Below are 57,671 nucleotides of genomic sequence, written 5' to 3'. Positions count from 1 at the left end.
CGTCGAGGTGTCGGTCGAACCCATCATCCTCAATGAAACCGCGTGCCTGCTGCTGACGGCCCGGGATATCAGCCAATTGAAGAACGCCCAGGCGCAGATCCGCCACCTGGCCTATCACGACCCGCTGACCAACCTGCCCAACCGCGCCCTGCTGATGGACCGCCTGAGCCAGCAGATCGCCCTGCTCAAGCGCCACAACCTGCGCGGCGCCTTGCTGTTCCTCGACCTGGACCACTTCAAGCACATCAACGATTCCCTCGGCCACCCGGTGGGCGACACCGTGCTCAAGGTGGTGACCGCCCGCCTGGAAGCCAGCGTGCGCACCGAGGACACCGTGGCGCGCCTCGGCGGCGACGAATTCGTGGTGCTGCTCAGCGGATTGGACGGCTCACGCAGCGAGGTCACGCACAAAGTCCGCGAGCTGGCGGACACCATTCGCGAGCTGCTGGCCGAACCGATGTTCCTCGACGGCCAGCGCCTGCAAGTGACCCCGAGCATCGGCGTGGCGCTGATTCCCGATCACGGCACGACCCCCGCCGACCTGCTCAAGCGCGCCGATATCGCGCTGTACCGGGCCAAGGATTCCGGTCGCAACATCACCCAGCTGTTCCACAGCACCATGCAGAAAGCCGCCAGCGAGCGCCTGCGCATGGAAAACGACCTGCGCCAGGCGCTTTCCCGGGGTGAATTCAGCGTGCATTTCCAGCCCCAGGTGGACGCCCGCGACAACAGCATCATCGGCGCCGAAGCCCTGGTGCGCTGGCACCACCCGGAACTCGGCGCGCAATCACCGACCGAGTTCATCAAGGTCCTGGAAGACAGCGGGCTGATCCTTGAAGTCGGCACCTGGATTCTTGACCACGCCTGCGAGGCCTTTGGCCTATTGCTGGGCGAAGGCCTGATCAGCCACGCTTTCAGCCTGTGCGTGAATATCAGCCCGCGGCAGTTCCGCCAGACCGATTTCGTCGAACGGGTGGAACGTACGCTGACCCGCTACAACATCCCGTCCTCGATGCTGAAACTGGAAATTACCGAGGGCATCGTGATCCAGAACCTGGAGGACACCATCAGCAAGATGCGCCGCCTGAACAAGCTCGGCGTCAGTTTTGCCATGGATGATTTCGGCACCGGTTATTCGTCGCTGACCTACCTCAAGCGCCTGCCGGTGGATGCCCTGAAGATCGACCAGTCGTTCGTGCGTGACGCGACCCACGACCCCAACGACGCGGAAATCATCCGTGCCATTGTCGCCATGGCCCGCAGCCTGGGGCTGACGGTGATTGCCGAGGGGGTGGAGTTGCCGGAGCAACTGGTGTTCCTGGAAGGCTTGGGTTGCCATCTGTACCAGGGTTACCTGCACAGTCGGCCGCTGCCTTTGGAGGAGTTCAAAAAGCTCCTGATCTGAGTGCACCAAACAAAGAACCCCGCCGTGGCGGGGTTCTTTTTCAGCGGACTGGCGCTTAGTGCTGCAGTGCCGGCTTTTGCCCTGCATTAATGGCAATGCGCTTTGGCTTGGCCTCTTCCGGCACGACCCGCAGCAGGTCGATATTCAACAGACCGTTACTCAGGCCGGCGGCCTTGACCTCGATATGGTCGGCCAGGCGGAAGGACAGTTTGAACGCACGCTGGGCGATGCCCTGATGCAGGTAGCTGACGTTTTCAGCCAGGGCGTCACGTTTGCCGCCACTGACGGTCAGTACGCCTTTCTCGACCTGCAGTTCCAGGTCTTCTTCCTGGAAACCGGCGGCGGCCACGACGATGCGGTACTCGTCATCACCATGCTTTTCAACGTTGTAGGGTGGATAGCTGCTGCCCGGTTCGTTGCGCAGGGCGGTCTCGAACAGATCGTTGAAACGATCGAAACCGATGGAAGAACGGAACAGCGGAGCCAGCGAAAATGCGGTAGTCATGTCAATCTCCTGAAATTCAGCGAGTGGTTTAGTCCGCGACCCGAATTCGGCATCGCGTACTCCCTAGATAGGAACTCGCCCAGGCATTTCAAGAGATTGTCGTGAAAATTTTCAGGCCGCTTCAGGCAACGGCACATTCAACAGGCGCCCGACCGCCGCGCAATCGGTCTCACGGCGCAGGTGAGTGAACAGCTCCACCGCCTCCGGATAATTGCGCGTCAACATCGCCAGCCACTGCTTCAAACGACCCGGCGCCTGGCGTGGCGTCAGCTGCGCCTCTGCCTGCACCCAGAAGTCACGCAACAGCGGCAGCAGCTCGGCCCAGGTCATCTCCACGACTTCTTCGCCGGCCCGCGCCGCGGCGATCTGCCGAGCCAGGTCCGGACGCGAGACCAGGCCGCGACCGAGCATGATGTCCTCGGCACCGCTGATCTCACGGCAGCGCCGCCAGTCGTCCACCGACCAGATATCACCATTGGCGAACACCGGCACCTTGACCACTTCCTGCACCCGCGCCACCCATTCCCAATGGGCAGGCGGCTTGTAGCCATCGACCTTGGTCCGGGCGTGCACCACGATCTGCGATGCGCCACCTTCAGCCAGGGCCGTACCGCAGACCAACGCTCCATCCGGGCTGTCGAAACCCAGGCGCATCTTCGCCGTCACCGGGATATGCGCCGGCACCGCGCGCCGCACCTGCTCGACAATCGCGTTGAGCAACTCCGGCTCCTTGAGCAGCACCGCCCCGCCCCGGGACTTGTTCACGGTCTTGGCCGGGCAACCGAAATTCAGGTCGATCACCTGCGACCCCAGCTCGCAGGCCAGGGCCGCGTTTTCCGCCAGGCACACCGGATCGGAACCCAGCAGTTGCACCCGCAACGGCACACCCGCCGCCGTGCGGGCGTCGGTCAGCAGTTCGGGGGCGAACTTGTGGTAGTAGGCAGGCGTCAACAGCGAGTCATTGATCCGGATAAACTCGGTGACACACCAGTCGATACCGCCAACGCGGGTCAGCACATCACGCAGGATGTTGTCGACCAACCCCTCCATGGGTGCCAGGGCAATTTGCATGGGTACTCTCATCGGAAAAAGCGGTCATCAAAAAAAGCGACCGGCGAAAAAGTGCGGCAGTTTACGGGGTTCCGGCACAAACCGGTACGCCATCAGACCGACTGCAGCGCCGGCCCGTAGCCCTCGATAAATTCCGCCGGCATGCGCTTGGGCTTGCCGCTGGACAGCTCGATGCAGACAAAGGTGGTTTGCGCGCGCAACAGGGTCAGGTTGTCGCGGGGACGGACCAGTTGGAAACGCCGCGTCATCTTCAGGCGCTGGTCCCAGTCGACGATCCAGGTCGCCAGTTGCAACTCGTCGCCTTCGTAGGCGGCGGCCAGGTAGTCGATTTCATGCCGGACCACGGCCATGGCCCGATCCAGGCGCCGATATTCGCTCAGGTCCAGGCCCAGGCGCTGCGAGTGACGCCAGGCGCAGCGTTCCAGCCAGCTGACATACACCGCGTTGTTGGCGTGCCCAAGACCGTCGATATCCTCGTCGGCCACCTGCAAATCGAGGATGAAGGGTGTCGCCAGATCCCAACTCATGTACCGCTCCCGGTCAAATCAAAGACCCGGGCAGTGTAACGGAACAACCCTCAGATCACCGCCGTTTTGGCCGCCCGCAGGATTCGGTCGGACAATTCGCCGGGCCCCAGCGCCCGGGCCACGGCCAGGCCGCCGACCATCAGGGCGATATCGGCCAGGGCCTTGTCGGTGTCCTCGGGGCTGGACGCCAACTGCGCGACCATCAGTTCCACATGCTCGTTCAGGGCTTCGCGAAAACACTCCGGCAGATTGCACATCTCACCGACGATCGACGGGATCGGACAGGCTTGCTGGACCGCATCACGGTGCTTGCGCGACAGATAGAAGGCCGCGAACAGGGCACGCCGCTCCTCGCCCGGCAACTGGCTGTCGACCTCGCCCATCTTCGCCCGACGCTGGGCGAGCAATTGCTTGAACGCCTCCAGCATCAACGCGTCCTTGCTCTCGAAGTGCGCGTAGAACCCACCCACGGTCAACCCGGCGGCGCCCATCACTTCACTGACACTCGGCTCCACCGGACCGCGCTGGATCAGGGCGTTACTGGCCGCCTGCAGGATGCGCTCGCGGGTTTGAGCTTTCTTGTCGTTCATTGCCACCTCCAGACATCACACAGAAAATATTATTCGCATAATATTTTTCCGCAAGACTTTATTTTGACCGCTGGTCCGCACCATGGGTATTAAAAAATGAATCAAGGGAGCAAAGGGCCAAACGCCAGACAAACAAAAGGGCCATTCAATAATTGAATGACCCTTATAAAATCCCGCAGAGCGGGCAATCGTGGCGTCCCCTAGGGGACTCGAACCCCTGTTACCGCCGTGAAAGGGCGGTGTCCTAGGCCACTAGACGAAGGGGACACAAACCCTTCTAACATGATCGGCGCTGAGTGCCGATCGCTTCAAGGCCGGTGTGGCCAGACCTTGAAGTGTAAATTGGTGGAGCTAGACGGGATCGAACCGTCGACCTCTTGCATGCCATGCAAGCGCTCTCCCAGCTGAGCTATAGCCCCGGATTTTTCGCCTCGGAGGCGGAACGACATCAACCTGCAACATCGCTTCTGTAAAACTGGCGTCCCCTAGGGGACTCGAACCCCTGTTACCGCCGTGAAAGGGCGGTGTCCTAGGCCACTAGACGAAGGGGACGCAAACCCTTCTATACAACTGATCAACGCTGAGTGCTGATCGCTTCAAGACCGGTGTGGCCAGGCCTTGAAGTGTAAATTGGTGGAGCTAGACGGGATCGAACCGTCGACCTCTTGCATGCCATGCAAGCGCTCTCCCAGCTGAGCTATAGCCCCTCATCGGTGAGGACGGGGCGAATCTTAAGGGCGTATCGGGGAGCTGTCAAACTTATTTTCAAACTTTTTGAAAATTTTTTGTCGGCATAACAACCACTTACCGCCCTGCCCCGGTAAAACCGGGGGGAATACCACCTACTGTGGAATCCTCTACAACCCTGTAGGCACTCAGAACCCGTAACAGCTTGGCTTGCCAGCAAAGCTTTTGGTGATCTTATGCGCCTCTTCGCGGGCAAGCCCTGCTCCTACAGGTTTGCGTCGTACATGGATTTTTCGACGAGGGACTGTAGGAGCAGGGCTTGCCCGCGAAGCTTTTGACGCCCTCAGGGCCGCCCCTGTCGCTGATCAGCCAATCGCGCCCAGCAGCTTTTCCCATTCCTTGTTTTCTTTCTTCGACACCCCGCCCAGCAAATCCAGGGCCTGGCGCAGACGGAAACGCGTAAGGTCCGGCCCGAGGATTTCCATCGCATCGAGCACCGACACCGAACTGGCCTGCCCGGTGATCGAGGCGAACATCAGCGGCATGGCATCGCGCAGCTTCAACTCCAGGGAGTCGACCACCGCCTGGATGGTCGCGGTGATGCTGTCCTTTTCCCACTGGCGCAAGCTTTCCAGCTTCCACAGGATCAACTGCATCAACTTGCGCACGTCGTCGGCCGAGAGTTTCTTGTGTTCGAACAGCTTGACGTCCAGCGGCAGGCTACCGGCGAAGAAGAAGTTCGCCAGCGGCGCGACCTGGCTGAAGGTCTCGACCCGGCCCTGGACCAGCGGCGCGATCTTCATCAGGTACTCGGGGTTCAGCGCCCAGTTCTGCACCCGGCTGGCGAATTCTTCCACCGGCAGGTCGCGCAGCCACTGGCCATTGAGCCAGGACAGCTTCTCGATATCGAAGATCGGCCCGCCCAGGGAAACGCGGGACAGGTCGAAATGCTCGACCATTTCCTCCAGGGAGAACTTCTCGCGCTCGTCGGGCATCGACCAACCCATGCGTCCCAGGTAGTTGAGCATGGCTTCAGGCATAAAGCCCATGCGCTCGTAGAAGGTCACCGAAGTCGGGTTCTTGCGCTTGGACAGCTTGCTCTTGTCCGGGTTGCGCAACAGCGGCATGTAGCACAGCTGCGGCTGTTCCCAACCGAAGTATTCGTAGAGCAGGATCAGCTTCGGTGCCGACGGCAGCCACTCTTCGCCGCGCAGCACGTGGGTGATGCCCATCAGATGGTCGTCGACCACGTTGGCCAGGAAGTAGGTCGGCAGACCGTCGGTCTTCATCAGCACCTGCATGTCCATGCGATCCCACGGGATCTCGACATCACCACGGAGCATGTCCGGCACCACGCAGACGCCTTCGCTCGGTACTTTCATGCGGATCACATGGGGCTCGCCAGCAGCCAGGCGTCGGGCCACTTCCTCTTTCGACAGCAACAGCGCACGACCGTCATAGCGCGGGGTCTCGCCGCGAGCCATCTGCTCGGCACGCATCTGGTCCAGCTCTTCGGCGGTGCAGAAGCACGGGAAGGCGTGGCCCATGTCCACCAGTTGCTGGGTGTATTTCTTGTAGATCTCGCTACGCTCGCTCTGCCGGTACGGACCGTGGGGACCGCCGACATCCGGGCCTTCGGCCCAGGTGATACCCAGCCAGTTGAGGGCATCGAAAATCTGCTGTTCGGACTCGCGGGTCGAGCGCAACTGGTCGGTGTCTTCGATCCGCAGGATGAACTCACCACCGTGCTGCTTGGCAAAGCAATAGTTGAACAAAGCGATGTAGGCGGTGCCGACGTGGGGATCGCCGGTGGGCGATGGCGCGATGCGCGTGCGAACGGTGGTCATGGGCGGTCTCGAAGTGGAGATAAAACAAAGGGCGAATGGTAACAGGCACAGCCGTCCGGGCTCCAGTACAGGGCATCCGGCCGAGGGCATATAAGCCAAGCTTCGGTCTAAAAATGGCTCCAGGCCCCGAAAGCCGGGCTTTCTCGGTTACTGGCATTTACCCATTAATCCTGCTGTGCCAGATTCGTCTACCGTAAAATTCACTTACACATTGATGTGTTGCTGCCCATGCCCTCCCAACTCAAGCGTCGACTGTTTATTTTCCTGTTCCTGGTCCTGATGATTGCCCTGGGCTTTTTCGTCCAGTGGTTTTTCAGGGGACGCTTTTATGAAAGCACCGATAACGCTTATGTCCAGGGCGAAATCACCCGGGTCTCCAGCCAATTGGGCGCACGCATTGACGAAGTGCTGGTGGCAGACAACCAGCATGTGGAGAAAGGCCAGTTGCTGGTCCGGCTCGAAGGCGCTGACTTCCAACTGGCCATCGACCGCGCCAATGCCGTCCTCGCCACCCGCGAGGCCGAACGGGTGCAGGCCCAGAGCAAGCTGACCCAGCAAGCCAGCCTGATCGCCTCCGCCGATGCCCAGGTCGCGGCCAGCCAGGCCAGCCTCGGCCGCTCGCAACTCGACCTGAACCGTGCGCAGACCCTGCGCAAACCCGGCTACGTCTCGGAAGAGCGGGTCACCACGCTCTCCGCCGACAACCATATCGCCCGCTCGCAAGTGGCCAAGGCCCAGGCCGACCTGCAAGGCCAGCGCCAGCAGGTCACGGCCCTGAGTGCCGAGCTCAAGCGCCTCGACGCACAGATCGCCAATGCCCGCGCCGACCTGGCCCAGGCCGAGCTGAACCTGACCCGCAGCGAGATCCATGCGCCCATCAGCGGCCTGGTCGGCCAGCGCGCGGCGCGCAATGGCCAGTATGTGCAGGCTGGTGCCTACCTGCTGTCCATCGTCCCGGACCAGGACATCTGGATCCAGGCCAACTTCAAGGAAACCCAGATCGGCCATATGCAGCCGGGCCAGCACGCGACGCTGACCTTCGATGCCTATGAGGACACGCCGATCCAGGGCCAGGTCGAGAGCCTGTTCGCCGCCTCCGGCGCGCAGTTCAGCCTGCTGCCGCCGGACAACGCCACTGGCAACTTCACCAAGGTGGTGCAACGCATTCCGGTCAAGCTGACCTTTGCTGCCGACAATCCGTTGCAGGGCAAGATCCGTCCGGGCATGTCGGTCACCGTCAAGGTCGATCTGCGCGACGCCCAGCATGGCCGGTGATCAACTGATCCGACCGCTGGGCGAGCCGACCCGCCGGGACTGGATTGCGGTGATGAGTGTGATGCTCGGCGCCTTTATGGCGGTGCTCGATATCCAGATCACCAACTCTTCGCTCAAGGATATCCAGGGCGCCCTGTCGGCGACCCTGGAAGAAGGTTCGTGGATTTCCACCTCCTACCTGGTGGCGGAAATCATCATGATTCCCCTCACCGCCTGGCTGGTGCAATTGCTCTCGGCGCGGCGGCTGGCGGTCTGGGTCTCCCTGGGTTTCCTCGGTTCGTCGCTGCTCTGTTCCATGGCCTGGAGCCTGGAAAGCATGATCGTGTTCCGCGCCATGCAGGGTTTCACCGGCGGTGCGCTGATTCCCCTAGCGTTCACCCTGACCCTGATCAAGCTGCCGGACCACCACCGTGCCAAGGGCATGGCGATGTTCGCCATGACCGCCACCTTCGCCCCGTCCATCGGCCCGACCATAGGCGGCTGGCTTACGGAGAACTGGGGCTGGCAGTACATTTTCTACATCAACATCCCGCCCGGCCTGATCATGATCGGCGGCCTGCTCTACGGCCTGGAAAAGAAGGAGTCCCATTGGGAACTGCTCAAGAGCACCGACTATGCCGGGATCGTCAGCCTCGGCATCGGCCTGGGGTGCCTGCAGGTGTTCCTCGAGGAAGGCCACCGCAAGGACTGGCTGGAATCGGACCTGATCGTGACCCTGGGCAGTATCGCCCTGCTGAGCCTGATCACCTTCGTGATCCTGCAACTGTCCAAGGCCAATCCGCTGATCAATCTGCGCATCCTGCAGAACCGCAACTTCGGCCTGTCCAGCATTGCCAGCCTGGGCATGGGCGTGGGGCTGTATGGCTCGATCTACCTGTTGCCGCTGTACCTGGCGCAGATCCAGAACTACAACGCCCTGCAGATCGGCGAAGTGATCATGTGGATGGGGGTGCCGCAGCTGTTCCTGATTCCGCTGGTGCCCAAGCTGATGAAATTCGTCTCGCCGAAGCTGCTCTGCACCCTGGGTTTCGGCCTGTTCGGGCTGGCGAGTTTTTCCTCCGGAGTGCTCAACCCGGACTTTGCCGGCCCGCAGTTCAACCAGATCCAGATTATCCGGGCGCTGGGCCAGCCGCTGATCATGGTGACCATCTCGCTGATCGCCACCGCCTATATCCTGCCCCAGGACGCGGGGTCGGCGTCGAGCCTGTTCAATATCCTGCGCAACCTCGGCGGGGCCATTGGCATCGCCTTGCTGGCGACCTTGCTGGATGCGCGGACCAAGATCTATTTCGACTATCTGCGCGAGGCGATCGTGCCGGGAAACCCGCAGGTGGCCGAGCGCCTGACGATGCTTTCGGAGAAGCTTGGCAGCGACGGCGCGGCGTTGGGCAAGCTGAGCGAGATCACCCATCAGCAGGCATCGATCATGGCCTATAACGACGCCTTCCATTTTGTCGGGATCGCCCTGGGGATCAGCATGTTGGCGGTGCTGTTGACCAAGGCGCTGCCGGCGGGGATCAAGGCTGGGGAAGCGCATTGATCCTGATGACGCCTTCGCGGGCAAGCCCTGCTCCTACAGTTTTGCGTCGAACACAAAAACTGCGTACGACATAACTTTGTAGGAGCAGGGCTTGCCCGCGAAGAGGCCCGAGCGAACAACGCACCTCTCAAAGCCCTTGAGCATTGCGCTCGCGAATCAACTCGATCAACGCCCGCAACCCCGCCGGCACATGCCGCCGCCCCGGGTAATACAGCGACAAGCCGTCAAACGGCGGTGTCCAGTCTTCCAGTACCGACACCAGCGTGCCCGCCGCCAGGTCCGCCGCCGCGTTCCACTGTGTCGCATACACCAGCCCCAACCCCGCCCGCGCCGCCTCCAGCACCAGGGTCGATTCATCCAGGGTCAATACGCCCTGGACATCCACCGCATGGGTCTCGCCATGGCGCTCGAACTCCCAGTGGTAGATCCGTCCACTCGGCAAGCGCAAGCGAATACACCGATGCTTGAGCAGATCGGTCGGCGTCTGCGGCACCGGATGGCGCGAGAAATACTCCGGGCTGCCCATTACCAACAAACGCAACGGCAAGCCCAATGGAATGGCGATCATGTCCTGGGGCACGCTTTCGTGCAGGCGAATCCCGGCATCGAAGCCCTCGACCACGATATCGATCAGCTTGCCCTCGGTGACGATATCCACGTTCATCTGCGGGTAGCGGCGCATGTACTCGACGAACAACGGCATCGCCTGCTTCGCCGCGCCCACGGCGGTATTGATCCGCAAGGTACCGGCGGGAATACCGGCATGACTGCCCGCCTGTTCCATGGCCGCGCGAATGGTCGACATGGCCGGCGAAATGCTCTCGACAAACTGCGCCCCCGCCTCGGACAACGCCACGCTACGGGTTGTACGGTTGAACAGCCGCGCCCCGATCCGGCTCTCCAACGCCGACACCGCATGGCTCAAGGCCGAGGTCGAGACCTCCAGCTCGGCCGCCGCCGCCCGGAAACTCCGATGCCGGGCCACGGCCAGTACCGCTTCCAACTCTGTCAGGCCTGATGTGCGCATTATCCCGGATCACTCATTAACCCATGCCGCTTCGTCCGGCTTATCAGGCTAATCCTAGCCGCTTATCCTGACTCACACCACAGACGCACACCTCGGAGCAGCCATGCAACGCATCGACCATATCTATATCAATGGCGCCTTTGTCACGCCCCACGGCGAGGAACTGTTCGACCTGTTCAACCCCGCCACCGGCCAGGTCATCGGCCAGGTGCGCCTGGCGGACGAGCAGGATGCCCATGCCGCGATTGCCGCCGCCAAGGCCGCGTTCCCAGCCTTCTCCCGCACCACCAAGGCCGAACGCCTGGCCATGTTGCAGCGCATGCACGCCGCCATTGTCGCCCGGAAAGACCCGCTCAACGACGCCATCATCGAGGAATACGGCGCCCCCGCTTCCCGCTCGCGCTGGATGGCCCAGCATGCCGCCAGCGTCTTTCTGGAAGCGGCGAAGGTCCTCGAACAGTACGACTTCAAGCGCCGCGCCGGAACCGCCGAGGTGATCATGCAGCCCCTCGGCGTGGCCGGCCTGATCACCCCCTGGAACAACGACGCCGGTTTTATCTGCGGCAAGCTTGCCGCCGCCCTGGCCGCCGGTTGTACCGCGGTGATCAAGCCCAGCGAGATGAGCGCGATCCAGACCCGTATCGTCACCGAGGCCCTGCACGAGGCCGACCTGCCACCGGGGCTGTTCAATATCGTCACCGGTCGCGGTGAAACCGTCGGCGCCACCCTCAGCAGTCATCCGGATATCGCGAAAATCTCCTTTACCGGCTCCACCCCGGTGGGCAAGAGCATCCTGCGTAGCGCCGCCGAGACACTCAAGCGCGTCACCCTGGAACTCGGCGGAAAATCGCCGGTGGTGATACTCGACGATGCCGACCTGAGCCAGGCCATTCCCCTGGCCTTGCAGGCCGGCTTCATGAACAGCGGCCAGGCGTGCATCGCCGGGACCCGGATACTGGTACCGGAGGAACGCCTGCACGAAGTCGAAGCCGCCGTGCTCCAGGCCATCGACGTGGTCAAGGTCGGTGATCCCCTTGATCCACAGACCACCGTCGGGCCGATGGTCAGCGAAAAACAATGGCAGCGGGTGCAACGCTATATCCGCATCGGCATCGACGACGGCGCCCGCCTGCTGGTCGGCGGCGAAGGCCTGCCCCAGGGCGTGGACAGAGGTTGGTTCGTGCGCCCGACGGTATTCAGCGGCGTGACCAATGAAATGACCATCGCCCGCGAGGAAATCTTTGGCCCGGTGCTGTCGATCATCACCTACCGCGACCAGGAAGAAGCCATCCGCATCGCCAATGACACACCCTACGGCCTGCAGGCCTATGTGATGTCCGCCAATGTCGAACGGGCCCGACAGGTCGCCGACCACCTCGAGGCCGGACGCGTGCTGATCAACACCCTGGCCCACGAGCCGGCGGCGCCTTTCGGCGGCTTCAAGCAGTCGGGAATCGGCCGGGAATACGGGAGCTTCGGGCTCGAGGCGTTCCTCGAGCCGAAATCGATTATGGGGGGAACTCAATAATCGACTCCCCGGCAGGCCGGTGCCTGCCGGGGAGTCGCGTCCATCCGTGACGGCTCAGCGCGCCAGCCACTGCTCGGCAGAAACCACCGTGGCATAACCGAACGCCAGGGAGGCCATGAACGCCCCGTGCACATGGGCCGCCGGCACCGTCAGGCCGTTGAACTCCAGGTCCCGTGAAGCACAGGCATCGTGGATCACCGTGACCGTGTAGCCCTGGTCAGCCGCCGCGCGGGTGATGGCGTCGATGCACAGGTGGCTCATGCTGCCGACCACCACCAGTTCCTTGATCTCATTGCGCTCCAGCACCGCGCTCAGTTCGGTGTCGCGAAACGAGTTGACGAAATGCTTGAGTATCACCTGCTCGTCGGCGCGATTGAGGACCTTGGCGTGCAGCCGCGCCCCTTCGGAACCCGGCACAAAGAACGGCGCATCGGCGCTGGCGAACTCATGGCGGACATGCACCACCAGGTCACCCGCCTCACGCGCCGCGGCCAGAATCGCGACGGCCTTGTCGGCCGCCGCATCGGCACCGCTCAGGGTCCACTTTCCGCCTGGGAAATAGTCATTCTGGATATCCACCAGGATCAGCGCTTGTACGGACATATCATCTTCCTCGATTAGTGGTGCAGCGTTCGGTTGCTTTGCCTTACCGGATCAAGTATCCAGTTCCCACGGTGTTCCGGGGATTGGCCGGACCGACACTTTCGAGGGGAAAACTGACAATGGACGCGCCCACGGCCGCCATCGACCACACCACGACAACCGAAGGGCGCCACGACAGTACCGTGTCCGAGATCGGCCTGCTCCTCTATCCCGGCGCGCAGACCGCCGCCGTCCACGGCCTGACCGACCTGTTCAGCGTGGCCAATCGCATGGTCGCCGAACACGGCGATGCGGCCCGGCGGCTTCGTGTCAGCCATTGGGCCACCGGCGCCACAGGCGAGTCCCTCGAACGGATCTACGACAGCCAGCCGGGCATGGACGGCCATCCGGTCGCAGTGGTCATTCCCCCTTCGCTGGGCGATACGCCCTCGCCCGCCGCCCTGCAACTCAGTGCCGCCTGGGTCCGCGAACAACATAGCCACGGAGCGATCATCGGTTCCGTGTGCATGGGCGCCTTCGTGCTGGCGCAGACCGGCCTGCTCGACCAACGCCCCGCCACCACCCACTGGAATTCGGCCAAGGCCTTTGCCGCGCTCTACCCGCAGATACGCCTCGACACCGACAAGCCGATCATCGACGACGGCGACCTGATCACCACCGCCGGGCTGATGGCCTGGGCCGAACTGGGCATGCGCCTGGTCGAACGGCTGCTGGGGCCGGGGATCGCCACGCGCACCGCGCGCTACCTGCTGATCGAACACCGTGACAACAGCGAATGCGCCGGCAACTTTGCGCCGATCCTGGGGCACGGCGACGCCGCGATCCTCAAGGTCCAGCACTGGCTGCAAAGCAGCGGCGCCCTGGAGGTGAGCGTAAATGCCATGGCCGACAAGGCCGGCCTGGAGGAGCGCACCTTCCTGCGCCGCTTTCGCGCCGCCACTGGCCTGCGTCCGACGGAGTACTGCCAGCACCTGCGGGTTGGCAAGGCGCGGGAAATGCTTGAATTCACCAACGGCACCGTCGACCATATCGCCTGGACCGTGGGTTACCAGGACCCCGGTGCGTTCCGTTCGACCTTCAAGAAAATCACCGGCTTCTCGCCCAGTGATTACCGAGGTCGCTACGGCGTCAGGGCGACCTGAGCTCAACCACCGGTAGGACGATGCCTTGCCGGTCACTCTTATTGATACGGCCCGGAGAAACACATGAGCAAGGTGCTGCTGGTACTCGTGGAAACCGTCGACGACTACCTGCCAATCATCCAGAAGCACGGCTTCGAACTGATCCTGGCGCCGACCCAGGCCCTGCGCGCGCAAGCCATCGCCGAGCAGGGCGAACGCATCAATGCCGTGCTCACCCGCGGCCCGCTGGGGCTGTTCGCCGAGGAAATCGCCGCCCTGCCCAAACTTGAAATCATCTGCGTGATCGGTGCCGGCTATGAAAAGGTCGACCTGCACGCCGCCGCGCAACGGGGCATCGTCGTGACCAACGGCGCCGGTGCCAACGCCTCGTCCGTGGCCGACCATGCCATGGCCCTGTTGCTGTCGCTGGTGCGCGATATTCCCCGCGCCGACGCCTCGGTGCGCCGTGGCGAGTGGCGCAAGCTGATGCGTCCGTCCCTGGGCGGCAAGCGCCTGGGCATCCTCGGCATGGGCGCGGTGGGCCAGGCGATTGCCCAGCGCGCGGCCCTGGGTTTCGACATGACGGTGAGCTATCACAACCGGCGACCGCGCACGGATATCGATTACCACTATTGCGCCACGACCACCGAACTGGCGCTGGCCTCGGACTACCTGATCATCGCCACCCCAGGCGGTGCCGGCACCGACGGCCTGATCGGCCGACAGGCTCTTGAAGCCCTCGGCCCGCAAGGGTTCCTGGTCAACATTGCACGCGCCAGCGTGGTGGTGACCGCCGACCTGGTGGCCGCCCTCCAGCAAGGTCGCCTCGCCGGTGCGGCACTGGATGTGTTCGACGACGAACCGAATGTGCCTGAAGTCCTCAAGAGCCTGGGCAACGTGGTGCTGACACCCCACGTGGCCGGTCTGTCGCCGGAAGCCTCCGAAGCCACGGTAGCGCTGGTGGCCGAAAACCTGCTGGCGTATTTTTCCGGCAAGCCGGTACTCACGCCGATTGCCCTTCCCGGCTGACGGCCAACGAGCCAACCCATTATGATCACCACCTTCCCACACGCCTGATGGACACCTCCCGCATGGAACGCACCGCCCGCCTGCTGCCCTTTGCCTGCCTGCTGCTGGGCCTCTCGCCCTCGACCTTCGCCGCCGAGGCACCGGTCGATTGCGATGCCCTGCATGAAAAGGCCAACTCCGAAGCCGGCAGCTACCGCCCACCCGTCGAAGGCAAGGTTATCGGCCAAGGCCGGGTCTACTTTCACAGCGCGCCCAACAGTGCCTGCATCACCAAGAAGGTCTTCGTCGTGCCTGGCGACGGCCTCACGGTGTACGCCAGCACCGAGGACGGCTGGGCCCAGGTCATGTACATCGCCAAGAACGGCGATGACTTCAGCGGCTGGGTCGAGGAAAAGCGCGTCGAACTGGGCCAGCACTACGGCGGTGACCCGGCGCCCGAAGACACCCCGGAGCAATAAGCGTCTCCCCGCCTGAACTCCGCCGAGGAATGCCAGTCAGCTCAATAAGTGCATTCAAAGGCCTGCGCTGAGAGCGGCAGGCCTCTCTACCCGGAGTTTCGAGGCCATGCCTGATCTTTCCAACGAACCCCAGAGCGCGATCGAGGCCCACGGCGTCATTGGCGACATGAGTAGCGCCGCGCTGGTCAACGATCGCGGCAGCGTCGACTTTTTCTGCTGGCCGGCTTTCGACAGCCCCTCGATCTTCTGCGCCTTGCTCGACAGCCCCGAAGCCGGGATTTTCCAACTGGCCCCGGACCTGCCCGATGCCCGTCGCGAACAGATCTACCTGCCGGACACCAATGTCCTGCAAACCCGCTGGCTGAGCGCCAGCGCGGTGGTGGAAATCACCGATCTGCTGCCGGTCAGCGATGATGAAAACGACCTGCCGATGCTGATCCGTCGGGTCCGGGTGATCAGCGGTCGAGCCACCTTCCAGATGCGCTGCGCCGTACGCCATGACTATGCCCGCGCCGCGACCCGTGCCCGTCTCGACGGCGACGATGTGTGCTTCGAGGCGCCGGGCCAGCCCAGCCTGCGCCTGTGCTCCGACCAACCGCTGCAACTGGAGCGGCAGGCCGCCGTCGCCCGCTTCACCCTGGAACAGCAACAGAACGCCGAATTCCTTCTCGGTGCGGTCGACGATCCACGCATCAAGGTCGGCAGCAGTGACCTCGCCCTGCAACGCACCCTGACCTTCTGGCGCCATTGGCTCGGACGCTCGAACTATCGCGGGCGCTGGCGCGAAGCGGTCAACCGCTCGGCCCTGGCCCTCAAGTTGCTGACCTCGCGCAAGCACGGCGCGATCCTCGCCGCCGTTACCTTCGGCCTGCCGGAAAGCCCCGGCGGCCAGCGTAACTGGGACTATCGCTATACCTGGATCCGTGACGCCTCCTTCACCATCTACGCCTTTATGCGCCTGGGTTATGTCGAGGAAGCCAACGGTTTCATGCGCTGGTTGCGCGGACGGGTCGGCGATTGCAGCGATCAGCCGTTGAAGCTGAACATTCTCTACGCCATCGATGGCACCCAGGAACTGCCGGAAACCGAACTGACGCACCTGTCCGGCCACGGTAATGCCCGTCCGGTGCGTATCGGCAACCAGGCCTACGAGCAGGTCCAGCTGGATATCTTCGGCGAGTTACTGGACGCGGTGTACCTGACCAACAAATACGGCGAGGCGATTTCCCATGAAGGCTGGCTGCATGTCGGCCAGATTGTCGATCAGGTCTGCGACACCTGGAACCAGACCGATGTCGGGATCTGGGAAATGCGCGGCGAGAAACACCACTTCCTGCACTCGCGGCTGATGTGCTGGGTCGCCCTGGACCGCGCCATTCGCCTGGCCTCCAAGCGCTCGCTGCCGGCCCCGTTCGCCCGCTGGGACCAGACTCGCCAGGCGATCCACGCCGATATCTGGAGCAACTTCTGGAACGCCGAACGTGGACATTTCGTCCAGCATATCGGCGGCACCGGCCTCGACGGCTCGATGCTGCTGATGCCACTGGTGCGCTTTGTCGGCGCCACCGATCCGCGCTGGCTGGCGACCCTGGAGGCGATCCAGAAAAGCCTGGTGCGCGACGGCATGGTCTATCGCTATCGCAACGACGATCACCCCATCGACGGCTTGCCGGGCAGCGAAGGTGCCTTCGCCGCCTGCTCGTTCTGGTACGTCGAGTGCCTGGCCCGGGCCGGACGCGTGGAGCAGGCGCATCTGGAGTTCGAGCAACTGCTGCGCTATGCCAACCCGCTGGGACTGTACGCCGAAGAGTTCGACCCGCAAGCCCGGCACCTCGGTAATACCCCGCAAGCACTGACCCACCTGGCGCTGATCAGCGCCGCGTGTTTCCTCGACCGCAAACTCAGCGGCGAGGTCACGCCGTGGCAACCCTGACGCCGCTTGCTGAACCCATATCTTGTGAGGGGCGGTGCTTGTGTGGGAGCGGAGCTTTTCAGATTGAATATCCTTTTCAATCACCTCGATAGCTTGGGCCACGCGCGCCAAACGTCTAAGCTGGCATTTCCCGCCTGTTGTTCTGGAACGCCGTGTGAAATTCAGCCTGCCGAAAGTTGCCACCGCCCCCTTCTGTCCCTCTGAAGTGAACGGCTCCATTGCTGTCGACCGCGGGGCACCGTTCTTCAAGCGCGCCCTGCGCTTCGCCGGGCCCGGCCTGCTGATTTCCATCGGTTACATGGACCCGGGCAACTGGGCCACGGCGATCGAGGCCGGCTCGCGTTACGGCTACAACCTGCTGTTCGTGGTGCTGCTGGCGAGCCTCGCCGGGATGGCGGTGCAATGCCTTTGCTCGCGCCTGGGGATCGCCACCGGCCGCGACCTGGCGCAGCTCTGCCGCGAGCGCTACAGCCCGCGCTCCGCCAAACTCCAATGGCTGCTGGCGGAAATCTCGATCATCGCCACGGACCTGGCCGAAGTCCTCGGTTGTGCCCTGGCCTTTCATCTGCTGCTGGGCTGCTCGCTGACCTTCGGCATTGCCCTGACGGCCTTCGATACGGTGCTGATCCTGGCCCTGCAGAACCGCGGCTTCCGGCGCCTGGAAGCGATCATGCTGGTGCTGGTGGCGACCATCGGCGTGTGTTTTTTCATCGAACTGGTGCTGATCAAACCCTACTGGCCGGACGTGTTCCAGGGTTTCAAGCCGTCCCTCTCGGCCATCAGCGACGCCGCACCGCTGTACCTGGCCATCGGTATTCTCGGGGCCACGGTGATGCCCCATAACCTCTACCTGCACACCTCGGTGGTGCAGACCCGGTTGATCGGCACGGACCTGGCCAGCCGCCAGGACGCTGTGCAACTGGCGCGTATCGACACCCTGGGTTCCCTGGCCCTGGCCTTGCTGGTGAACGCGGCGATCCTGATCCTGGCCGCGGCGGCCTTCCACCAGAACGGGCATACCGCCGTGGTGGAGATCCAGGACGCCTACCACCTGCTCGACCCGCTGGTGGGCGGCGCGTTCGCCAGCACTTTATTCGGCATCGCGCTGCTGGCGTCCGGACAGAGCTCGACCTTTACCGGCACCATCGCCGGCCAGGTGATCATGGAAGGCTACCTGAACCTGAAGATTCCCTGCTGGCAGCGCCGATTGATCACCCGTGGCCTGGCACTGATCCCGGCCTTCGTCGGGGTCTGGCTGATGGGCGAAGACGCGGTGGGCAAATTGCTGGTGCTGAGCCAGGTGGTGCTGAGCCTGCAGTTGCCCTTTGCGCTGTACCCGTTGATCCGCATGACCGGCGATGAACGCCTGATGGGACCTTTCGTCAATCGCTGGTACACCAAGGCTCTGGCCTGGGGCCTGTTCGTGGTGATCAGCGCGGCAAATACCTGGTTGATCGCGCAGTTGTTTGTCGAGTGATCGTGGGCAGGTCCCGCCTGCCCTCCTCACCCGCTCAAAGCACCCCCAGCAACGCCCAGACCCGTCGCGCCTCCGCGTCGGAAGAAATCAGTTCCGACAACAGTTCGTTCAACGGTTTGTTGCCCCACTCCACCGCCTTCTTGACCACATAGGGCACCGGGCTGTGGGGCTCGGTTCTCGCCAGGTAATCGGCGATCAACAACAATTGCCGATAAGCCTCCTCCCGACTACGCGGCGTCGCCGAGAGCAGCGGTTGCTCCGCCGGCTCCGGTGACGCGGCGCCTTGCGGCGCTGAAGCCGTCTCCTCCTCGATGGTAGTCACAGGCGGTTCCGGCTGTTGAGGGTGCATGGCAATAAACTCCCGGTTCAGTGTGCTCAATGCCTGCATGACGTCACGCAAGGGCCCGCATGTCGGGGCCAGTTCCCTCAGATAGCGATCGGTCCACTGCTCCAGTCCCAGCAACTGGCGCAACGACGCCTGCACCAGATTCTGGCTGTGCAGCCACCAGGACAACGGCGTTGCGCGGATCAACTCATTGACCTTTTGCTGCTCGAGCCGCGCGGTCTCGACAATGCTCCTGGCGCTCTTGTTGTCCCCGGCCAGCACCTGCCGCGCCTGCAACTGCTGCCAGCCATACAGGCTCAACCCGGAAAAGCCGTGGCTGCCGCCCGGGGCGAACAATGGCACCCGCGTATGCAACACCTCGGCGTAACGCCGTACCACCCAGTCCACCGGCGTCACCCGCCAGGACTGGTCGCCCTCCTCCGCCTGCGGATGGACCTGCTCGGGATAGCGCTCGCACAACCCCAGCAGCAACGCCAAGGCCGCCTGCAGCCCCTCCAGCCCATGACGATGCAGCCAGGCCTCACCGAGCCAGGCCGCGACCATCAGGTCCTTGCTGCGGCCCTGCAGGATTTCGCTGGCCAACTGTTCGACGCTCTCCCACTCCGCCCGCTTGATCTCCTTTTCCCAGACCCCGTTGGGCAAACTGGTGTCATCCTCGCGCCGCAACTCACGCAGCCGATCATAGTCGGCTTCATAGCGCAGGTTCTGCCCGCACGGCGAGTCCTCGGAAATCGCCTCGAGCAGGGGCTCCACCGACAACGGCAGCCCGGCGATCGACTGGCTCATAATACCCCCTGATTACCGGCAGCCGTGCTCGCCGTGCCGAAACTTGAAAAAGGTGACAACGGAGCCCGCACCGGCAGCGGTGCCAACGACAACGGTAACTTGCCACCCTGGGTCATCAACGACAGGCGCAGGAACATCGTGGTCAGGGCATCGCCGTTGGTCGCGCCACGTACCGGCAGGCGCAAGGTCAATGGGAAGTCGGTGTAATCCATGCTCGGCTGGCGTACCACCGACAGGTGTGAACGCATCATCCGCAGCAAAGCCCAGGGCCCGCCGTATTCCCAGCCGGCGTCCACGTCGGCCACCGCCAGACTCGGCTGCGACGGATCGCTGACCGGCCGCTCGGGTCCGTTGCGGGCCCAGCGCAGGGTCAACCGGATCGGCTGCCCGACCATCCAGCGCAAACGCTGCTGGGCATCGCCCGGGTAGTTTATCTGCTGGCTGCCGGCATTCAGGCCCCAGGCAATCACCTGATTGGCGCCGCGTTCTTCATCACGGTCGGTGCGCCAGCGCACGTCCAGGTCAAAGCCGATCATCCCGCTCGGGTCGCGCTGGAACAGTGGCCCGAGCCAGGCCCTGGCCTGTTTCAGGCGATCGAGGAAATCAGCCGCCGCCAGCCGATCGGGTGACTGGCTCAACACCAAGCCAGCCTGGGCCAGCGGCAAGCGCGTGTCGATCAACTCCAGCAAGTGCTGGACCCGCGCGGGCTCCGCATCCACGGCCTGTAATCCCAGGGAAAACGGAAAACGCTCGGCCAGGTACTGGTTGAAGTAGCCCGCCAACTCGTTCCAGGCCTTGACCGCCTGCTCCTGCTGTAACGCCTGGCAGCGGCGCATGGCCCCCTGTTGCAAGGCCTGTACCCGCAACGCCAGTTCACCCTGGCCGGCCGGCAGGTTGACCGACGACAGAATCTGCCCACAGGAGCCGGCATCCATGTCGATAAAGTCACGACTGACCAACTGCTCCATCAGTGCCGGTGAACTGGCCGGATTCTGCTCTTTGTACTTGAGCAGTTCGTCGTACAAGTCGCTCAAACGCGTGAACCGTTCAAAGTCGCCCGCCGCCAGGTTCTGCTGCTGGGCCCTGAGCCAATCCAGCGCCGGAGCCCTCGCCTCGGCAATCGCCTGCATGCTGCTGAACTGCTGCTTGAGATCCAGCTTCAGACCCTGCACATCACTGGCCCTGAACAACTGCAGGCCGAGATTCTTCGAGCCGTCCCAACTGTCGATATCGACCCGTTCATGGAACACCGCCTGGGCATTGATCTGTTCCAGCCCGCTATCCACCTCGGCCAGCGCCCGCCGGTTGAGGGAGTTTTGCAGGTTGCTCGCCAGGTCCGCCCGCTTGAGTTCGATAAACGCGCTTTGTAACGCCAGCGCCTGATCGGTCTTGATATTGAACGCCGCCGTCCCCTGCAACCGACCGCGGTTGCTTTCCAGGCTCAGCCACATGGCCTTGGCCGCCGCACTTTCCGCTACACGCAGCATCGGCCCGCGATAGGCCGGCGGGATGTGTGGCATCTCTTCGCCGGCGTAACTCTTGTAGCTGGCGAAGTAGGCGAGCGCATTGTTCAGACCATCGCTGTCGAGGCTTTGATAGGTCCCGCCGGCGCTGTCATCGGCACGCATGGCCATTGCCACGAAGTCGCGGCGAAACAGCGCCGAGATCGCGTTGTTCAGTTGCGACACCGACTCTTGCAACAGCAGTTGTCCGTTGCCTTGCTGGGTCAGCAGATTGCCCCGGGAGCCGGCCTTGGCGATCCATTGGTCGCGAAAGCTCTGCTGCAACTGGGTCGCCTGGTCTTCCAGGCTCTGCTCCAACGGCGTACCGAGCAAGGCACTCTGGCGCACCTTGTCCATCAACGCGCTGTAGCCGGGGACCAGGTCCTGGCCCTTGCCGCGACTCCAGGCCGAGTTGGTCTGGCTGACCACCGTCTGCAAGTCGTCGATCATCGCCTTGAGGTCTTCCAGGTCCGCGGGTGAGTTCAGCGCACCGGATTCCAGTTGCTCCAGGTGCAGTTTCAGGTAGCCGGCCTGGCGCACGAAGTTCTCGGCCAGGAAGTACTGATCCAGCCAGCGCCCCATCAATTCCTTGAAGTTCGCACCAATGGTCAGTCGCTCTGCCGGCAGGTCCAGGCGGATCAGGTTCGAGATGTCCATCTTCGCCAGGTGCTGGTTATAGAAGGCCGCCTTGTGCAACGTCGCGGCATTGAGGTTCAGGCCCAGGGCCAGGTTGCTCAGGGAGGCCAGCTCGTCCAGCGGTGTCTTGTGGTTGTTGATCGCCTTGTTCAACAACTGGTATTGCTGCTCCAGTGCCGTGGCCTGCTCCACCAGCTCTTTGGACTTGATATAAGTCTGCCATTGCGCCGGGTCCTCGCTTTCCAGGTTGGGACGGCGGTCGGTACTCTGGATCGCTTTGAGTCGGGTCAGATTCGCCTGCAACAGATCGCGCAGCGGCAGCATCATCTGGCTCATGGCAACGTTGCGCAGCACCTGGTCACGTTGATGATCGAGGGAAGAAAACCACGAGGTCGGCAACACCAGCGAGGCGAAGTGCCAACGCGGCGACTGCTCCATGAGTTGCCAGAACGCCTGCACATTGCGCCGGGTCGGCCCCAGCCGGTGGGTTTCGTCGTTGACCGTGACATAGCTCTTCTGCGCCTCTTGCAAGAGCCTCGACAGCTCGCGGGCGTCCTTGAGCGAGTCCTGCCAGACCCAGACCATCGCCACCGCCCAGATCAGCCCGACCACCGCCGCCGTCACACCCACTACCCACTGCCAGCGCTGACGCAACCGCAACAGCCGTGGGACCACCTGGGCCAGCCCTTGCTCGGCGACAATTCGTCGCTGCCAGAGCTGCCGGGCGAAGGTGCTTTGCAGCAATGGAATATCGCTGGCCGAAAAAACCGGAGTCGAAGTCGGTGCCTCGCTGGCGGTGAAATACACCCCGCGAAAACGCGCTGCCTCGTTCTGCGCATTGCCCTGGAACACCGGATCAAGCAGGACCTGCAGGTTACGACGCAGAGCCTCGAAACGCTCCGGCAGGCGATACAGGTCTTCGCTCAGTTGCCCGGACAGCGCTCCGACCTCGGTGATTGCCTCCGCCAGCGCCCGGGTAACCTGCTCCAGCGCCTGATCGCTCCACTCCGATTGCCAGAGGGTTTCCGGAGCAAACGGCGAGGTCCAACCCAGGATTCGTTCATGGGACTCTTTAGGCAGCGCGGCGATCAGCTCCTGAAAGCCGGGAACCTGCTCCATATCGGTGACCACCACATACACCGGCAGGCTCAGGCCCAGGCGCAGCAGCAGGTCGATAAAGCGCCGGCGCGCGGCGATTCCCAGGGCTGCTGCCTGTTCGTCATCCCAAAGGCGGCTGGCCGAGACCGTCCAGATCACTCCGTCCAGCGGACGTCGGGCACGCAGGCGCAGAATCAGCCCGAGTAATCGCCACCAACTTCCACGCTTGAGCTTCAGTCCCTCATCCGGCATGAACAACGACTCCGGCACCACCAGCACCGCCCCATCGGGGTCGGACCACCAGCGCCCGAACCAGGCCGGTTTATCCGTGGGTAGCAGGTGCCAGCAGGAGCAGAGTTGCGAACCCTGGGCATCATTGCCCAGCATCAACAGCCAGGGTGACTGGTAACGGTCCTGCACCCCTTGCTCCTGCTCCATATTGCGCACGGCACCGTAGAAGCTGCGAATCGCCGCCCCGCTCTGGGTCCGCAACCACCAGATAGCCAAGACCAGCAACACCAGCACCAGCAACACGCCGACCACCCACGCGACAATCGCAAGAGGAGTCATGGATTCCGCTCCGCAAGAGCGTCGGGGCTGGCCTGGTTCAACACCGATTGCACCTGCAGATTGATGTCGTACCAGAAGTAGTGACTGACACCGAGCATCACCAGTGTTACACCGAGAATCACCAGCCCCAGGCGCAGGCCGTCCGGCAGGGACTGACGAATCGGCAGTCGCCGCACGGGCGCATTGCTCGGTCGTTCGAGGCAATCGCAGACATCGACATAGTCCGGCTCGCGCTGCCAGGCGAAAGCGAACAGCGCGTGACGCCATTTTTCATGCTGTGCCAGCCCGGACTCCCCGCGCAGGCGCCCGTGAAAACCGAGAATCAAGCATTGCAGATAGACATTGGCCAGATCGCGACTGGTGGGGACCTCGTCGACCAGCAGTTTTTCGATCGCCTGGGGCAGGTGCTCGCCGGCATGGCGCGAGGCATACAACAGCGACTCCAGGGGATCGCTCTGCCAGGTCCGCTGCCCCGGCCAGTCAGCGTACAACAGGGTTTCATCCACCAGCGCGACAAAGGCATACACCGTGGCCTTGACCTGATGTTCCGCCGAGTCGCCGACACTGGCGAAGGCGCTGCGCCAGAGCTTGCGGCTGATCTTCGTGGAGAACTCCACCGCCGTGCCGACCTGCCGCGCCAGGTCTTCGTCGTCCTTGTTCAAGCCGTCCCAGGCCACCAACCACTCCAACCAGGCCTGGCGAAAGGCGTTGCTCAACGGTGACTGCGGTAACCCCGTGCCGACGCTTCCCTCTGGCATTGCCTTCCCCTTCCTTGACTAAAGTGCTTCGCTGACCTGCTTGACGAACAGGACGATCTGCCACGGGTTGAGCGCCAGCTTCGAGGCCGGCGCGATGATGTGCAGCGGTTGCTCGGGATCGAACCACTCACCCCGGGCCTCGACGACAAACAGCCGGGTGTCGCTGCCGACGCTGTAGGCCACTTGCTCCTGGCGGCTCATGACCTGGTGCCGCAGCCCGGGCATGCGTTGCCGGGCCAGCACGGTCAGGTTGCTGTCGGAGGCGATGATGGTGCGCTCCAGCCATTCGATCGCCGCGCTTTCGCCGGCTCCGGCGGGCATCCGCAGGCCGATCACCAGGCGCTGCTCGGGCTCGCGCCCGGGTAATTGCAGGGAAAACAGTTCGCCGGTCTGCTCGAACGGCAGGCAGCGATAGCCAACGCGGATCAGTTCCAAGCCCAATTCGAGCCAGTTCAGTACTTCTTCATAACCGCGTTGCAGATCCAGATAGTCCAACGGCATGAAGGCTGGCACCCCGGCCAACGGGTCGAGCGCCGACCAACTGCCGGCCATCCCGAGCAATAGCCCGTGCAGAGCCTGGGACGTGGCGACACGCGTGTTCAGCAGGCCTTCGACTTCCGGCAGACGGGCCCAGAGGGCACCGAGCTGTCGACGAATTTCCAGCGCATCCTCCTGGTTGCCCGCCTGCTGTGCCTGACGCAGGCGGCCGGCGAGAAACAGGCACTTTTCCCGGGTCCGCGCGCACAACGCTGCAACCCGCCGCCCCAACGGCGACTCCGGTAGCAACCTGGGGGTCGGCGGCACATACGGCACCTGGACAAACCCACCGCCCTCCTTGCGGATGCGCAGCAGCGGCAGGCAGATCGAGTCGGCCTTGTTCGAGTCCGTGCACAGGTGCGGATTCGGCCGCCAGACCGTGATCGACTGCGGGTTATGGCCACTGGTGAGGTCCGGCAACGCCTCGCTGGTCAGCGACTGCAGGCGCCCCTTGAAATCGCGCAAGTGCCCTGCGCGCCACAGCGGGCTGACCGCCAGGTACACCGTGACCATCGAATGTATCGACTGGGCGATGGCATCGCCCACTTCCAATTCAAGCTGCGCACCATCGGCGGCGTTGAGACTTACGGGCAAGCCGTCGGGCAAGGTGGCGTCCAGGACCAGGATGCGTACCTGCCCGGCGCACAGCGCGGAAGGATCGATCTCCAGTTTCTCGACGCCCCAGAACCAGGGATTGGCCGCCTGGGCGAAATGCGCGGCCAGAACCTCGGCACGCAGCCCTTGCAACTGGAAGTGCTGGGGCTGCAATTGCATCCCCTCGTACCAGCAAACCGCATCAGGTAACAGGCTCATACGACTCCCTTCGACATCCGATAATGTTCCTGAGCGGCGCTGATCAGCGCTCGGCTGGGTTCAACAGACTCATCTCCCGACTGTCGAACTTCAGCCAGGCATCATGCTGATCGTCTAGCCTGAGCCGGTGCGCACCGGGAGTGTTATAGCTGGCGAACACCAAAAGTCCAACCGCACTCTGGCCCCTCAACGGAAAGTCCTGCTTGGCAACAAACTGCCCGGGGACCAGTTCCAGTCCCCACACGCTCAGTTGCTGACGATAGTCGCGCTGGAACTGCTCACGCTCGCCGAACCACTGCTTGGCGCTCACTCCGGCCAATTGCTTGAGGAGGTCGGGATCCTTCACCGCGACGAAATCCACGGCAATCGGTGTGTTGTCGTTAGCCAGGGGCGCCACGTCCAGCGTAAGGCTCGCCACACCGACCGAGGGTCCGAAAAATGAACACCCGGACAGAAACAACAACACCATGCAGATAAGGATCTTCTTACACAAAATTGAATTTTCCTTTTTTCGTGCAGCTCAAATGGCAGTTTGCCTTGCTTTTTTATAGACCTGTTCTAGCGTCTTGGGTAGTTCGTCAGCACGACGAATTGGAGGGACCGTCGAAGGATTGACAGGATCGCATTCTCCACCCCCCTGTCTGGCTTCACGGTTCAGCAAGGGAGCGATCACGGGTAACCGATGCATTGCGCCCGCTCAACGCATCGGAGTCAGCCAACATGGCCGAAAGTACCCAGCACAAGCTCGACCGGATTCGTCCGCCGCGCGTCCAGATTACCTATGACGTAGAGACGGGCGGTGCCATCGAGAAAAAGGAACTGCCCCTGGTGGTCGGCATCCTCGCCGATTTGTCCGGCAAGCCAGAAAAACCTCCGGCGAAACTGAGCGACCGCCGCTTCGTCGAGATCGATCGCGACAACTTCAACGAAGTCCTCGCGTCCATCGCCCCGCGCTCGGTGCTACAGGTCAGGAACACCTTCGCCACGGACGACAGCAAGCTCAATATCGAGCTCAAGTTCAACCATATCGATGACTTCGACCCGGTCAAGGTGGTGGGGCAGGTTGTCCCGCTACGCCGCCTGTTCGAGGCTCGCCAGCGCCTGCGCGACCTGCTGACCAAACTCGACGGCAACGACGACCTGGACAGACTGCTGCGTGACGTGATCGCCAACACCGAAGGCTTGCAGGAGATCAAGTCGTCCGCCCGCGTGCAGGATGCCCCAGCCGCAGACAAGGACACCGCCGCCCCTGCCGAAGAACCGCAAGCCTGATCGCCTATCCATTCTCGGAGGATTTGTCATGCCCAGTTCCGCCAGTACCGAAGGTTCAAGCAGCGAGAGCAATACCCAGACCCTGTCCCTGCTGGACAAGATCATTGCCGATGGGCGCATGGCCCACGACGACAGCCAGCAGGAATATGCCCGTGACATGCTCGCGGAGTTCGCCACCCAAGTCCTCGACAAGGACATGGCGATCGACAAAGACACCGTGGCGATGATCAACGATCGCATCAGCCAGATCGACAAGCTGATCAGCGCCCAGCTCAACGAAATCTATCACCACCCGGACATGCAGGCCCTCGAAGCCTCCTGGCGCGGCCTGCACATGCTGGTGCAGAACACCGAGACCAGTTCACGGTTGAAGCTGCGGTTGCTCAATGTCAGCCAGAAGGAACTGCAGAACGACCTGGAAAAAGCCGTCGATTTTGATCAGAGCGCACTGTTCAAGAAGATCTATGAAGACGAATACGGCACCCTGGGCGGGCACCCCTACAGCCTGCTGGTGGGGGACTACACCTTCGGTCGCCATCCGCAGGACATCGGTCTGCTGGAGAAACTCTCGAATGTCGCCGCCGCGGCCCACGCGCCGTTCATCGCCGCCGCCAGCCCGAAACTGTTCGACATGACCAGCTTCACCGAACTGGCCGTGCCCCGTGATCTGTCGAAAATCTTCGAGAGCCAGGAACTGATCAAGTGGCGCTCCTTCCGCGAAAGCGAAGACTCGCGTTATGTCTCCCTGGTGCTGCCGCACACCCTGCTGCGCCTGCCCTACGGCCCGGACACCAAGCCAGTGGAAGGTATCAACTACGTCGAAGATGTAAACGGCTCCGACCACAGCAAGTACCTCTGGGGCAATGCCGCCTGGGCCTTGTCCCAGCGCATCACCCAAGCGTTCGCCAAGTACGGTTGGTGCGCGGCCATCCGTGGCGCCGAAGGCGGTGGCGCGGTGGAAGGGCTGCCGGCTCATACCTTCCGCACCAGTTCCGGCGACCTGTCGCTCAAGTGCCCGACCGAAGTGGCGATCACCGACCGTCGCGAAAAAGAGCTCAACGACCTCGGGTTTATCGCCCTGTGCCACAAGAAGAACAGCGACGTGGCGGTGTTCTTCGGCGGCCAGACCACCAACAAGTCCAGGCTGTACAACACCAATGAGGCCAATGCCAACGCGCGGATCTCGGCGATGCTGCCCTACGTGCTGGCGGCGTCGCGCTTCGCTCACTACCTGAAAGTGATCATGCGCGACAAGGTCGGCAGCTTCATGACCCGCGACAACGTGCAGACCTACCTCAACAACTGGATCGCCGACTACGTGCTGATCAACGACAACGCGCCCCAGGAAATCAAGGCGCAATACCCGTTGCGCGAAGCCCGGGTCGACGTGACGGAAATCGCCGGAAAGCCCGGCGCATACCGCGCCACGGTGTTCCTGCGGCCGCACTTCCAGCTGGAAGAACTGACCGCCTCGATCCGCCTGGTCGCCAGCCTGCCACCGCCGGTTGCAGCCTGAGCCTGTGCCCGCCGGCCCGTTGGCCGGCGGGGTTTTCCCTTCCTTCTAGTGCGAACACTTTCTGGAGTTTCAGGCGATGGATGCAATCATTCTCGACCTCGGCGGCGACATCAAAGGCGACAGCCTGCTCGAGGGTTACAAGGACAAGATCGAGATCATGTCCTACAGCCACAATGTGGCAATGCAAGTGACCAACGACGTCAGCAACTCGGAACGGACTTCGGGCAAGCCGCATATCGGCGAGTTCACCCTGACCAAGTTCGTCGACACCTCGACCCCGTCGCTCAATGAATACTGCTGCGCCGGCAAACCTATCCCGGAAGCCAAGATCACCATCGGCCGTAACGCCTCAGAGGGCAGCGGGCAGTTGCTGCCCTTCATCATCTACACCCTGACCAACGTGGTGCTGTCCAACGTCAGTGTCAGTGGCGGCGCCGGCGGCAAACCGGTGGAAACCATCTCGCTGAACTTCACCAAGATCAAATGGGAACTCACCGCCCAGAAAGACGACGGCACCAAGGAAGGCACCGCCGCCTCGACCTGGGACATGGCTGCCAACAAGCTGGTCAAGTAAGGGAGCCGGGCGGTCATGTCAGCGACCGGCATTCTTCCGCCCCTGTTCGAGCGCCTGGCTTCCCACGAAGACCAGGCATCGTTCGTGGAGGCGTACGACCGTCAAGCCCTGGTCGACTCGGTGCGCAGCGAATTGCTGCGGCTGTTCAACACCCGCCGGGCGCGCGAGGCCATGACCTCGCCGCCCAGCATTCTCGACTACGGTATCGCCGACTGGACCGCGCTGCAGGGCCAGCGCAGCGATGACCGCCGCAGGCTGGCCCGGGAAATCCGCCTGGCCGTGGAGCACTTCGAACCCCGCCTGGCACTGGATGCAGTCGATGTGCAGCCGGTGGAAGGTCAACCCCAGCAGTTGAATATTGTCCTGCATGGCGCCCTGCGCAGTGGTCATCAACATTGGCCGGTGGCCTTTGTCATCGAGAAAACCCGCCAGGGCCTGGAGGTCAGCCATGAGCGACTCGATTGACGCCGAACTGCTTGACTACTACCAGCGGGAACTGACCTGGCTGCGGCATGCCGGCGGTATCTTCGCGCAGCAGTACCCCAAGGTGGCCCGACGCCTGGAACTGTCGCCCGGCGAATGCCCCGACCCGCATGTCGAGCGCCTGCTGGAAGGCTTCGCCCTGCTGGCCGCGCGCCTGCAACGACGGCTGGACGATGACTACGCGGAATTCAGCGACGCCCTGCTCGAGCAACTCTATCCCCTGGCGGTGCGGCCCCTGCCCTCCTGCGCCATCGTCCAGTTCCAGCCGGACCCGAGCAAGGGCAACCTGGCGGCCGGTTATCGCCTGCCCCGGGACACGCCGCTGTTTGTCACCACCCAGAAGGGTGAAAGCATCCATTTTCGCAGTACCGCCGAGGTCAATCTGTGGCCGCTGGAAATCACCGAGGTACTGCTGCTCGACAGCGATGAGACCCAAGCCCTGACCGGGGTGAATCAGGCGCGCTCGGCCCTGCGCCTGAGCTTTCGCTGCCAGGGGAAAACCCTCTGGTCGGAGTTGCAGGCACAGCGGCTGCGCCTGCACCTGGCCGCCTCGCCCGTGGTCAACGCCCGGCTGTATGACCTGCTCGGTGCCCACACCACCCAGATACTGGCTGGCCCACCCGGCACCCCGCCACGCCCCCTCGTCGGCTTGCCACAGATCGTCGGTTTCGCCAACAACGAAGCCTTGCTGCCGGAAGAGGATGGCGTCCATCCGGGCCTGCGCCTGCTGGCCGAATACTTTGCCTTTCCGGACAAATTCAGCTTCTTCGACGTGCCCTTCGGCGGGGGACGGGACGATAGCGAAATACTCTACCTGTACCTGGTATTCGATCACACGCCCGGCAGTCGCCTGCATCTGCAAGCCAGCGATATCGTGCTGGGCTGCAGTCCAGTGCTCAACCTGTTCCCGCGCACCTCCGAACCCCTGCGCCCAGACGGCACCCGCAGCGAACACCGTTTGATCGCCGACAGTCATCGGGAAAACAGTGTCGAAATCCACAGCATCCGAGGCCTGCGCGCCATGACCCCGCATGGCGTGCTGAAGGTCCCGGCCTACTACGGCAGCCAGCACGCGCTGGGTGAAAGCCGCCTGTACTGGCATGCCCGGCGCATCAGCGGCCTGACCCCCAATCGGCTGGGCAGCGACCTGATGCTGAGTCTGGTGGACACCCAGTTCAAGCCTCGCGAGGAGGCGCCGGACTACAGCGTCACCGCCGAACTGCTGTGCACCAACCGACATCTGGCACAAAGCCTCGGAGCCGGCACGGCACTGGGCTTCGAGCGCCCGGGACCGGTAGCCTGGGCGCGCCTGCGCAACCCGCCAACTCCGCAGAGCCTGCCGCATCTGGGCGGTGAGTCACGTTGGAAGCTGGTGTCGCAACTGACCCTCAATCACCTGTCGCTGGTGGAAGGCCCCCAGGCGCTGGACGCCCTCAAGGAAATCCTCGAACTGCACAACCTGCGCGACGAGGCGAATGCCCGCCGGCAGGTCGAAGGTTTGCTGGGGCTGACCTGCGAGCGAGTGGTCGCCCATGTCGGCGAGGATGCCTGGCGCGGCTGGCGCAATGGATTGGAAGTACGCGTGCAACTCGATCCGCAACGCTTTGTCGGTAATAGCGCGGTGCTGTTTTCCGCAGTGCTGGCACAGTTCTTTTCACTCTATGCCACCGCCAATCGCTTTGTGCGAACGGTGCTGGTCCAGTCCGACAAGGAGGTCAAGACATGGCAACCCCAACCCGGCCAGCCACTGTCCCTCTGAGTCGGCAACTGCGGGATGACCCGCAGGCTTTCGAATTGTTACAGGCGTTATTGCTGCTGGAATGTGAACATCCACAGGCCGTACCGCTGGGCACCGGCACCGCGCCCCAAGCCGAGGCAGTGCGTCTGCGCGGACCGCTGACGCCGCTGTTCCCCAGCAGTGAAGTGCAAAGCCTGAGGGAAACCGAAGGCCAGCAACCGGTACTGACCACGCCGGTGTTCGGCCTCGGCGGCCCCGATGGGCCGCTGCCTTACGCCGATCAGGAATGGCTGCAACAGCGAGCAAGGCAGAAGGACCACGCCCCCGCCGAATTCCTCAACCTGTTCCAGCACCGGCTGATCAGCCTGCTGTATCGGGTGATGCGCAAACACCGGATCGCCGTGGGTTTTTCGTCGCCCACCGCGACGCCGGTACACAACCAGTTGCGCGCACTGAGCGGATTACTGCCCAAGGCCCTGCATGATCGTGGGGCCCTGCCGGATGCCGCGGTATTGGCGCGCACTGCACTGTTTGCCGGCGGGCGTCGTTCATTGGCAGGGTTTGCGGCAGTGGTACGCCAGCATTTCAATATACCGGTAACGGTCGAGGCTTATATCGGCGCCTGGCGGGATATCCCCCAGGCCAGTCGCAGTTGCATGCTTGCCGGTGGCCCCAATCTGACGCTTGGCCGCGATGCCGTGGCGGGAACGCGGGTCTGGGATGAACATGCCGGCATTCGCCTGACCCTCGGTCCCCTGCCTGGCAGCCAGGTCGTGCGCTTTCTCCCGGACGGCGGCGCCCATGCGGCCCTGGCCGCACTCGCCGCCCTGTACTTCGGCCCCGACCTGGATTGCACGCTGGCCCTGCTGATACGAGGTGCCTCGCCGATGATCCTCGACAGCGCCGCACCGCCACAACTGAGTTGGAACGGCGGCCTGCAGCAGCAGCCCACTGACCATGTACAACGGATCGAAACCCGTTTGCGCCAACTGGAGATCGCTTGAACATGGAACTGGGCAGCCTGATCGGACGCCTCAACGCCGACAACCGTCGTGCCCTGGAAAAGGCCGCCCAGCGCTGCCTGCAACGGGGTCATCACTATGTGGAAATCGAGCACCTGTTGCTCGAGCTGCTGGAAATCGAAGGCGGTGATTTTGCCTGGTTGCTACCGCGTTTCGGGCTGGAGCGAGATGCCTTGTCGGCGGAGATCAACAAGGCGCTGGAACTGTTCAAGTCCGGCAGCACCCGCACGCCATCACTGTCGGCACAGACCATCGGCTTGCTGGAGGATGCGGTGGTCCAGGCCAGCGTGCTCGGGCTCGAGAGCATTCGTTCCGGTTTACTGCTGCTGGCGCTGCTTGACCGCGATGAGCGACGCAGCCTGCTACTCAATAGTGCTTCGTCGCTGCTGAAGATTCCTCGGGATGCATTGCGCAGCCATTTGCTGGAGTGGACGGAAAACTCCCGCGAACATACCGGGCCGAAACGCTCGGCGACGACGCTGGAAAAACCCGCTGCCCGAAACACAGCGCAGGACTCGGTTCTGGACCAATACACCCAGGACCTGACCGCCGATGCCCATGCCGGACGCATCGATCCCATCGTTGGCCGTGATGGGGAGATCCGCCAGTGCATCGATATTCTGCTGCGTCGTCGGCAGAACAACCCGATTCTGGTGGGCGCGCCGGGTGTCGGCAAGACGGCGGTGGTCGAAGGACTGGCCCTGCGGATTGCCGCCGGGGATGTACCTCCATCGTTGCAGGAAGTCAGCCTGCGGGTACTGGACCTGGGTTTGTTGCAGGCCGGGGCCGGAGTCAAGGGCGAATTCGAGCAGCGTCTCAAGGGCGTGATCGACGCGGTGCGCAGTGCCGACAAACCGATCATCCTGTTCATCGACGAGGCCCATACCCTGATCGGCGCGGGCGGCGCGGAAGGCGGCAGCGACGCGGCCAACCTGCTCAAGCCGGCGCTGGCCCGGGGCGAATTGCGCACCCTGGCTGCCACCACCTGGATGGAATACAAGAAATACTTCGAGAAAGACCCGGCCCTGGCCCGGCGTTTCCAGCTGGTGCAGGTGGAAGAACCGGACGAAACCACCGCCGTGGAAATGCTCCGGGGCGTGGCCGCCAAGCTGGAACAGCACCATGGCGTGCAGGTGCTGGATGCGGCGATTCATGATGCGGTGAAGCTGTCCCACCGTTATATCTCCGGGCGACAGTTGCCGGACAAGGCCATTAGCATTCTCGACACCGCCTGCGCCCGGGTCGCCCTCGGCCAGCACGATGTACCGCCGCCGCTGGAAAGCCTGCGTCATCGTCAGCAGAGCCTGAAGGAAGAAGTCGACCGCCTGCGCCGTGAACAGGCCACCGGGCTGGATCATCGTGAGCGCATCACCGCGCTGGAGAGTGAATCCATCGGCAATCTGCAAGCCATACGCGAACTGGAAACCCGATGGGGCGAAGAGCGCGAGGCGGTGCGTGAACTGTTGGAAAAACGCCGTGAGCTGCTGATGTTGAGCGACCGTGTGGAGAGCGGCAAGTCCGATGAAGACACCGATGGCCGCATCGACACCCTGGCCGCCGAGTTGGTTCGACTGGAGGCCGGGCTCGATGCCATTCGCCAGGATGATCCGCTGGTACCGGAACAGGTCGATTCAAAAACCGTGGCTGCGGTGATCGCCGGCTGGACCGGGATTCCAGTGGGCAAGATGCTCGCCGACGAAGCCCATGCCGTGCGTACCCTCGGCCAGCGCATGGGCCTGCGGGTGATGGGCCAGACCACGGCGCTGGGGACCATCGCCCAACGCTTGCAAGCCTATCGTGCCGGGTTGACCGACCCGCAAAAACCGGTCGGCGTGTTCCTGCTGCTCGGCCCCACGGGCGTCGGCAAAACCGAAACCGCCTATGCCCTGGCCGATGCCCTGTATGGCGGCGAACGCAACCTGATCAGCATCAACCTCTCGGAATACCAGGAAGCCCATACCGTCAGCCAACTCAAAGGCGCCCCGCCTGGCTACGTCGGCTATGGCAGTGGCGGCGTGCTGACCGAAGCGGTACGGCGCAAGCCGTATTCGGTGGTGTTGCTGGATGAAATCGAAAAGGCCCACCCGGATGTGCTGGAGGCGTTCTACAACGTGTTCGACAAGGGCGTGATGGAGGACGGCACCGGTTTGGTGGTGGACTTCAAGAACACCGTGATGCTGGCGACCAGCAATGTCGGCGCGGAGTTGATTCTTGACACACCCGTCTCGCAATTGAGCACCGATGTTTTTAACGAGCATCTGCGCAAGGTGTTGCTACAAGCCTTCAGACCGGCGTTTCTGGCGCGGATGACGGTGGTGCCTTATCGAGCACTGGATGAGGTGACATTGGAAGGGATTGTTCTGGCGAAGTTAGAAAAGTTGCGTGAGCGGTACAAGGCGGCAACCGGAAAACCATTCGAGTTCGATGCCGGAATCGTTAAAGCGGTGCTCGCCAAATGCAGCGTAGCAGGTGCCAGGGACATCGAAAATGTATTGATGACACAGGTGACTGGAAAGCTTGCTGAATGGGCACTCGGATAAAATCGCCCCTCTACCAGCCGATCAGCTCACAGAAACAAGACGGAGACGACAAATGACATTATTGAATAAAATATCCAACAACCTCGTCGCACAGCGGGTAGACATTACCTATCTAAAATCTGTAGCGAAAGATGATTACTATTCAAAAAAACAAAAACTGCTCAATCAAAAAATCATTGAGGCAGAAGGGCAAATCAAGGACATATTGGTTGTCATCCCGCCCCACACCAACATAACAACCCTCGGAGCCTTGCCAACAACTGCCGGGGTAAATTTCCTAATGCACGTAGGTGTAGGTACTCCCCCCGCTCCCGCCTCCAAGGTCCAGAAGCTTATGGCGGTCATTGTGTTATTTGAAGTTATTCAGCCGCAAGCCGCCACAGTCATCAGCTTCGAAGCCCCAAAGGCAGATGCCACCTACCCATATCTCAGCGAGCGCTTTTCTCAAAGACATGTTGCAAAGACAACCGAGGTAGCCCAACAACGAGCCACGCAACGTTACAATGCGGACCACACGGTCGTTGTCAGTTCGTTCCTACTTCCAACCGATGCTCGTACGTTTAACGATGAGGTCAGGGATCTGAATACGGCTGGCTTTTTCAAAGCCTTAAACAAATGGCTTGCCAAAACCCGTAAAGAAAGAACTCTTGCGAACGCTCTGATCACCGACATTGTTATACGGAGCAAAACTCAGATGGGAAAGTGGCAATGCACACAGGCCACTCAATTCGTTCCCTTCTCGGCCCCTGATTACGTCTACTATTGCGTCGCCGACTACCCAAACTCCAAAGGATATCAAAAATCCATTGCCGACCACTACGTAAGACGCGCCGAACTACTTTCCGGAGACAACCTGATCGCCGGATACACGGAATTTGACATCGAAGAGAGCAAGCAATATTCATTTTTAAGCGCCAAGCAATGGGAAAAACTGCTTGAAGCAATGACCGTCGGAAACGCACCATTGGACGGGGTCAGGATATATATAAACAAAGGACTCATAGTCGCTTAAGCCTTTCACTCAGTCCAAGAAGAGAGAACGCTGGACAGCGTTAAATGCACTGGCAACACCGTTCTGTCATTCCACTGAGGTCACTCGATGCCACGCACCATCGATGCCAACACCAGTCTATCCCTGACGGCCACATCATTAGCCGCACTTTACCCTGAGTCCATTTCCGGTGAGGAGGCACTTAACCTGCTCGGCCAGCACAACCTGCTCGGCCTCAACGACGGCCCCCCCCTCACCCTGTCCACCGCCATCGCCACCCACGTTACCAGCACCTTCCACAATGATGTCCAACTGCGTCCCCTCGACGCCCTGGTCGCCGAAATCCGCCAGCTTCCCGCCGATGCCAGCGCCGAGCGCTACCAGTTGGTGCTGCGGCCCTGGCTCTGGTGGCTGACCCTGGCCAGCAACAACCGCGTGTTCCAGAATCTCAGCACCTCGGATATCGTCACCACGATCTTCAAGGCCCACGCCTTCAGCGATTTCAAACTCTCGCTGAGCGGCAGCTACACCCCCCGTGAATACTGCATCCAGTACGGCGAGAGCGACTTCGCCTTTGTCTCGCGCCTGCTGGAAGAAGAAGGCATCTTCTGGTTTTTCACCCACGAGGACGGTAAGCACACGCTGGTGCTGGCAGACAGCAATGACGCCTTCCCGCCGATTCCAAACGGCCCGAAAGTGCCCTATCTAGGTCAAAGAATGGGCGAACGAGAACTGCACGGTATCCGCTCCGGGCAACTCTGCCTACAAGCCGTCTCCGGGACCTACAAGACCACCGACTACGCGTTCACCACCCCCACTACCTCGCTCTACGGCCAGGCCGAAGCCGTTGCCGGGCCGCGCTCGGTCTATGAACATCCCGGCGGCTACACGGCCAAGGCGCGAGGCGATACCCTGACCAAGCAGCGGGTGGACGCCCTGCGCAGCCAGGAAAAACGCTTTGTCGGCGAAAGCGATTGTCGCTGGCTGGTGCCAGGGCACTGGTTCACCCTCACCGGTCATGACGACACCCGCTTGAATATCGATTGGCTGGTGACCTCGGTGACCCACGAAGCCAATCACGAGCACTACCGCAATCGCTTCGAGGCGATTCCCAAGGCCACGCCCTTTCGCCCGATGCGCGACACGCCAAAACCGCGCATGCACACACAAACCGCCTTGGTGGTGGGCAAGTCCGGCGAAGAAATCTGGACCGACGAATACGGTCGGATCAAGCTGCAGTTTCCCTGGGACCGCGACGGCAAGAACGATGAGACCAGCTCCTGCTGGGTCCGCGTGGTGCTGCCCTGGAGTGGCAAGGGCTTCGGCATGCAGTTCGTGCCGCGGATCGGCCAGGAAGTGATCGTCACCTTTATCGACGGTGACCCGGACCGGCCGCTGGTCACCGGCTGTGTCTACAACGGCGACAATGCCCTGCCCTACGCGCTGCCGGCCAACCAGACCCAGTCCGGGATCAAGACCCAATCATCCAAGGGCGGTGGCGGCTTCAACGAGCTGCGCTTCGAGGACAAGAAGGATGCCGAGGAGGTGTTCTTACAGGCGCAGAAGGACTTCAAGATCAATGTGCTCAACGACACCACCGCCACCGTCGGCCACGATGAAACCCTCACCGTACAGAACGCCCGTACCCGCACGGTAAAGGAGGGCGACGAAACCGTGACCCTGGAAAAGGGCAAGCGCAGCGTTACCATCCAGACCGGCAGCGATACTCTCGATGTCAAGGACAGCCGCACGGTGAAGGTCGGTACCGACCAGACCCATAGCACCGGCGGCAATTACGAGCACAAGGTCACCGGCAACTACAACCTGACCGTAGACGGCAACCTGACAATCAAGGTGACCGGCACCCTGACCCTGCAGAGCGGCGGCAGTTTCGCCATCAAGAGCGATGCCGACCTGGCAGCCCAGGCCGCGACTTCCATCAGCCAGAAGGCCGGCACCTCCCTGAGCAACCAGGCCGGCACGTCGCTGGAGAACAAGGCCGGGACCACCCTGACCAATGATGCCGGCGTCAGCCTGATGAACAAGGGTGGCGCCGAGCAGACCGTGGACGGCGGCGGCATGCTGACCATCAAGGGCGGCCTGGTGAAGGTCAATTGAGGAGCGCACATGAGTGAGTCGACCAAACTGGATCTGATACGCGGCGACAGCCATCTCACCGGGCGCCTTCTGGACGATCAGCTCGAAGGTCCGCTGAAGATCGAGGAGTCCGGGCGTCCCCAAGCCAACCTGAGCTACAGCCAGGGCAAGTTGCAAGGGTTGTCGACGCTCTATCACCCCAACGGCAAGGTCTCGGCGCAGGTGCCCTATGTGGCCGGAAAAACCCACGGCATTGCCAGTTTCTTCAGCCCGGAAGGCGGCTTGCAGCGCAAGGCGGGTTATCGCAACGGGCTGCTGCATGGCGAGGCGACCAACTACTTTGCCGATGGCAGCGTGGCGGACGTCGAGCACAACCGCGACGGCGTGCGCGACGGCCTGTACCAGCGCTTTCATCAGAACGGACAAATCGCCCTGAGCAGCCGTTATCTCAATGGCCAGTTGCTCGATGCTGGACAGCCCTATGCCGAGGATGGCCGCCCCCTGGATGCCGAGGGCAAACCGATCTCGCGCTGGCGCTGGTGGTGGTTGCGGCGTGAAGGTCCGGAGGAAGCCTGAGCCTCAGGGAATCAGCATCTGCACCTGGCCAGGCACGACGATCTTGATCACCCCGCCCCACATGCACATCACGCAGCTGTTGGCGTCCAGGGCTGGCATATTGCCCAGCAGCAGGGTCGGCGGGCCGCCGGGAATCCAGGGCGCGGCGGTGGCCGGGATACACGGCATGGGTGTCAGGACGCCAAGGGCGGCGGCGGTCGCGGCGGCCACCATCGGATTGGCGATGCTCTGGCACACGGCAAAAGTGCCGATATTCACCAGCGGGATGTAATCCATGATATTGGCGGCGGGCATGCTGCTGGTCAGGGCCCGGTTGATCGGCAGCACGTTCAGCATGCCGGGCGCGGCGCCAAAGCTGCATTGCAGGGTGGCGCCGCTGCACACCTGGGGACTGCCCATGGGGATCTCCTTTTACTGTTGGCTGCGCGACACTGCCAGCGTAGACCACAATCGCCACAATCACGTCAACGTCACGGGCGGCGTTCGCCCTGTAGAGGCGACGGACGAGCTTGCAGGGCGGCGGCATCGCCCCGCTGCCTTTTTGCGCATAACTGCTATTCCCGTTGAGGCTTTAACCCACGGCGATGCGCTTCGTATAGTGAGTGCTCTGCGCCCCATAACCACAACGTCGAGAGGCCCGAGCATGAACCTTCAACAGCCGATGATCGCCAGCACCGAACTGCCCGCCTGCGAACAGGACGCCGAGTACTTCGAGTACAGCAAGGCCGCCAACCCGATCAGCGCCGGATTGATCTCGCGCATCCCCTATCAGGACTTTCCCGCCTCGCTCTACAACAGCGGGCCGTCGCGGCTGGTGCCATTGGACCTGAGCGAGGCCCTCGGCTGCGAAGGCCCGGCCACCGGTCCCGGGCTGTGCGCGAACTTTATCCGCTTGAATGCCGGCGATTCGCTGACACTGCAACCCAACGCCACGTCCCAGGTGCTTTATGTGATTGCCGGGCATGGCCGCCTGGTACAGGGCGAGGCCCGCTTCGAGTGGGACAAGGGCTGCTTTATCGCCCTGCCCGGCCGCCAGGCGGTCGAACTGGCCGCCGGCGAGGACAGCCGCTTCTACTACGTGCACGACGAACCGCTGCTGCGTTACCTCGGTGTCAGCAGCCAGCAGGACCGCTTCAGTGCCACCCTGTACCCGGCGCAGACCGCCAATGCCAAGCTGCGCGAAGCCGCCGACGACCCACGCGCCCAGGACCGCAGCCGGATCAGCATCCTGCTGGGCAATCGGCACTTCCCCCAGACTCGCACCGTGACCCATGTGCTCTGGGCGATGTACGGCATCCTGCCGCCGGGCTCGGTGCAGAAACCCCATCGTCACCAGTCGATCGCCCTGGACTTCATCATCGACTGCCCGCCCGGCTGCTACAGCCTGGTCGGCACCGAGGTCGATGAACACGGCCAGATCCGCAACCCGACCCGGGTCGACTGGGCGCCCGGACTGGCGTTCGTGACGCCGCCGGGCTATTGGCATGCGCACTACAACGAGTCGGACCGCGAAGCCTTCCTGATTCCGATCCAGGATGCCGGCCTGCAGACCTACCTGCGCGCCCTGGACATTCGCTTCAGTTGAGCTGAATCAGGGCTGCCAATAAGGTGGCGTGCCGATACGTTCGAGCATGAAGTCGATAAAACTGCGCACCTTCGACGAGACGGTGCGCTTGGGCGGATAGACAAACCAGAGTGATGCGGCGATCTGTGTGGCCTGGGCCTGCCAATCGGGCAGCCAGTGCACCAGTTCGCCTCGCCTGAGCAGATCGGCCACCAGCCAGTCCGGCAACAACGCCATGCCCAACCCCTGGCGCACCGCCAGCAGTTGCGCATCCAGATCGTTGATCCGCAGATGGCCCTTGATTGCAACGCGCTCGGCCTGGGCACCGGGGGACTGCCGCGCAACGAAAAACACCTCGTCAGGCAGGTTGCCATTCAGTATCGCAGCACACTCCGCCAGCGCTTGCGGCGAGCGTGGCGGCGAATGCTGCCGGGCGTACTCGGGGCTGACGCACAGCAGCGTGTGCTCGGCCGCCAGCTTGCGCGCCTTGAGCGACGAGTCCGGCAGCACTCCGACCCGCAGGGCCAGGTCGACACCGGCACTGATCAGGTTGACGTGACTGTCTTCCAGGGTCAGCTCCAGGCGGATTTGCGGAAAGCACTCGGCAAAGTCGCCCAGCAGCGGCAACACATGATGCCGGGCAAAGGCCGGTGGCAGGTTGAGCTTGAGCAGCCCCCGGGGTTGCTGGTTGAGGGCCGAGGTCGCGGCCCTGGCCTGATCCAGTTCGGCGAGTACCCGCAAGGCGTGATGCAGAAAGGTTTCGCCGCCCTCGGTCAGGCGCAGGGTACGGGTGGAACGATTGAACAGGGCGATGCCCAGGTCCTGCTCCAGGTCCTTGATATAACGCGAGACGGTCGAGGCCTTGATCGAAAGCTTCTCGGCCGCCCGGGAAAAATTGTTGGCCTGGGCGGCCTCGACAAAGGCCGTGAGAGCAGCGAAATAGTCCATGCGGGTATCCACTCGGGTGCGGCTCAATGCGTGAGCCAGCGAAACACCTGGATAGATACCGCTATCCGACGCCTTTGAGCAAGCCCACCTCGAAGCGATCCGCCAGGAACGGCGTGATATCCAGGGGCAGCGGCTCCTGATGGACCAGCCGCTCCAGCATCACACCGGTGATTGCCGACGTCAGGATACCGGTACGGAAATGTCCGCAGGCATTGAGATAACCCCCGACACCCGCCATCGGCCCAAGTATCGGTAGTTCGTCAGGCGAGCCCGGACGCAGGCCGGCCCAGCAGCGCTTGAGATTGATGTCCTTGAGTTGCGGCACACAGCGAATGGCCCCCTGGACCAGGCCGGCGACTTCCGCAAAGGTCGTACTGACATCGAAGCCCTTGTCCTCGGTGGTGCTGCCGATCAGGATTTCACCGTTGTCCTTTTGCGCCATATAACAATCGCTGGTGGTCAGGCAGCCCTCCAGCAGCTTGGGCATGCGCTCGGTCAGGAGGATCTGCCCCTTCACCGGCTTGACCGGCAGCCTGATCCCGGTGGCCTGCTCGCCGAGCTCGGCGGCCCAGGCCCCGGCGGCATTGATCAATGTGCCGCAATGGAAGGTGCCCTGCTCGGCGGTGCGCACGCCGCTGACCCGGTCGCCCTGATGCAGAACGCCGATGACATTGGTGTTGAAGTAGAGGTCCACGCCATTCTGCCGCGCGGCCTCGGTGTAGGCATCGGCCAGGCGGAACGGGCTGACCTGGTGATCGCAGAGAAACTCCAGCGCCCCCTGCGCCTCATGGCTTACCGCCGGTTCCGCTTCGCGCAGTGCTTCACGATCCAGCCAGCGCAGCTGGTCCGCCAGGTGCGGAATGCGTGAAACGATATGCTCGGCATACTGCCGGTCCTCATCGTCATAGATCACGTATTTCAAGCCGGTGCGTTCAAACTTGAAGTCCATGCCATGGCGTTCGATCAGTTCACGGTGCAACTGCGGATAGAGCGCGTTGGATTGCAAGGCGAACTCGAAGAATGCCGGCGGCAGGATATGCGGGGTACTTGCGTCCACCGCCACCGCCGCACCATGGGCCTGGCGACGCTGGGCCGACATCATGCGGAAGAAGATCACCCCGCAGCCCAGCCCCACCGACTCGCCGATGGCCCACAGGCCGCCGGCCGAAGCGCGGGTCGCATTGCCGGGACGCTTGGCGTCGATCAGGGCGATCCGCAGGTTCTGGCGCCGGGACAGGTGGTAGGCACAGGAAGCACCGATCACGCCGCCACCGGCAATCACCACATCATAGGTTCTGTTCATGGTTCAGGCGTCCTTACCCAGGCTCTCGAAGGCGGAAAAGGGAATTGGCTCGATGGGAAAACGCGGGCGCAGCCAGCCGACATCGGCGCGTCCGGTGGCCTGCCGCAGGCGGTCGCTGCAATAACCGACGCACATGCGCCCCTGGCAATCACCCATGCTGACCCGCGTACGCATCTTCAGCCCAGCCATGTCCTCGACGCCCTGGGACAGAGCAAGGTCGATCTCGGCGCGAGTCGTGTGTTCGCAACGGCAAATCAATGTGTCGGCGCGGGGCAAGTCGATCTGCCGGGTACCGCGCCGGGTGTAGCGATCAACACCGGCGCGGAACTTGCGGATTTTCGTCAGTTTGTCCAGGTAGATCTGGCGCAGGACCAGGGCCCCCTCGGCGTCGAGCACATCGCGTTGCATCAGGATCGACACGGCGGCAATCCTGCCGGCCAGCATCGCCGCCTCGCCGCCGCGAATCCCGCCCATATCGCCGGCCAGATGGATGGTCGGTTCGCTGCTCTGCTGCCAGACGTTGCTCTCGGGCCGCAGGCAGCCGTCCTCGCCGACGCCATGGGCCAAGCCCATCTGCTGACTGAGTTGGGTGCGCGGGACAAAACCATAACCGACCGCCAGGGTCTGCGCTTCGACCCGCCGCGCCTGGGCGAGGTCCGGCTGCCAATCGCTGGAATACGGCGCCAGGGTCACGCTGGTCAACTCTTCCTGCCCCTGGGCTTCGACCACACCCCAGCCGTAGTAAAACGGGATGCCGTGCAATTTCAGATAGGCGAGCATGCTCAAACCGTCGAGAAACATCTGCGGCTTGTTCAGCAGAGCCAGGCTTTCGCGGGCGATCCGGCCCAAGGCGCTGGCCTCATAGACACCCGCCACCGGCACCCCGGCCGCGTGCAACTGACAGGCCACCAACGGCAACAAGGGACCGGTACCGGTAATCACCGTGGCGCCCAACGGCTTGACCACGCCGCTCTTGATCTGCAACTGCAAACCGCCGAGCAGCATGACCCCGGGCAAGGTCCAGCCGGGAAACGGCACGTTGCGCTCATGGCAGCCGGCCGCCAGCAACAGTTGCGAATACTCGATCTGCTGCAGGTGCTCGTCGGCATCCAGCGCCATCAGCGTTCGCGTGCCTTCACCACCGAGAATCCGCGTGCCCAGGCGCACATCGACCCGGTCGGAATACCGCGCGAACTCACCGTGCAGACGCTCCAGTACTTGGCGGTAGCGCGTGCCCAGATAGCCGAGGTCGACGCCGCGGCGCAACGGTCCGCGATAGACCACGCCCCCCAGGCGCGAGGCTTCCTCGAACAGCACGCTGGGTACCGCGTGCCGGGCCAGCTCGGCGGCGGCGGCCATGCCCGCCGGACCTCCGCCGACAATCACCACGGGCAGGCGGCTCATAGCACCTCCAGCACGGGGAAGCGGCTGACAGCGGTTTCGATCTGCATGCTGGGCCGTACCAGCGTCTGGCAGGCCCGGCGCTTGTGCCGGCCATCAATCGAGACCAGGCAGCACTGGCAAACGCCCATGCCGCAGAAGGCTCCGGCGATCTCGCCATGATCGTTGCGCGCCAGTTGTCGCAGGCCGACCGATTGCAGCACGCTGAGGACGGTCTCACCGGCAGCGGCCGGTACGGGTTGACCGTTGAGGTGGACGGTCATGTCCACCTGGGAAAGGGGTTGGATATCGTGTTGTCGATCCAGGTTTTGCATAGGTGCATCATCCATGACTAGCGTGAAAGGTGCACGCTAAGGGATTCGGCGCTTCGGCCATTTGATCCAGGCCAGTAAAGAGGAACAAAAGTCCTGGGGGCCGCTTCGGCGCTCCGGTGGTGTCAGAGGCTCCCCGTCGCGCCGTTCGCGGGCAAGCTCCGCTCCCACAGGTCTGCGGTCGTACACAGGTTTTGTGTTTGACTCGGACAATGTGGGAGCGGAGCTTGCCCGCGAAGCAGGCGACACGGTCCATCGCTCTAACGCCGACGCTTCATCAACCAGTACGCCGCCGGCAGCACCAGCATCGACAACAACGGCGCGGTGATCATGCCGCCAACCATCGGCGCGGCAATCCGCTTCATCACCTCGGACCCGGTACCGCTGCCCCAGAGAATCGGCAGCAGACCGGCGACAATCACCGCCACCGTCATCACCTTGGGCCGGACCCGCAACACCGCGCCCTCGCCGATGGCCTCCAGCAAATCGCCGTTCTCCTCCCGTCCGGCATCCAGACGCGCCGTCCAGGCATTCTTCAGATACAGCAGCATGATCACACCAAACTCCGCCGACACCCCGGCCAGGGCGATAAACCCCACTCCCGTGGCCACCGACAGATTGAAGCCCAACAGGTAGAGCAACCAGACGCCGCCGGACAGCGCAAAAGGCAAGGTCAGCATGATCAGGCCCGCCTCACTGAAACGCCCGAAGGTCAGGTACAGCAGCACGAAAATGATCAGCAAGGTGGCCGGCACCACCCACATCAGACGGGCATTGGCCCGCTCCAGGAACTCGTACTGCCCGGAATAGGACACCGTCATCCCGGCCTTGAGCTTCACCTGCTGCGCCACCTGTTGCTGCAGGTCACGAGCGGTCGACGCCAGGTCGCGGCCCCGGACATCCACATAGACCCAACCGGACAGCCGGCCATTTTCGCTGCGCAGCATGGGCGGCCCCGCGCTCACGCTGATATCCGCTACCGCACCGAGGGTGATCTGCTGCCCACTGGCGGTGAGCATCGGCAATTGCTGCAAGACCTGCGGGCTGTCGCGCCATTCCCTCGGATAACGCAGATTGATCGGATAACGGGCCACGCCCTCGACCGTCTCCCCCACCGTACTGCCACCCACGGCACCGGACACCACCGCCTGCACATCGGCAATGCTCAGCCCGTAGCGGGCCGCCGCCAGGCGATTGATCCGAATGTCGAGGTAGCTGCCTCCGGTCAAGCGTTCCGCCAGGGCCGAACTGACCCCGGGCACCTGCTTGGCGACCGCTTCGACCTGATGGGCGACCTCATCTATATCGGCCAGCGACGTGCCGGCCACCTTGACCCCGATCGGGCTCTTGATGCCGGTGGCGAGCATATCGATACGGTTGCGGATCGGCGGCACCCAGAGGTTCGACAGCCCCGGCACCTTGACCGCCTGGTCCAGCGCTTCGATCAGCTTTTCCGGGGTCATGCCAGCGCGCCATTGCTCACGGGGTTTGAACTTGATGGTGGTTTCGAACATCTCCAATGGCGCCGGATCGGTGGCGCTTTCCGCCCGCCCGGATTTGCCGAAGACATGCTCGACTTCCGGCACCGTGCGAATCATCCGATTGGTCTGCTGCAGCAACTCGCTGGCCTTGCTCGCCGGTAATCCCGGCAACGCCGAAGGCATGTACAACAGGTCGCCTTCATCCAGCGCCGGCATAAATTCCCCACCCAACTGGCTCAAGGGCCAGAGACTGGAAAGGAAGATCATCAGCGCCAGCGCCAAGGTCAACTTCGGCCATTTCAGCACCGCATCCAGCAGCGGACGATAGGCCGCGATCAGCCAGCGATTAAGCGGGTTCTGCTGCTCACTGGGAATATGACCGCGAATCCAGTAGCCCATCAGCACCGGCACCAGGGTCACCGACAATCCCGCCGCCGCCGCCATCGAATAGGACTTGGTAAACGCCAGCGGCCCGAACAACCGCCCTTCCTGGGCCTCCAGGGTAAACACCGGGAGGAACGACAAGGTGATGATCAACAGGCTGAAAAACAGCGCCGGCCCGACCTCCGCCGCCGCCTCGCCGATCACCCGCCAATGGGCCTCGCCTTGCAGCTTCTGGCCGGGATGGCGCAGTTGCCAGGCCTCGATATGTTTATGGGCGTTCTCGATCATCACCACCGCCGCATCGACCATCGCGCCGATGGCAATGGCGATACCGCCGAGGGACATGATATTGGCGTTGACGCCCTCGATGCGCATCACGATAAAGGCCATCAACACCCCCAACGGCAGGGTGATGATCGCCACCAGGGACGAGCGCCAGTGCCAAAGGAACAGCAGGCAGACCAGCGCCACCACACCGAACTCTTCCAGCAGTTTGAAGCTGAGGTTGTGCACCGCCCGGTCGATCAGCTGCGAACGGTCGTAGGTGGTGATCAGTTCTACCCCGGGCGGCAGGCTGCCGCGCAAGCTTTCGATACGGGCTTTCACCGCCTGGAGTGTTTCATCGGCGTTCTTGCCGGAACGCAGGATCACCACGCCACCGACCGCCTCGCCTTCGCCGTCCAGCTCGGCGATGCCACGGCGCATCTCGGGGCCGACCTGGATCGTCGCCACCTGGCCGAGCAACACCGGCACGCCTTGCGCCGAGGTTTTCAGCGGGATATTGCGAAAGTCCTCCAGGCTCTTCAGGTAGCCCGAGGCACGCACCATATATTCGCGCTCGGCCAGTTCCAGTACCGAACCGCCGGCTTCCTGGTTGGCGCTCTTCAGCGCCTCGTTCACCTGCTGCTGGGTGATGCCGTAGGCCACCATCTTCTGCGGGTCGAGCAGCACCTGGTATTCCTTGACCATGCCGCCGATGGTGGCGACCTCAGCCACATTGGGCACGGTCTTGAGCTCGTATTTGAGGAACCAGTCCTGGATCCCGCGCAACTGCGCCAGGTCATGCTGCCCGGTGCGGTCCACCAGGGCGTACTGATAGATCCAGCCGACACCGGTGGCGTCCGGGCCGAGGGTGCTGGTGACGCCCCGGGGCAAACGACCCTGGGCCTGGTTGAGGTATTCCAATACCCGCGAACGGGCCCAGTACAGGTCGGTACCGTCCTCGAAAATCACATAGACAAAGGAGTCGCCGAAGAACGAGTAACCGCGCACGGTCTTCGCCCCGGGGACCGACAGCAAGGTACTGGCCAGCGGATAGGTGATCTGGTTTTCGACGATCTGCGGCGCTTGTCCGGGAAAGCTGGTACGGACGATTACCTGGGTGTCGGACAGGTCCGGCAGTGCATCGAGCGGCGTGTTGCGCACCGACCAGATACCCCAGGCGACAATAAACAGAGTCGCCAGCAGGATCAGGAAACGATTACCGATGGACCAGTGGATCAGGCGCTTGATCATTTCCTGCCCTCCATCGAGTCCGTCGCTTCCATTGGTGCCATCGGAGCCATTGCTTCATCGGTTGGAACTATGCCTTGCAGGCTGGCTTCCGAGTCGAGCAGGAACTGCCCGGAGGTCACCACTTTCTGGCCTTCGCTCAGACCGTCGAGCACTTCGATACGCCCGGCGGACTCGCGTCCGATACGGATTTCCATCGGTTTGTAGCGGCCCTGATCCCCGGCCAGCATCACCAGGGTGCGCTTGCCCGTGCGGATCACCGCCTCGCTGGGCACCAGCAGGCTCGGGGTCGGATCGGGATCGGCGAGGCGCACACTGGCGAACATGCCCGGACGCAACTTGCCGTCCGGGTTGGGCAACTGGCTGCGTACCGTCAGGGTGCGGTTCTGCGGATCGACACTCGGTAATATCGCCACCACCTTTCCCGTCAAGGTCTGTGCGGGATAAGCGGACAAGGCCACGGACACCGGGGCCCCCACCTGGACCAGGGTCGCCTGCGCCTCCGGGATCGCGCTATCGAGCCAGACGCTGCCCAGCCCGTTGATCCGCGCCAGACTCATCCCGGCGGATACGCTCATGCCCGCGCGCACCTCCAGGCTTTGCAGCTCACCGGCAATCGGCGTGGTCAGGGTCAGCAGCGGACGCACCGTGCGGGTCTTCGCCACCTGGGCGATCACTGCCTCGGGCATGCCGAGCAGTTGCAGGCGTTGGCGCGAGGCCTGGATCAAACGGCTGTCGCCGCTGGCAAGGACCGCGACGAACTCCAGTTGCGCGGCCGACCACTCGGGTATCAACAGATCCACCAGGGGCGCGCCGGCCGGCAGTACATCACCGGGCGCGCGGTCATAGACGCGCTCGACAAAGCCCGCCGCACGGGCTTGCAGATTGGCGATATCGCGCTGGTTGTAGCCCAGCGAACCGACGGCATCAAGACCGCCGGGCAGGCGTTCACGTACCACCGCGGCCGTGCGCATGCCGAGGTTCTGGGCCAGTTGCGGCGACACGCTGACGGACGATGTGTCCTCGGCGCCATCGACATACTTGGGCACCAGTTGCATATCCATGAACGGCGACTTCCCCGGTGCATTGAAGTGCTGGGTCGGGTACATCGGGTCAAACCAGTACAGGGTCGGGCGTTCCTTTTTTGCGCCATCGGCCGCAGCGGACATCAGGGGCCCACCGTGGCCGAGCCAATAGCCACCGGCAACACCGAGTCCGGCCAGCGTGAGGGTCAACAGCGAGTAAGTGAGCTTGTTCATTTCAGGCCCTCGACATAGGCGTAGTACAGGCTGGCGGACAGTTGGCTGAACTGATTCTGTTGGCTGACGCTGCGCAGCTGTGCCTCGATCAGATCGCGACGGGCGCCGATCACTTCGTTCAGCGGGCTCTTGCCGGCCTTGTAGGAGGCCAATGAAAGCTCGGCGCGGCGCTCGGCCAGGGGAATCGCTGATTGTTGCGAACGCTCCAGGGCTTTCTTCAAGCGTTCGAGTTCGGCCAGGCCGCTTTCCAGCTCGGCCTTGTGCTCACGCAACATGACTTCCTGTTCGGCCTCCCGCTGCTCGACCTCATGCTGCCGCGCATTGATCCGCGGCCCTTGGCGGGAACCGGTGAACAGCGGCAGGTCGAAGGTGAATTGCAGCGACGCCATGTCGCCGCCGAACTGTCGGTCACGGTGACCGTAGACCAGCTCGACGCCCCAGTCGGGCTTCTTCTGCGCGATGGCATCGGCCAGTTCGGCATTGGCTTCGCTGACCCGGGCCGTGGCGGCCTGCAGGTCCGGATGGCGCCCCAGGGTGTGCTGGGTATGCGGCAGGATCGGACCCCAGGTCGGCGGCCCGTCGACCAGAGGTTGATCGGCATCGGCCCCGATCCAGCGGCGCAGCTTGGCCCGGGCCATGGCGATGTTCTGTACCAGTTCGTCACGGCGGTCGGCAAGGGCCAGGGCTTCTTGATCAGCCTGGAGCAGATCGCCTGCCTGCGCGGTGCCGGCGGCGATACGCGACGGGGTGGTGTTGCGCAACAGCGCGACCTGATGGTCCAACTGATCGAAGTTTTTCACGCTGAGTTCGGCGTAATAGACATTCAGCCAGGCCAGCGCGGTTTGCCGCTTGACCTCCAGCAGCGAGGCCCGCCGCTCGGCTTCGGCGACGTCCACGCTGGCCAGCGCAAGCTGCTTGCGGGCCAGGCGCTTGTCGCTGTTGGGCACCTCCTGGCGCAGGCCGATCTGGCGCTCGGTCATCGAGTCGCCATCAAAGGAGTAACGCCCGGAACCCTGGATCGGCAGGTCCTGGATCCCCAGCATCAACTTGGGATCGGGCAACGCATCGGCGGGCCCGACCGAGGACTGTGCCGACTCGACCTGCGCCAGGCGCGCAAGGTTTTCGGGGGCGGTGTTTTCGGCCAGGTGCTGGGCCCGCTCGAAACTCAGCGGCTCGGCCCTGACGGCCACCAGTGGGCTGGCGCCCAGGACAACAGCGATCACACCGGCCAATACGCGGTGTGAGGGAAGGAAAGCGAACATGCTTTCATCTCCAATGCAGGATCGACGCGTCCGCTGCAAATAGCGGTCGCGATGGCCCCTACGCCGCTTTGTGCAGGCGTGCGGGGATTCGGATCAAGGCATCAGAGGTAACGCGGAGGGCGCCACAGATCGGCCGGCGCCGACTGGAGCACGGCGGGCGCCTGCAGGGTAAGCGGGAGCGGCGGAACAGGGGTAAAGGTGCTGATCGTCAGGACCTGGACCAGTCCACCGATCTTGCACTCCTCGCCGGATTTGCAGGGCGACTTGGACGCGGCACCATGCTCCATATCATTACAGCAGGGGGCGCCGGTCATTTTCGACCCGGCGTGGTTCATCAACGGCATCGGGCAAGGTTCAGCAAAAGACGCGGCCGCGGCCACGCTGCCGAAGATCGGCAGCATCAGGCTGAGCACCAGGGTCAAGATCAGCTGAAACCTGAACATCGAGGACGCCAATGAAGAAGGGTTGCGGGAAAAGATACGCTACTTGAACGGTTGCAGGTTAAGTGAGCATTAATCTTCGTGCCGGCGGCGCTTGCCTATGGGTTACTCGGCAACCGCCTGCAACACCCATCCACCTTCCTGCTCCACGATCAGGCCACAGGCCAGCAGCAGCGGGCGCAACCGGACGTGCAACTCCGGCTTCACGAACTCATGCACCTTGGACAAGTCCAGTAAACCTGGAACCTCCAGTTCGCTCTTGAAGAACGACAGCCAGGCCTTCTTCAGCACCAGGAGCACTTCGCTTGGGGTGGTCCTGGCGAACTGGCGGTTGACCACCTTGCCCAGTTCGAAGCTGTGCTGGAAGGCATAGCCGGTTTCCACACCCGCGGCTTCCACACAGCGCAGGCATTTGCACGGCCCGTCGGCAAACGCCTGGAGCAGGAAGGCACTGAAGTCCGTCACGGGCTTGAGGGAGAGTCGCTTGTCCGTCTGAAACAAATCGTCCTGCAGTACCATTTCTTCCGTCATCGTGCCCTTCCTTAACCATAACTGCCCGCGCCCGTTTGGAGCGACGGGTAAAAAGTCGCGAAGTTAATCCCTTGACTGCCTGATGTCAAAGCCACGCCGGACCGTTCCCACAGGCGCCTCAGCTCTCTTCACGGACCACGCCCTGCTCCTCGAGCAGGCGCACGAACATGCTCAGGCTTTGCGACACCGTGCCTCGGCGCCACACCAGCCAGGTTCGCAGATAACGCATGGACTCGGTCAACGGCCAGACACTCACGGTGCTGCAGCCCGGCATGCTTTCCAGCATGCTGCGGGGCATCAGCGCCAGGCCGGCCCCGGCGCTCACGCAGGCGAGCATGCCGTGGTAGGACTCCATCTCATGGATCTTGCCGGGCACCGCGCCGTCCTTGGTAAACCAGCTTTCGAAATGGTGCCGGTAGGAACAGTTGGCGCGAAAGGCATAAATGCTCTCGCCGTTGACCTCGCGCGCACGCCGGACAGGCCCATGCTGCAGCGGCGCGATCAGCACCATCTCTTCCTCGAACGCCGGCACACCCTCCAGCGCCGGATGCAACACCGGCCCATCGACAAACGCAGCCGCCAGGCGCCCGGACAACACGCCATCGATCATGGTCCCGGACGGGCCGGTGGACAGGTCCAGGTCAACCTTGGCATAGCGCTGGTTATAGGCCGCCAGCAGTTGCGGAATACGCACCGCCGCCGTGCTCTCCAGCGAGCCCAGGGCAAAGGCGCCTTGTGGTTCCTCGCCGGCCACGGTGGCCCGCGCCTCGCCGACCAGGTCGAGGATGCGCCGGGCATAGTCGAGGAAACTCCAGCCCGCCGGCGACAGCCGCAGGCGACTCTTCTCGCGGATAAACAGATCCACCCCCAGATCCTGCTCCAACTGCTTGATCCGCGTGGTCAGGTTCGACGGCACCCGATGGATCTGCTGGGCGGCCGCACTGATGCTGCCGTGCTCGGCAACGGCTTTGAAAATCTCCAACTGGACCAGATCCAAGTCATTCTCCAATCGTGAACGATATGCTCACCATTATTCAGTTTCCAGAAAACCAACGCCACCGTAATCTGAGGCCATACACACACAGCAGGACGGTGCCATGTCTTCGATTTCCAGCCTCACCCATGCCCTGTCGATCAATCCCGCCAACGGCGAGCAGATCGGCCACTACCCTTTCGAATCCGATTCGGCCCTGGATGCCGCCCTGTCCCGGGCCGCGGCGGGGTTCTCGCTCTGGCGCCGTACCGCACTGGAACAACGCTCACAGGCGTTGCTCGCCCTGGCCCAGGCGCTGCGTGACAACGTCACGAAGATGGCCGAGATGATCACCCTGGAAATGGGCAAGCCCATCGCCCAGGCCCGCGGTGAAATTGAAAAATGTGCGCAGCTGTGCGTGTGGTACGCGGAAAACGGCCCGGCCATGCTCAGCGCCGAAGCGACCCCGGTGGAAGGCGGCAAGGCCCGTATCGAGTATCGCCCACTGGGTCCGATCCTCGCCGTGATGCCGTGGAACTTCCCAATCTGGCAGGTACTGCGCGGTGCAGTGCCGACGCTGCTGGCCGGTAACACCTTCGTGCTCAAGCATGCGCCCAACGTCATGGGCAGCGCCTACCTGCTGCTGGATGCCATCAAGCGCGCCGGTTTCCCCGAAGGCGTCTTCGAAGTCATCAATGTCACCCCGGAGGGCGTTTCCCGGGCCATCGCCGACCCACGTATCGCGGCGGTCACTCTCACCGGCAGCGTACGCGCTGGCATGGCCATCGGCGCCCAGGCCGGTGCGGCCTTGAAGAAATGCGTGTTGGAACTGGGCGGTTCGGACCCCTTTATCGTGCTCAATGACGCCGACCTCGACGAAGCGGTCAAGGCCGCCGTGATCGGTCGTTACCAGAACACCGGGCAAGTCTGCGCGGCTGCCAAACGCTTGATTATCGAGCAAGGCGTAGTCGCAGCCTTCACCGAGAAGTTCGTCGAGGCCACCCGTCGCCTGGTGGTCGGCGACCCGCTGGCAACCGAGACCTATATCGGTCCCATGGCCCGCTTCGATCTGCGTGACGAGCTGGATCAACAGGTCCGGGACACCCTGGCGCAAGGCGCGACCCTATTGCTCGGCGGCAAGAAGGCCAACGGCTCCGGCAATTTCTACGAGCCCACGGTATTGGCCGATGTCACCGACCAGATGACCTCGTTCAAACAGGAGTTGTTCGGCCCGGTGGCGTCCATCATTACCGCGCGGGATGCCGAGCATGCGCTGGCGCTGGCCAATGACAGCGAGTTCGGACTGACGGCAACCGTCTACACCGCGGATCTGGAGCTGGCCCGCAAGTTCGCTGACGAGTTGGAAACCGGCGGCGTGTTCATCAATGGCTATAGCGCCAGCGACCCTCGGGTCAGCTTCGGCGGCGTGAAAAAAAGCGGTTTTGGTCGTGAACTGTCGCACTTCGGAGTCCGCGAATTCTGCAATGCGCAGACGGTGTGGCTGGATCGCCGCTGAAGGTATTGCCCGGCCCCGGGGGCACTCGCCTCCGGGCCTATAGACGACAGGGCTGAAAAAAACGCAAAAAAAAAGCCTGCATCGCTGCAGGCTTTTCTTCTATCTGGCTCCACAACCTGGACTCGAACCAGGGACCCAGTGATTAACAGTCACTTGCTCTACCAACTGAGCTATTGCGGAATGCCGTGTATGTTACTGATATAAAAAGAGAAGTCAACCCCTGCCGGATCGGCAACAGGCCGCTGCCCGCCCGTCACACCGGCCAGCGACGATGCTCGTCGTCAATAATATAGGCGTGTTCGTGGATTTTACCGCCGGCGTCGTGCAGGTGCGGGTGATCCAATGGCAGGTCATCATGGCTATGCCTGAGCGCGGCCTGCTCGTGAGCCGGCCGCCAGATGACCAGGCAGGCCAGCACTGCCATGGCAGCAAGCAGGCTCAAGACCATGAACGAAGCACCGAGACCGACCTGCGCGCCCAACCAGCCGGCAAGCGGATAGGTGATCAGCCAGCAGGCATGGGACAGCGCAAACTGTGCCGCGAACAATGCCGGACGGTCTTCTGCGTGGGACGAGCGACGCAATAGCCTGCCGCCGGGAGTCTGCGCCAGGGAATAACCAACTCCGAGCAGGAACCACAGCGGCAACAGCGCGCTATAGGAAGCCAGCGTCGCACCGATGCCCAGGCCGATCACCAGCAACCCGGCGCCCAGCAGCATCACCGTGCGGTCCGCCACTCGGCTCAACAGACGCGGCAACGCCAGGGCGGTGAGCATCGACCCCGCGCCAAAGGCCGCCAGGGCAAAGGCAGTAAACCGCTGCGGCAGGGAAAAATGCGCCTGCACCAACACCACGGTATTGACGATCACCATGGCGCTGGCGGCGGCCACCGCCAGGTTCAGGGCCAGCAGCCCGCGCAAACGCGGGGTGGCCAGGAACAGCCGCACGCCACGGGTGGTGCGCTCATAAATGCTGCGCCGCACGCCTCTCCTGGCCTTGGGCAGCACCACCGAGCCGACCAGCATGGCCGAAGCGAAAAATCCCAGCGCGGTGCCGCCGAACAGGCCATGGAAACTGATCACGCCGAGGAGCGCGGCGGCAAGCATCGGGCTGACCAGGCTTTCCAGGTCGTAGGCCAGACGCGCCAACGACAGGGCGCGGGTGTATTGCTCCTCGTCGGGAAGAATGTCGGGAATGGTCGCCTGGAACGTCGGGGTAAACGCTGCCGAGGCCGATTGCAGCACGAAGATCAGCACATAGATCTGCCAGATCTCGCTGACAAAGGGCAAGGCCAGCGCCACCAGGGCCCGAATCAGATCCAATGCCACCAGCATTGCCCGGCGCGGCAGGCGTTCGGCAAAGGCAGCAGCCACGGGGGCGACGCCGATATAGGCACTCATCTTGATCGCCAGGGCGGTGCCCAGCACGACCCCGGCCTGGGCGCCGGCCAGGTCGTAGGCCAGCAAGCCAAGGGCAACCGTGGCCAGGCCAGTCCCCACCAGCGCAATGATCTGAGCGAGAAACAGATGCCGATAGGTAGTGTTTTTCAGGATATCCAGCATGGCGATGCTCCGACGTGTCCGGGCCCTTCAACCCCGTGCAGCGGGGATGAACACCCACCCCCGTCTACAGGTATTTGGTGATCTGCTTGAATGCTTCCAGCGGTGCCCGTTCGGCAGCGGTCATCGCCCCGACGGTGTCTTCAAGGCAATGGTCGATATGGTCCTGGATCAGCGTGCGCTTGGCCTGGCACACGGCCTTTTCCACCGCATGGAGTTGCTGGGCCACGTCCACGCAGGGCCGCCCCGTTTCGATCATGCCGATGATGCTGCGCAGGTGCCCTTCGGCACGCTTGAGCCGTTTGATGATCGCCTCGTGTGTCTGATGCACGTGCAAGGATTCGCTCATGGCGCCGGTTTCCGAATGAATGTGCTTTTATCCTATCCCCCCCCATAGGATACAGTCAATCGGGCAGGCGCCCGGTTTTCGAGCGGCGCCGGGCGAGATCAGTCGACGCCGACAATCAGCTCGCCGGCCAACCAACTGGCGAGTAGCGATCCGGCCTTGGCAATACCGGCGGTTTCGCCAAGGCGTTCAACGAGCCATTCGCACAACCCGGAAAAACTGCCGTTCTCCTGCAAGCGCAACAGCGCCTGGTGTTCCAGTGCCTCGACAGGTCGCAGGCGCACCACCCTCTGCCGACGCCAGATCAGCAGGCCCGCCGTCTCAGCCAAGCGCTCGGGCGCGGGTAGCGGCAGCCCTTCGCTGAGGGCCGACCAGATCGGCTCGGCGTTGCTGGCCAGGGCACCAGTTCTGAGGGACGCTGTAAATCTCAGGCAGGCCGTCTCCCAATCCATGCTCGCCAGCACAGCCATGGGCAGCGGCTCGGCATCGGCGGCCACGAACGACTCATCGAGTGCCCGCTCGATCCAGGCCAGCTCGTGCACCTCGGGGCTGTCGGGAAACAACGTCGCCAGGGTCGCGGCGAATCCTTGCGGGTAGGCATCCAGGGTCCAGGCATGGGGCGGATGCTGATCGATATGGGTGACGGCGGCGGTAAAAAAAGCCTCGGCGCCGATCCATGTACGGACCTGGGGAAAAGCCTCCTCAAGGCATCCCAGCAACTGCGCGCGGTAGTTGTTCTGGTAGACGGACAATCCGGCTTGCGCCGTAGCGCCAAGATTGGCGGCCGCTTGCGCCGAGGCGCTGACCAGAGAGTTGCGCAGCTCACGCTGCCATTGCGCCAGGTTCATGCGCCACTCCGCGAGCAGGCCCGCCCATCGAGGCCGCCGAGGGTCCGGGCTATCGTCAGTTCCTTGAGCAGGTCGGCCAGCGGCGGGATCCGGTCATCGCGCTCGATCATTGTCGCCAACGGGCCGAAGCGGGCCATCGCCAGGGTGTATAACGCCCAGACCTCGGCACAGACCGGGCTGTCATGGGTATCGATCAGCAGCTCCTTGCCCTGGCTGTGGCCGGCCAGGTGGATCTGCCTTACCCGGTCGGCCGGCAGGCCATCGAGAAACGCCAGGGCGTCAAAGTGGTGGTTGCTTGCACTGACGAAGAGATTGTTGACGTCGAGCAGCAGCTCGCAGCCGGTGCGCCTGGACATGGCAGCAATAAATTCCCACTCGGTCATCGAAGCGCCGTAGAAGGCCAGGTAGCTGGAGGGGTTTTCAAAGAGCAGGGTGCGACCCAGGACATCCTGGGCGCGGGAAATATTCGCGCAGACCAGATCCAGCGCCTCGTCGGTATAAGGCACGGGCAACAGGTCATGGGAATTGAAGTGATCGATGCGCGACCAGCTCAGGTGGTCGGAGACGAACACGGGTTCGATCTCGTCGACCAGTGCCTTCAAGCGATGCAGGTAAGCGGAGTCGAGCCCGTCCGCCGAGCCGACGGACATCGAGACACCGTGCAGCGCGACCGGATAACGCTCGCGGACCTGGCGCAGGATATGCCGCGGTTGACCGCCGTCGACCATGAAGTTCTCCGAAATCACCTCGACGAAGTCGACGGGGATCCGGTTCTCCAGGAAGTCCCGATAGTGCTCCTTGCGCAGGCCCAGGCCGTAGCCCGAGAAGGGGGTAGTGGACATCGCATGTACTCGGCTTGAGAGAGGAATACTGTTTTGAAAACACCGCGCAACCTGTAGGAGCAGGCGGTCCGGCGTCCCGGCTTGCCCGTGAAGCTTTGGCGTTCTCACGGGCCCTTTCGCGGGCAAGCCCTGCTCCTACAAGGATGGTGTCGAAGGCAAATTTTGCGTAGGGCACTACGTCCGTGCCCTGCCCTTACTTCGGCTCAGTCAGGGTGCCGCCGGCCTTGAGGCACTCACTCGGGGTCTTGACGATAACGCCCTGCCCCTTGCAGCTGTTCAGTCCCTTGCAGTCGTTCCTGGCGGTGGCGCAGAGGCTTTCGCCCTTGCAACTGTTGACGCCGTAGCAGCGGCCCGGCTGCTCTTTCTCGGCGGCACTGGCCGATACGGCAAAGGATGCGGATGCCAGTGCGATCAACGCGGCGGCGGTGGCAAGGCTCAAACGGGATGCGGTGCTAGCCATGATGTTTCTCCAGTTCAGTCAGGGGGTACAACAGTGAAAGTTCAGGTGCCGGATGGGTGTTACTTGACGTTCAACGCGGCCTGCTCGATGACTTTCGCCACCGCCTCGGGCTGCGAGATGTACAGCGTGTGGCTGCCCTTGATCTCGGTCACCGTGGAACCGGCGCGCTTGTACATCCAGCGCTCCAGATCCGGGTTCAGGGCCTTGTCCTCAGTGGCGACAATCCCGTAGCTGGGTTTCTGGTGCCAGGCCGC

At 62.9% G+C, this 57,671-nt stretch carries 50 protein-coding genes and 5 tRNA genes (2 of these 55 only partly in view); 21 read left to right on the top strand and 34 right to left on the bottom strand.

The genetic code is table 11. From position 1 onward, the window contains the following. Positions 1-1,405, top strand: partial view of a PAS domain S-box protein gene (locus M5C71_RS18845; protein ID WP_248768471.1) — the 3' end only. Its footprint begins 1,871 nt before the window's first position; only the last 1,405 of its 3,276 coding nucleotides appear in the window; its start codon lies beyond the left edge, outside the window; it ends in the stop codon at positions 1,403-1,405. A gap of 55 nt (positions 1,406-1,460) precedes the next feature. Here the strand turns inward: M5C71_RS18845 and M5C71_RS18840 are convergent, their stop codons facing one another. The 9 genes from M5C71_RS18840 to gltX all read right to left on the bottom strand — a co-directional run bounded on the left by M5C71_RS18840 (position 1,461) and on the right by gltX (position 6,632). Beyond that, positions 1,461-1,910: an Hsp20 family protein gene (locus tag M5C71_RS18840; protein ID WP_103497622.1), complete on the bottom strand. Its 450-nt coding sequence runs from the start codon at positions 1,908-1,910 to the stop codon at positions 1,461-1,463. Between the two features lie 111 nt (positions 1,911-2,021). Further along, a complete protein-coding gene (locus M5C71_RS18835) occupies positions 2,022-2,981 on the bottom strand; it encodes a tRNA-dihydrouridine synthase (protein ID WP_152737392.1) in 960 nt (319 codons plus the stop codon). Positions 2,982-3,073: 92 nt separating this feature from the next. Further along, positions 3,074-3,508, bottom strand: coding sequence for a thioesterase family protein (locus tag M5C71_RS18830; RefSeq protein ID WP_103497624.1), 435 nt, complete (start codon positions 3,506-3,508; stop codon positions 3,074-3,076). Positions 3,509-3,558: 50 nt separating this feature from the next. After that, entirely contained in the window at positions 3,559-4,098 is a 540-nt protein-coding gene (locus M5C71_RS18825; RefSeq protein WP_248744899.1) for a TetR/AcrR family transcriptional regulator, read from the bottom strand. Between the two features lie 191 nt (positions 4,099-4,289). Continuing rightward, positions 4,290-4,365, bottom strand: a tRNA-Glu gene (locus M5C71_RS18820). 76 nt (positions 4,366-4,441) lie between these two features. Next, positions 4,442-4,517 (bottom strand) — tRNA-Ala (locus tag M5C71_RS18815). Between the two features lie 57 nt (positions 4,518-4,574). After that, positions 4,575-4,650 (bottom strand) — tRNA-Glu (locus tag M5C71_RS18810). Between the two features lie 79 nt (positions 4,651-4,729). Continuing rightward, positions 4,730-4,805, bottom strand: a tRNA-Ala gene (locus tag M5C71_RS18805). Between the two features lie 345 nt (positions 4,806-5,150). Further along, on the bottom strand, positions 5,151-6,632 hold the full coding sequence (gltX, locus tag M5C71_RS18800; protein ID WP_103499116.1) for a glutamate--tRNA ligase: 1,482 nt from the start codon (positions 6,630-6,632) through the stop codon (positions 5,151-5,153). 228 nt (positions 6,633-6,860) lie between these two features. On the opposite strand from gltX, the gene M5C71_RS18795 reads away from it, so the two are divergent. Both M5C71_RS18795 and M5C71_RS18790 read left to right on the top strand, forming a co-directional pair. Then, complete coding sequence (locus M5C71_RS18795) at positions 6,861-7,907, top strand: HlyD family secretion protein (protein ID WP_248768470.1); 1,047 nt, start codon at positions 6,861-6,863, stop codon at positions 7,905-7,907. Positions 7,908-7,956: 49 nt separating this feature from the next. Beyond that, on the top strand, positions 7,957-9,447 hold the full coding sequence (locus M5C71_RS18790) for an MDR family MFS transporter (protein ID WP_248768552.1): 1,491 nt from the start codon (positions 7,957-7,959) through the stop codon (positions 9,445-9,447). 127 nt (positions 9,448-9,574) lie between these two features. Here the strand turns inward: M5C71_RS18790 and M5C71_RS18785 are convergent, their stop codons facing one another. Beyond that, a complete protein-coding gene (locus M5C71_RS18785; protein ID WP_248768469.1) occupies positions 9,575-10,474 on the bottom strand; it encodes a LysR family transcriptional regulator in 900 nt (299 codons plus the stop codon). A gap of 103 nt (positions 10,475-10,577) precedes the next feature. Between M5C71_RS18785 and M5C71_RS18780 the strand changes: the two genes are divergently transcribed. After that, complete coding sequence (locus M5C71_RS18780) at positions 10,578-12,002, top strand: aldehyde dehydrogenase family protein (protein ID WP_248768468.1); 1,425 nt, start codon at positions 10,578-10,580, stop codon at positions 12,000-12,002. A 54-nt stretch (positions 12,003-12,056) separates the two neighbouring features. Here the strand turns inward: M5C71_RS18780 and M5C71_RS18775 are convergent, their stop codons facing one another. After that, positions 12,057-12,605: a cysteine hydrolase family protein gene (locus tag M5C71_RS18775; protein WP_103499753.1), complete on the bottom strand. Its 549-nt coding sequence runs from the start codon at positions 12,603-12,605 to the stop codon at positions 12,057-12,059. 119 nt (positions 12,606-12,724) lie between these two features. Between M5C71_RS18775 and M5C71_RS18770 the strand changes: the two genes are divergently transcribed. The 5 genes from M5C71_RS18770 (at position 12,725) to M5C71_RS18750 (ending at position 18,623) form a co-directional block, all read left to right on the top strand. Next, positions 12,725-13,747 carry a helix-turn-helix domain-containing protein gene (locus tag M5C71_RS18770; RefSeq protein WP_248768467.1) on the top strand — a complete coding sequence of 341 codons (1,023 nt, stop codon included), beginning with the start codon at positions 12,725-12,727 and terminating at the stop codon, positions 13,745-13,747. Positions 13,748-13,810: 63 nt separating this feature from the next. Then, entirely contained in the window at positions 13,811-14,755 is a 945-nt protein-coding gene (locus M5C71_RS18765; protein WP_248768466.1) for a 2-hydroxyacid dehydrogenase, read from the top strand. A 62-nt stretch (positions 14,756-14,817) separates the two neighbouring features. Then, positions 14,818-15,213 (top strand): SH3 domain-containing protein, encoded by a 396-nt coding sequence (locus tag M5C71_RS18760; RefSeq protein WP_248768465.1) that lies wholly within the window; start codon positions 14,818-14,820, stop codon positions 15,211-15,213. 106 nt (positions 15,214-15,319) lie between these two features. Further along, the gene (locus M5C71_RS18755) at positions 15,320-17,146 is read left to right on the top strand and encodes a glycoside hydrolase family 15 protein (RefSeq protein WP_248768464.1); all 1,827 of its coding nucleotides are present in this window, start codon (positions 15,320-15,322) and stop codon (positions 17,144-17,146) included. 154 nt (positions 17,147-17,300) lie between these two features. Beyond that, a complete protein-coding gene (locus tag M5C71_RS18750) occupies positions 17,301-18,623 on the top strand; it encodes an Nramp family divalent metal transporter (RefSeq protein ID WP_103498569.1) in 1,323 nt (440 codons plus the stop codon). Positions 18,624-18,657: 34 nt separating this feature from the next. Here M5C71_RS18750 and tssA read toward each other — a convergent pair whose 3' ends face one another. The 5 genes from tssA to M5C71_RS18725 are packed head-to-tail and all read right to left on the bottom strand — an operon-like array spanning position 18,658 to position 26,138. Then, positions 18,658-19,755, bottom strand: a complete 1,098-nt coding sequence (gene tssA, locus M5C71_RS18745; protein ID WP_248768463.1) for a type VI secretion system protein TssA — start codon at positions 19,753-19,755, stop codon at positions 18,658-18,660. Then, positions 19,752-23,561 carry a type VI secretion protein IcmF/TssM N-terminal domain-containing protein gene (locus tag M5C71_RS18740; protein WP_103498571.1) on the bottom strand — a complete coding sequence of 1,270 codons (3,810 nt, stop codon included), beginning with the start codon at positions 23,559-23,561 and terminating at the stop codon, positions 19,752-19,754. The genes tssA and M5C71_RS18740 overlap by 4 nt, the downstream gene beginning before the upstream one ends. Next, positions 23,558-24,319, bottom strand: a complete 762-nt coding sequence (locus tag M5C71_RS18735) for a DotU/TssL family secretion system protein (RefSeq protein ID WP_248768462.1) — start codon at positions 24,317-24,319, stop codon at positions 23,558-23,560. The genes M5C71_RS18740 and M5C71_RS18735 overlap by 4 nt, the downstream gene beginning before the upstream one ends. Positions 24,320-24,337: 18 nt before the next feature. After that, the gene (gene tssK / locus M5C71_RS18730) at positions 24,338-25,669 is read right to left on the bottom strand and encodes a type VI secretion system baseplate subunit TssK (protein ID WP_103498573.1); all 1,332 of its coding nucleotides are present in this window, start codon (positions 25,667-25,669) and stop codon (positions 24,338-24,340) included. A gap of 43 nt (positions 25,670-25,712) precedes the next feature. Then, entirely contained in the window at positions 25,713-26,138 is a 426-nt protein-coding gene (locus M5C71_RS18725) for a type VI secretion protein (protein WP_103498586.1), read from the bottom strand. Between the two features lie 251 nt (positions 26,139-26,389). On the opposite strand from M5C71_RS18725, the gene tssB reads away from it, so the two are divergent. The 10 genes from tssB to M5C71_RS18675 all read left to right on the top strand — a co-directional run bounded on the left by tssB (position 26,390) and on the right by M5C71_RS18675 (position 38,478). Then, positions 26,390-26,941, top strand: coding sequence for a type VI secretion system contractile sheath small subunit (tssB, locus tag M5C71_RS18720; protein ID WP_103498574.1), 552 nt, complete (start codon positions 26,390-26,392; stop codon positions 26,939-26,941). Positions 26,942-26,969: 28 nt separating this feature from the next. After that, positions 26,970-28,457 (top strand): type VI secretion system contractile sheath large subunit, encoded by a 1,488-nt coding sequence (gene tssC, locus M5C71_RS18715; protein WP_103498575.1) that lies wholly within the window; start codon positions 26,970-26,972, stop codon positions 28,455-28,457. A 76-nt stretch (positions 28,458-28,533) separates the two neighbouring features. Next, the gene (locus M5C71_RS18710) at positions 28,534-29,031 is read left to right on the top strand and encodes an Hcp family type VI secretion system effector (RefSeq protein WP_103498576.1); all 498 of its coding nucleotides are present in this window, start codon (positions 28,534-28,536) and stop codon (positions 29,029-29,031) included. A 15-nt stretch (positions 29,032-29,046) separates the two neighbouring features. Beyond that, positions 29,047-29,496, top strand: coding sequence for a type VI secretion system baseplate subunit TssE (gene tssE / locus M5C71_RS18705; protein ID WP_103498577.1), 450 nt, complete (start codon positions 29,047-29,049; stop codon positions 29,494-29,496). After that, positions 29,480-31,273: a type VI secretion system baseplate subunit TssF gene (tssF, locus tag M5C71_RS18700; protein ID WP_248768461.1), complete on the top strand. Its 1,794-nt coding sequence runs from the start codon at positions 29,480-29,482 to the stop codon at positions 31,271-31,273. Before tssE ends, tssF begins: the two co-directional genes overlap by 17 nt. After that, a complete protein-coding gene (gene tssG / locus M5C71_RS18695; protein WP_103498579.1) occupies positions 31,237-32,256 on the top strand; it encodes a type VI secretion system baseplate subunit TssG in 1,020 nt (339 codons plus the stop codon). The genes tssF and tssG overlap by 37 nt, the downstream gene beginning before the upstream one ends. 2 nt (positions 32,257-32,258) lie before the next feature. After that, complete coding sequence (gene tssH / locus M5C71_RS18690; RefSeq protein WP_103498580.1) at positions 32,259-34,814, top strand: type VI secretion system ATPase TssH; 2,556 nt, start codon at positions 32,259-32,261, stop codon at positions 34,812-34,814. Between the two features lie 52 nt (positions 34,815-34,866). Next, positions 34,867-35,826 (top strand): hypothetical protein, encoded by a 960-nt coding sequence (locus tag M5C71_RS18685; RefSeq protein WP_103498581.1) that lies wholly within the window; start codon positions 34,867-34,869, stop codon positions 35,824-35,826. Positions 35,827-35,913: 87 nt separating this feature from the next. Next, entirely contained in the window at positions 35,914-37,923 is a 2,010-nt protein-coding gene (tssI, locus tag M5C71_RS18680; protein WP_248768460.1) for a type VI secretion system tip protein TssI/VgrG, read from the top strand. A 9-nt stretch (positions 37,924-37,932) separates the two neighbouring features. Continuing rightward, on the top strand, positions 37,933-38,478 hold the full coding sequence (locus tag M5C71_RS18675) for a toxin-antitoxin system YwqK family antitoxin (protein ID WP_103498583.1): 546 nt from the start codon (positions 37,933-37,935) through the stop codon (positions 38,476-38,478). A gap of 3 nt (positions 38,479-38,481) precedes the next feature. Here M5C71_RS18675 and M5C71_RS18670 read toward each other — a convergent pair whose 3' ends face one another. Continuing rightward, positions 38,482-38,877, bottom strand: a complete 396-nt coding sequence (locus M5C71_RS18670) for a DUF4280 domain-containing protein (protein ID WP_103498584.1) — start codon at positions 38,875-38,877, stop codon at positions 38,482-38,484. Between the two features lie 244 nt (positions 38,878-39,121). On the opposite strand from M5C71_RS18670, the gene M5C71_RS18665 reads away from it, so the two are divergent. Beyond that, the gene (locus M5C71_RS18665; protein WP_248768459.1) at positions 39,122-40,063 is read left to right on the top strand and encodes a cupin; all 942 of its coding nucleotides are present in this window, start codon (positions 39,122-39,124) and stop codon (positions 40,061-40,063) included. Between the two features lie 6 nt (positions 40,064-40,069). On the opposite strand, the gene M5C71_RS18660 is transcribed toward M5C71_RS18665, so the two are convergent. The 10 genes from M5C71_RS18660 to M5C71_RS18615 all read right to left on the bottom strand — a co-directional run bounded on the left by M5C71_RS18660 (position 40,070) and on the right by M5C71_RS18615 (position 51,871). Continuing rightward, a complete protein-coding gene (locus tag M5C71_RS18660; protein WP_248768458.1) occupies positions 40,070-40,990 on the bottom strand; it encodes a LysR family transcriptional regulator in 921 nt (306 codons plus the stop codon). Between the two features lie 61 nt (positions 40,991-41,051). Continuing rightward, positions 41,052-42,293 (bottom strand): cyanide-forming glycine dehydrogenase subunit HcnC, encoded by a 1,242-nt coding sequence (hcnC, locus tag M5C71_RS18655; RefSeq protein WP_103498977.1) that lies wholly within the window; start codon positions 42,291-42,293, stop codon positions 41,052-41,054. Between the two features lie 3 nt (positions 42,294-42,296). Continuing rightward, positions 42,297-43,697 carry a cyanide-forming glycine dehydrogenase subunit HcnB gene (gene hcnB / locus M5C71_RS18650; RefSeq protein WP_103498976.1) on the bottom strand — a complete coding sequence of 467 codons (1,401 nt, stop codon included), beginning with the start codon at positions 43,695-43,697 and terminating at the stop codon, positions 42,297-42,299. Then, positions 43,694-44,008: a cyanide-forming glycine dehydrogenase subunit HcnA gene (gene hcnA, locus M5C71_RS18645; RefSeq protein WP_248768457.1), complete on the bottom strand. Its 315-nt coding sequence runs from the start codon at positions 44,006-44,008 to the stop codon at positions 43,694-43,696. Before hcnA ends, hcnB begins: the two co-directional genes overlap by 4 nt. A 257-nt stretch (positions 44,009-44,265) precedes the next feature. Next, positions 44,266-47,385, bottom strand: coding sequence for an efflux RND transporter permease subunit (locus tag M5C71_RS18640; protein ID WP_248768456.1), 3,120 nt, complete (start codon positions 47,383-47,385; stop codon positions 44,266-44,268). Beyond that, positions 47,382-48,641: an efflux RND transporter periplasmic adaptor subunit gene (locus M5C71_RS18635; protein WP_248768455.1), complete on the bottom strand. Its 1,260-nt coding sequence runs from the start codon at positions 48,639-48,641 to the stop codon at positions 47,382-47,384. Before M5C71_RS18635 ends, M5C71_RS18640 begins: the two co-directional genes overlap by 4 nt. Next, on the bottom strand, positions 48,638-49,903 hold the full coding sequence (locus tag M5C71_RS18630; protein ID WP_248768454.1) for a TolC family protein: 1,266 nt from the start codon (positions 49,901-49,903) through the stop codon (positions 48,638-48,640). Before M5C71_RS18630 ends, M5C71_RS18635 begins: the two co-directional genes overlap by 4 nt. Positions 49,904-50,004: 101 nt before the next feature. Continuing rightward, positions 50,005-50,346 (bottom strand): hypothetical protein, encoded by a 342-nt coding sequence (locus M5C71_RS18625; RefSeq protein ID WP_247262998.1) that lies wholly within the window; start codon positions 50,344-50,346, stop codon positions 50,005-50,007. Positions 50,347-50,448: 102 nt separating this feature from the next. After that, the gene (locus M5C71_RS18620; protein ID WP_248768453.1) at positions 50,449-50,874 is read right to left on the bottom strand and encodes a hypothetical protein; all 426 of its coding nucleotides are present in this window, start codon (positions 50,872-50,874) and stop codon (positions 50,449-50,451) included. 118 nt (positions 50,875-50,992) lie between these two features. After that, positions 50,993-51,871 carry a LysR family transcriptional regulator gene (locus tag M5C71_RS18615; protein ID WP_248768452.1) on the bottom strand — a complete coding sequence of 293 codons (879 nt, stop codon included), beginning with the start codon at positions 51,869-51,871 and terminating at the stop codon, positions 50,993-50,995. Between the two features lie 100 nt (positions 51,872-51,971). On the opposite strand from M5C71_RS18615, the gene M5C71_RS18610 reads away from it, so the two are divergent. Next, complete coding sequence (locus M5C71_RS18610) at positions 51,972-53,363, top strand: aldehyde dehydrogenase family protein (protein ID WP_248768451.1); 1,392 nt, start codon at positions 51,972-51,974, stop codon at positions 53,361-53,363. 104 nt (positions 53,364-53,467) lie between these two features. Here M5C71_RS18610 and M5C71_RS18605 read toward each other — a convergent pair. The 7 genes from M5C71_RS18605 to M5C71_RS18575 form a co-directional block, all read right to left on the bottom strand. After that, positions 53,468-53,543 (bottom strand) — tRNA-Asn (locus M5C71_RS18605). Between the two features lie 73 nt (positions 53,544-53,616). Then, a complete protein-coding gene (locus M5C71_RS18600) occupies positions 53,617-54,924 on the bottom strand; it encodes an MFS transporter (protein ID WP_103498968.1) in 1,308 nt (435 codons plus the stop codon). A gap of 64 nt (positions 54,925-54,988) precedes the next feature. Then, positions 54,989-55,270 (bottom strand): metal-sensing transcriptional repressor, encoded by a 282-nt coding sequence (locus tag M5C71_RS18595; protein WP_103498967.1) that lies wholly within the window; start codon positions 55,268-55,270, stop codon positions 54,989-54,991. A 98-nt stretch (positions 55,271-55,368) separates the two neighbouring features. Then, positions 55,369-56,115 carry a DNA-binding domain-containing protein gene (locus tag M5C71_RS18590; protein WP_248768450.1) on the bottom strand — a complete coding sequence of 249 codons (747 nt, stop codon included), beginning with the start codon at positions 56,113-56,115 and terminating at the stop codon, positions 55,369-55,371. Then, positions 56,112-56,957: a DUF692 domain-containing protein gene (locus M5C71_RS18585; protein WP_248768449.1), complete on the bottom strand. Its 846-nt coding sequence runs from the start codon at positions 56,955-56,957 to the stop codon at positions 56,112-56,114. Before M5C71_RS18585 ends, M5C71_RS18590 begins: the two co-directional genes overlap by 4 nt. A gap of 193 nt (positions 56,958-57,150) precedes the next feature. Beyond that, positions 57,151-57,417, bottom strand: coding sequence for a hypothetical protein (locus tag M5C71_RS18580; protein WP_103494194.1), 267 nt, complete (start codon positions 57,415-57,417; stop codon positions 57,151-57,153). Positions 57,418-57,476: 59 nt separating this feature from the next. Beyond that, positions 57,477-57,671 carry the end of an alpha/beta hydrolase gene (locus M5C71_RS18575; protein WP_248768448.1) on the bottom strand. Its footprint extends 570 nt past the window's final position, so only the last 195 of its 765 coding nucleotides appear in the window; the start codon falls outside the window, past its right edge; its stop codon occupies positions 57,477-57,479.

Origin of the sequence: Pseudomonas sp. MWU12-2345, from assembly GCF_023242385.1 — a bacterium.
Classification (GTDB): domain Bacteria; phylum Pseudomonadota; class Gammaproteobacteria; order Pseudomonadales; family Pseudomonadaceae; genus Aquipseudomonas; species Aquipseudomonas gingeri_D.
The sequence above is the reverse complement of the archived record's forward strand: the minus strand, read 5'-3'. Positions and strand labels throughout refer to the sequence as shown.

Bases quoted from the DNA above. Each gene is read 5' to 3' on its own strand.
- M5C71_RS18600 (WP_103498968.1), bottom strand. From the start codon at position 54,924: ATGCTGGATATCCTGAAAAACACTACCTATCGGCATCTGTTTCTCGCT.
- M5C71_RS18740 (WP_103498571.1), bottom strand. From the start codon at position 23,561: ATGACTCCTCTTGCGATTGTCGCGTGGGTGGTCGGCGTGTTGCTGGTG.
- M5C71_RS18660 (WP_248768458.1), bottom strand. From the start codon at position 40,990: ATGGACTATTTCGCTGCTCTCACGGCCTTTGTCGAGGCCGCCCAGGCC.
- M5C71_RS18580 (WP_103494194.1), bottom strand. From the start codon at position 57,417: ATGGCTAGCACCGCATCCCGTTTGAGCCTTGCCACCGCCGCCGCGTTG.
- hcnA (WP_248768457.1), bottom strand. From the start codon at position 44,008: ATGCAAAACCTGGATCGACAACACGATATCCAACCCCTTTCCCAGGTG.
- M5C71_RS18735 (WP_248768462.1), bottom strand. From the start codon at position 24,319: ATGCCAGAGGGAAGCGTCGGCACGGGGTTACCGCAGTCACCGTTGAGC.
- tssH (WP_103498580.1), top strand. From the start codon at position 32,259: ATGGAACTGGGCAGCCTGATCGGACGCCTCAACGCCGACAACCGTCGT.
- M5C71_RS18760 (WP_248768465.1), top strand. From the start codon at position 14,818: ATGGAACGCACCGCCCGCCTGCTGCCCTTTGCCTGCCTGCTGCTGGGC.
- M5C71_RS18725 (WP_103498586.1), bottom strand. From the start codon at position 26,138: ATGGTGTTGTTGTTTCTGTCCGGGTGTTCATTTTTCGGACCCTCGGTC.
- M5C71_RS18595 (WP_103498967.1), bottom strand. From the start codon at position 55,270: ATGAGCGAATCCTTGCACGTGCATCAGACACACGAGGCGATCATCAAA.
- M5C71_RS18675 (WP_103498583.1), top strand. From the start codon at position 37,933: ATGAGTGAGTCGACCAAACTGGATCTGATACGCGGCGACAGCCATCTC.
- M5C71_RS18670 (WP_103498584.1), bottom strand. From the start codon at position 38,877: ATGGGCAGTCCCCAGGTGTGCAGCGGCGCCACCCTGCAATGCAGCTTT.
- M5C71_RS18630 (WP_248768454.1), bottom strand. From the start codon at position 49,903: ATGTTCGCTTTCCTTCCCTCACACCGCGTATTGGCCGGTGTGATCGCT.
- M5C71_RS18610 (WP_248768451.1), top strand. From the start codon at position 51,972: ATGTCTTCGATTTCCAGCCTCACCCATGCCCTGTCGATCAATCCCGCC.
- tssE (WP_103498577.1), top strand. From the start codon at position 29,047: ATGTCAGCGACCGGCATTCTTCCGCCCCTGTTCGAGCGCCTGGCTTCC.
- M5C71_RS18635 (WP_248768455.1), bottom strand. From the start codon at position 48,641: ATGAACAAGCTCACTTACTCGCTGTTGACCCTCACGCTGGCCGGACTC.
- tssI (WP_248768460.1), top strand. From the start codon at position 35,914: ATGCCACGCACCATCGATGCCAACACCAGTCTATCCCTGACGGCCACA.
- M5C71_RS18590 (WP_248768450.1), bottom strand. From the start codon at position 56,115: ATGAACCTGGCGCAATGGCAGCGTGAGCTGCGCAACTCTCTGGTCAGC.
- M5C71_RS18795 (WP_248768470.1), top strand. From the start codon at position 6,861: ATGCCCTCCCAACTCAAGCGTCGACTGTTTATTTTCCTGTTCCTGGTC.
- M5C71_RS18780 (WP_248768468.1), top strand. From the start codon at position 10,578: ATGCAACGCATCGACCATATCTATATCAATGGCGCCTTTGTCACGCCC.
- M5C71_RS18755 (WP_248768464.1), top strand. From the start codon at position 15,320: ATGCCTGATCTTTCCAACGAACCCCAGAGCGCGATCGAGGCCCACGGC.
- M5C71_RS18775 (WP_103499753.1), bottom strand. From the start codon at position 12,605: ATGTCCGTACAAGCGCTGATCCTGGTGGATATCCAGAATGACTATTTC.
- M5C71_RS18785 (WP_248768469.1), bottom strand. From the start codon at position 10,474: ATGCGCACATCAGGCCTGACAGAGTTGGAAGCGGTACTGGCCGTGGCC.
- M5C71_RS18625 (WP_247262998.1), bottom strand. From the start codon at position 50,346: ATGTTCAGGTTTCAGCTGATCTTGACCCTGGTGCTCAGCCTGATGCTG.
- M5C71_RS18710 (WP_103498576.1), top strand. From the start codon at position 28,534: ATGGATGCAATCATTCTCGACCTCGGCGGCGACATCAAAGGCGACAGC.
- M5C71_RS18585 (WP_248768449.1), bottom strand. From the start codon at position 56,957: ATGTCCACTACCCCCTTCTCGGGCTACGGCCTGGGCCTGCGCAAGGAG.
- tssG (WP_103498579.1), top strand. From the start codon at position 31,237: ATGGCAACCCCAACCCGGCCAGCCACTGTCCCTCTGAGTCGGCAACTG.
- M5C71_RS18770 (WP_248768467.1), top strand. From the start codon at position 12,725: ATGGACGCGCCCACGGCCGCCATCGACCACACCACGACAACCGAAGGG.
- M5C71_RS18765 (WP_248768466.1), top strand. From the start codon at position 13,811: ATGAGCAAGGTGCTGCTGGTACTCGTGGAAACCGTCGACGACTACCTG.
- hcnC (WP_103498977.1), bottom strand. From the start codon at position 42,293: ATGAACAGAACCTATGATGTGGTGATTGCCGGTGGCGGCGTGATCGGT.
- M5C71_RS18685 (WP_103498581.1), top strand. From the start codon at position 34,867: ATGACATTATTGAATAAAATATCCAACAACCTCGTCGCACAGCGGGTA.
- tssF (WP_248768461.1), top strand. From the start codon at position 29,480: ATGAGCGACTCGATTGACGCCGAACTGCTTGACTACTACCAGCGGGAA.
- gltX (WP_103499116.1), bottom strand. From the start codon at position 6,632: ATGACCACCGTTCGCACGCGCATCGCGCCATCGCCCACCGGCGATCCC.
- M5C71_RS18830 (WP_103497624.1), bottom strand. From the start codon at position 3,508: ATGAGTTGGGATCTGGCGACACCCTTCATCCTCGATTTGCAGGTGGCC.
- hcnB (WP_103498976.1), bottom strand. From the start codon at position 43,697: ATGAGCCGCCTGCCCGTGGTGATTGTCGGCGGAGGTCCGGCGGGCATG.
- tssA (WP_248768463.1), bottom strand. From the start codon at position 19,755: ATGAGCCAGTCGATCGCCGGGCTGCCGTTGTCGGTGGAGCCCCTGCTC.
- M5C71_RS18825 (WP_248744899.1), bottom strand. From the start codon at position 4,098: ATGAACGACAAGAAAGCTCAAACCCGCGAGCGCATCCTGCAGGCGGCC.
- M5C71_RS18835 (WP_152737392.1), bottom strand. From the start codon at position 2,981: ATGCAAATTGCCCTGGCACCCATGGAGGGGTTGGTCGACAACATCCTG.
- M5C71_RS18620 (WP_248768453.1), bottom strand. From the start codon at position 50,874: ATGACGGAAGAAATGGTACTGCAGGACGATTTGTTTCAGACGGACAAG.
- tssB (WP_103498574.1), top strand. From the start codon at position 26,390: ATGGCCGAAAGTACCCAGCACAAGCTCGACCGGATTCGTCCGCCGCGC.
- M5C71_RS18840 (WP_103497622.1), bottom strand. From the start codon at position 1,910: ATGACTACCGCATTTTCGCTGGCTCCGCTGTTCCGTTCTTCCATCGGT.
- M5C71_RS18665 (WP_248768459.1), top strand. From the start codon at position 39,122: ATGAACCTTCAACAGCCGATGATCGCCAGCACCGAACTGCCCGCCTGC.
- tssK (WP_103498573.1), bottom strand. From the start codon at position 25,669: ATGAGCCTGTTACCTGATGCGGTTTGCTGGTACGAGGGGATGCAATTG.
- M5C71_RS18640 (WP_248768456.1), bottom strand. From the start codon at position 47,385: ATGATCAAGCGCCTGATCCACTGGTCCATCGGTAATCGTTTCCTGATC.
- tssC (WP_103498575.1), top strand. From the start codon at position 26,970: ATGCCCAGTTCCGCCAGTACCGAAGGTTCAAGCAGCGAGAGCAATACC.